The organism is Luteimonas salinisoli, assembly GCF_013425525.1.
GTDB lineage: Bacteria > Pseudomonadota > Gammaproteobacteria > Xanthomonadales > Xanthomonadaceae > Luteimonas > Luteimonas salinisoli.
Genome location: NZ_JACCKA010000092.1, coordinates 1 through 57,671 on the forward strand (window position 1 = coordinate 1; position 57,671 = coordinate 57,671).

Sequence of the window (57,671 nt, forward strand, 5' to 3'; positions counted from 1 at the left end):
GCCGCAAGTCGCTCCCCGATACTCGCTTTGTTGCGACGCCACCCCCACCCGATGGAGCGACATTCGCCGGCGCTTCCAGAAAAGCAGGAGCCCACGCGGCCACACCTTGCCGCGACCCACGCTTTCCGGCCCGCCCCCAGGCCATCCAGGCTGCAACCGGCTCCTGTGGCCACCGGGCCAGCGCCTCCCGCGGCTTTCGCGTCCATGGGACGCCGCTACGGGGCATTGTCGGCCCGCTCGTCCCGGCAGGCCGCGATCGGACTCGGCGTGACGACCGCGTCCTGAAAGCGACACGCTGGATTGGGCACAATGCGGGCATGGCAGCAGCGCCCCCCACCCGTCCGCTGCCGCCGGCGCTCGATGACGACTGCGCGTTGTTCCTCGACGTCGACGGCACCCTGCTCGATTTCGCTCCCGATCCGGCCAGCGTCGCGGTGCCTCCGCCACTGCGCGACGTCCTCCAGGCACTTGCGCTGCGCCTGGACGGGGCCGTGGCGCTGATCAGCGGCCGCCCCCTGGCCACCCTGGATGCGCTTTTCGCGCCGCTGAAGCTGCCGGGGGCGGGCATGCACGGCCTGGAGCGCCGCAACGGCGGCCGCAAGGCGAAGCCCCCGCGCCCCCCCGACGCCCTGCACCGGGTCCGCGGCGAAGCCGAAACCCTCAGCGCGCGCCATCCCGGCACCGTGGTCGAGGACAAGGGCACCGCGCTCGGCCTGCACTGGCGCCGCGCGCCGCAGCACGGTGCGACCATGCGCGCCTTCGCCGAGGCGGCCCTGCCGCGCCTGCCCGGCTACCGGCTGCAGCATGGCGATCACGTCGTCGAACTGCGCCCGGGCGGCGCCGACAAGGGCGACGCCATCGCCGCCTTCCTCGGCGAGGCGCCGTTCCGCGGCCGCCGCCCGGTGTTCGTCGGCGACGACCTCACCGACGAGCACGGCTTCGCCGTGGTCAACGCCCGCGACGGATTCAGCGTCCTGGTCGGCGACCGCGAGCCCAGCGCCGCCCACTACGCGCTGCGCGACACCGCCGCCGTGCACGCCTGGCTCGAATCCAACCACAGGACCCTCACCGCATGACCGGACCCTCCCTCGACCTCGGCGTCATCGGCAATGGCAGTTTCGGCGCCCTCATCGACCGGCGCGCCCGGGTGGTGTGGAGCTGCCTGCCCGCCTTCGACGGCGACCCCGCGTTCTGCGCCCTGCTCTCGCCGCGCGACCACGACGGCGGCGACTTCGGCATCGAGCTGGAGGACTTCGAGCGCAGCGAGCAGGCCTACCTCAACAACACCGCGATCCTGCGCACCGTGCTGTACGACCGTCACGGCGCCGCCGTCGAGGTGATCGACTTCGCCCCGCGCTGGCGCGAGAACGACCGCTTCTACAGGCCCGTGGCGATCATGCGCAGGGTCACGCCGCTGGCGGGCAACCCGCGGGTCCGGGTGCGGGTGCGGCCGCTGGCCGACTGGGGCGCGCGACGGCCCGACACCACCTGGGGCAGCAACCACGTCCGCTACCTGCTGCCGGAGTTCACCCTGCGCCTGACCACCGACGTGCCGGTGCGTTTCGTGCGCGAGGAGATCTCCTTCGTGCTCGGCCACCCTGTGCACCTGATGCTCGGCGCAGACGAGTCCTTGACGCGCTCGCTGGCAGGCTACGCCCACGAGGCCCAGGAGCGCACGGCCCACTACTGGCGCGAATGGGTGCGCTACCTGTCGGTGCCGCTGGACTGGCAGGAGGCGGTGATCCGCAGCGCCATCACCCTGAAGCTGTGCCAGTACGAGGACAGCGGCGCGATCATCGCGGCGATGACCACGTCGATCCCGGAGGCGCCGAACAGCGCGCGCAACTGGGACTACCGCTACTGCTGGCTGCGCGATGCGGCATTCGTGGTCCGCGCGCTCAACCGGCTGGGCGCGACCCGCAGCATGGAGGAGTTCTTGCGCTACATCTTCAACATCGCCACCCACGAAGGCACCCTGCAGCCGCTGTACGGCATCGACTTCGCCGAGGAGCTCGAAGAACACGAGGTCGCGACCCTGCGCGGCTACCGCGACATGGGCCCGGTACGACGCGGCAACCTGGCGTGGATGCAGAAGCAGCACGACGTCTACGGCAGCGTGGTGCTGGCCTCCACCCAGCTGTTCTTCGACCTGCGCCTGGCCGAGCCCGGCAACGCCGACACCTTCCGCAAGCTCGAGCCGCTGGGCGAGCGCGCCTATGCGCTGCACGACGAGCCGGACTCCGGGCTGTGGGAGTTCCGCGGCCGCGCCGAGGTGCATACCTATACCGCGGCGATGTGCTGGGCGGCCTGCGACCGCCTGTCGAAGATCGCCGCCAAGCTGGGCCTCGCCGACCGCGACGCCTACTGGCGCGAACGCGCCCACGCGATCCGCGAGCGCGTGCTCGAGGAGGCCTGGAGCGAGGAACTGGGCCACTTCACCGACACCCTCGGCGGCCACCGCCTCGACGCCTCGCTGCTACTGCTGCCGGACTTCGGCTTCGTCGACGCGGAGGATGCGCGGTTCGTCGCCACCGTGGAGGCGATCGGCCGCGACCTCAGGCGCGGCGACGGCCTGTTCCGCTACATCGCCCCGGACGACTTCGGCTCCCCCGAGACCAGCTTCACCATCTGCAGCTTCTGGTACATCGACGCGCTGGCGGCAATCGGCCGCACCGACGAGGCCCGGGAGATGTTCGAGGCGATCCTCGCCCGCCGCAACCATCTCGGCCTGCTGTCGGAGGACCTGGCGTTCGAGGACGGCGAGGCCTGGGGCAACTTCCCGCAGACCTACTCGCACGTCGGCCTGATCATCGCCGCGATGCGGCTCTCGCGATCCTGGCAGGAAGCCTCGTGAGCCGCCTGGTCGTCGTCTCCAACCGCGTCGCCGTCCCCGGCGAGAGCCGCGCCGGCGGCCTCGCCGTGGCGCTGGAAGCGGCGCTGAAGGAGCACGGCGGCCTGTGGTTCGGCTGGAGCGGCAAGACCTCGCGCGATCGCAGCGGCGAGCTGCACGAACAGGCCAGCGGCGACGTGCGCTACCTGACCATGGACCTCAGCCGCGCGGACCTGGACGCCTACTACAACGGCTTCGCCAACCGCACCCTGTGGCCGCTGCTGCATTTCCGCCTCGACCTGGTCGACTACGACCGCAAGACCCGCGAGGGCTATGCCCGGGTCAACGCGCTGTTCGCCGAGAAGCTGGCGCCGCGGCTGAAGGACGACGACATCGTCTGGATCCACGACTACCACCTGATCCCGATGGCCTCGATGCTGCGCGAGCGCGGCATCGGCTGCCGGATCGGCTTCTTCCTGCACGTGCCGATGCCGTCCTCGGACCTGCTGGCGGCGATGCCAAACCACTCGCGGCTGTTCTCCTCGCTGTACGCCTACGACCTGGTGGGCTTCCAGACCCAGCGCGACGTCGAGCGCTTCCAGGACTACGTGCGCCTGTTCGGCGGCGGCGAGGTGCTCAAGGGCGGCACCCTGCAGGCGCCGGGGGGACGCCGGTTCTGCGCCGCCTCGTTCCCGATCAGCATCGACACCGAGCACATCGCCGCGCAGTCGCGGGCGGCGATCAACAAGTCTGCGGTGCGCGGGCTGCGCGCCAGCCTCGACGGCCGCGACCTGGCGATCGGCGTCGACCGCCTCGACTACTCCAAGGGCCTGCCGGAGCGGTTCCGCGGCTTCGAGCGCTACCTGGAGAGCCACCGCGACCAGAAGGGCAGCCTGACCTACCTGCAGATCGCCCCGGTCTCGCGCGGCGACGTCAGCGAGTACCGCAAGCTGCGCAACGAGCTCGAGCAGATCTCCGGACACATCAACGGCGCCCATGCGCAGCCGGACTGGACCCCGCTGCGCTACGTCAACCGCAACTTCGCCCATGCCACGCTGACCGGCTTCTACCGGGCGGCGAAGGTCGGCCTGGTGACCCCGCTGCGCGACGGCATGAACCTGGTGGCCAAGGAGTTCGTGGCGGCGCAGGATCCGGAGGATCCGGGCGTGCTGGTGCTGTCGCTGCTGGCCGGCGCGGCGTACGAGCTGAGGGAGGCGCTGCTGGTGAATCCGCACGACTACGACGGCGTGGCCGACGCCATCGCCATCGCCGCCACCATGCCGAAGGAGAAACGCATCGAGCGCTGGCAGGCGATGATGGAGCACCTGCGCGCCAACGACATCGGCGCCTGGCGCCGGCGCTACCTCGAGGCGTTGGAAAAGACCTGATCGCCGCAGCCGACGCTCCCGTACGAAAACGCTGCGCGATCGCCCGTAGGAGCGTGCCATGCACGCGAAAGCCGGCGCGAGTTGGCCGACGCCCGGAATCACCGCCACCCCAAACGGATGCTCCCGCGGCCTTCGCGGCCATGGGCCGCTCCTACAGGAATCGGGTCGCCGCAGCTCTCGTAGGAGCGTGCCATGCACGCGAAAGCCGGCGCGACCGGCCGCACCCGGAATCACCGCTGACCTGGACGAAACCACCGGATATCACCGCCGCCCCAAACGGACGCTCCCGCGGCCTTCGCGGCCATGGGCCGCTCCTACAGGGCGAACGATGACTCGCGGATTCACCGTTCGCGGTAGACCACTGTCGCCATGCGCCCGCCGCGACCGTCGCGGCGGTGCGAGAAGAACCGGTCGCGATCCGTAATCGTGCACTCCCCGCCGCCGTGAATCTCGCCCGACGACATCCCGGCGGCCGTCAGGCGCATCCGCGCCAGGGCGTAGAGATCTGCGAACCAGTGCCCGGGGCGGGTCGCCACGAAGGCTTCCGCGGCGCGCCCGTCCGCGGCGAAGAAGGCATCGCGGACCGCGGCGTCGACCTCGTAGGCGCGCGGGCCGGCGGCAGGACCGAGCCATGCGCGCACCGCGCTTGCGGGTGCGCGCAGCTCCGCCAGCGTCGCTTCCAGCACCCCGGCCGCAAGCCCCCGCCAGCCGGCGTGGACCGCCGCCACTTCGCTGCCGTCGGCGGCGGCCAGCACCACCGGCAGGCAATCGGCGGTCAGCACCGCGAGCACGGTGCCGGGGTCGGCGGTCACCGAAGCGTCGGCTTCGGGCGCCGCTGCGCGGTCCGGCGGCCCCCCGGCGCCGAAAACACCGAGCTCCACGCCTGCAGCACCGCCTTCCGGGCGCCCCCCGGCAGCAGGCCCCGCCGCTTGGCCAGGCGCATGCGGCGCGAGATCCGCCCCCGGACCGTCGAAGCGCGCCGGGGACTGCACCGGCCGATCCCAGCGCTGGACCGCGATGCCGTGCACCTGCCGCAGCCAGCACGGCGGCCCGGGCAGCCCGAAGCGCCGCTCCAGTTCGGCGCGGTTGCGCGCGACTGCGGCGGGATCGTCGCCGCAGTGCGCGCCGAGGTTGAAATCGTCGAATGGCGGTGCCGACACCCCGGCGCCGCGGCGCAGCGTGGTGAACGCAACCACCCCGGGCGGCGCCGGCCAGGCGGCGCGGAGGATGGCCGGTTCGGCGTCCTGGGCGCTCACCGGCCCGGCCCGGCCGCCCTGGTGTCCTCGCGCAACTGCCGCATCAGCTCCAGCATGTCCTCGGGGACCGGCGCGCCGACCCGCAGCGGCTCTCCCGTGCTCGGATGCCGGAACTCGAGGGTTTCGGCGTGCAGCGCCTGGCGGCGGAAGCCGCGCAGCGCCGCCACCAGCCCGTCGGTGGCCGCTTTCGGCAGCTTGAGCGCGCCGCCGTACAGCGGATCGCCGACGATCGGGTGGCGCAGGTGCTGCATGTGCACGCGGATCTGGTGGGTGCGCCCGGTCTCCAGCCGGCACTCCAGCGCGGTGTGCGCGCGGAAGCGCTCGCGGACCCGGAAATGCGTCACCGCGTCGCGGCCGTCCTCACGTACCGCCATGCGCAGGCGGTCGCGCGGATGGCGCTCGATCGGCCCGTCGGCGGTGCCGCCGCTGACCAGCGCGCCGACCACCACCGCCAGGTACTGGCGGTGGACCGCGCGCGCCGACAGCTGCTCGACCAGGGCGGCATGCGCCTGCAGGGTGCGCGCCACCACCATGACGCCCGAGGTGTCCTTGTCCAGGCGGTGCACCACCCCGGCCCGCGGCAGCGCCGCCAGGGCGGGATCGCGGAACAGCAGCGCATTGACCAGGGTGCCGGTGCGGTTGCCGGCCCCGGGGTGCACCACCATGCCGGCCGGCTTGTCGATCACCAGCACGTCCGCGTCCTCGTGGAGCACCGTCAGCGGGATGTCCTCCGGGGCGTCGCTGGTCTGTTCGTCCAGCACCACGTCCAGGGTGACCAGCTCGCCCCCCGCCACGGCCTCGCGCGGCCGCACCTGGCGGCCGTCGAGCAGGGCGTCGCCGGACTTGATCCACTCGGCCAGGCGGGAGCGGGAGAACTCCGGGAACAGCTCGGCCAGCACCGCGTCGAAGCGCCGCCCTGCGTGGTGGTCGGGGATCCGGGCGCTGCGCGCGCCGGTGTCGTCGTCGGGGGCGGTTTCGGTCATGGAGGGCTTCGGTTCAGGCGTCGTCGCCGGTCCGGCGATGCAGACTGCTATTATCGGCCCTTCGTGCCGCCGACGCCCAACGCCCCATGACCCGAGCCCGTTCCCTGCTGCGCAATGCGCTGATCCTGTCGCTGTTGGCCATCTTCATGGTGTCCGGCTGCTCGCGGTTCCGTGGCGAGAAGACCGACGTGGACGAGGGGATCCCGGTCGAGGAGCTGTACGAGAAAGGCCACGCCTCGATGCGCTACGGCAACTGGAACAGCGCGGCCCAGACCTTCCGGCGGCTGGTCGCCCAGTACCCCTATGGGCCCTACACCGAGCAGGCGCTGATCGAGACCGCCTACGCCCAGTACAAGATGGGCAACAACGAGGAGGCGATCTCCAGCATCGACCGCTTCCTGCGCACCTACCCCACCCACCGCAATACCGCCTACATGTACTACCTGCGCGGGCTGGTGAATTCCAACCGCGACACGGTGTTCCTGCAGCGGGTCTGGGCGCTGGACGCCAGCCGCCGCGACCTGGCCACGCCGAACCAGGCCTACGCCGACTTCAGGATCGTCGCCGAGCGCTTCTCCAACAGCCGTTATGCCGGCGAGGCGCGCGAGCGGATGGCGGAGCTGCGCAACATGTTCGCCCGCCACGAGGTCGAAACCGCGCTGTACTACCTGCGCCGGGGCGCATGGGTCGGCGCCGCCAAGCGCGCCACCTACACCCTGGAGACCTACCCGGAGAGCGCCTTCCAGAACGATGCGGTGGCGGTGCTGGCCGAGTCCTACACCCAGCTGGGCAACGACGCCCTCGCGGCCGACGCACGCCGGGTGCTGGAACTCAACGCCCCCGATCACCCCTGGTTGCGCGGCGACTGGCCCGACTATCCGTGGGCGGTCCGCAAGCTCAACCCGTTCGCCGGCGAGAAATCCCCGCTGCAGCGGGACTGACCCCCGGGCACCGGAGGGGCTGCGGCGAGCCGATTCCCTAGGAGCGGCCCATGGCCGCGAAGGCCGCGGGCGGCGCCGGTTGCCGTGACGATGTTCCCGGGCGCAGCAGCCGGCTTCAGCCGCCCGCCCTAGCGCTCGCGCTCCCAGTCGAAGCCGGACAGCTGCGCCAGTTCCTCGGGGGTGAGCACGCCCACGTGGTGCAGGCCGTGCACCACCCAGGTCGGATACGAGCCCACGCCCGCCGCCGCGCATTCGCGCGCGACCGGCCCGCCGCGGCCCTGCGGACTGCATTCGACGTAGGGAAGCCGCGGCGCCGACGCGCCGAACAGGCGCGCCTGGCGCCGGCAGTTGCCGCACCAGGAGGCGCCGTAGTATTTCGCGTCGATCGCATCCAGGTGGGCCACCAGCGCCGCCACCCGTGGATTCTCCGGTCGCCGGTCCAGCACGCCGCTGGCTGCGACGTGCAGGACGGCCACCACCCCCAATGCCAGCAGCCCCCCACCCAGCCACCAGGCGCCGCGGCTGCGATCGGATGCGCCGGCCCTGCGGACATGGACCACGCCGAAGATCGCGGCCATCGTCGCCAACGAGGCCATGCACCAGCCGCAGATCGCCTGCAGCGACAGGATCCCGGCCGCGGTCAGGTACACGCTGATCGCCAGCCCCAGCAGCGAGAGCCGCGACAACCGCCGCCAGCGCCGCGCGGCCGAGCGCCCGGTGGCGGCGGCCAGGGCGAGCAGCGCGTACATCGCGAAGCCCCAGAGCGCGATCGGCAGCCCGAACAGCGTCGACCAGCGGCTCTGGGCGATCGCGTCGCAACCGCCCCCCTCGGCGCAAAAGGCCGGCGCCGCATCGCCCCAGGCGGCCACCATGAGATAACCGGTCAGGAACAGGCCGAGGGCCGCGAGCGCCAGCACCACGCGATCGGGCGGCAGCCGCGGCGCACGCGCCGCGGTCCTGGCTCCGGAGACCGGGGCGGTGGTCGCTGCAGGATGCTGGCGGGTCTGCTTGCGCTTCTTTCTGGCCATGGGTCCGTGTCGGAGTGACGGATCGCGATTCTAACGGCAGCCGCGCGGGCCGCTGCCTGTGTGCATGGAACGCTCTTGCGGAGCGGGTTCGGGCGACAACTCAGCCGGCGTAGCCGTTGCTGATCGGATAGCGACGCTCGCGGCCGAAGGCCCGATGCGAAACCTTCGGCCCAGGAGCGGCCTGGTGGCGCTTCCATTCGCTGATGCGTACCAGCCGCAGCACCTTGTCGACCGTCCCCGGATCGAAGCCGGCGGCGACGATCTCCTCGCGCGACTGCTCGCGGTCGACGTAGCGCAGCAGGATCGCGTCGAGCACGTCGTAGGGCGGCAAGGAATCCTCGTCCTTCTGGTCGGCGCGCAGCTCCGCCGAGGGCGGACGCGAGATCACCGCCGGCGGGATCACCGGCGCGCCGGCCACGGTGTTGCGCCACCGCGCCATGGCGAAGACCTCGGTCTTGTACAGGTCCTTGATCGGCGCGTAGCCGCCGGCCATGTCGCCGTAGATGGTGGCGTAGCCCACCGCGTATTCGCTCTTGTTGCCGGTGGTGAGCAGCAGGCCGCCGAACTTGTTGCTCATCGCCATCAGCAGCGCGCCGCGGGTGCGCGACTGCAGGTTCTCCTCGGTGACGTCCGCTTCCATGCCCTCGAATGTCCCGGCCAGCGCGTCGAGGAACCCCTGGAACGGCGCCTCGATCGGCACCGACAGCAACCGCACCCCGAGGGCCCTGCACTGCTCTGCGGCCAGGTCGTTGCTCAGATCCGCGGTATAGCGCGAGGGCATCGCCACCGCGGTGACGTTCTCCGCGCCCAGCGCATCGACCGCGATCGCCAGCACCACCGCCGAGTCGATGCCGCCCGAGAGCCCGAGCCACAGCTTCGAGAACCCGTTCTTGAAGCAGTAGTCGCGGACCCCGCGCACCACCGCGCGCCAGGCCATCGCGTCGCGCCCCCCGTCGGTTTCCAGTGGCCACTGCACCGCGGTCAGCTCGCGGCGCTCCGGGTGGTAGTCGGCGACCAGCCAATGTTCCTCGAACGCGCGTGCGGCGTGGTGCACCTTGCCGTCGGCGTCTGCGAGCACCGAGCTGCCGTCGAACACCAGCGCGTCCTGGCCGCCGACCACGTTGAGATAGGCGAGCGCCACGGCGCTCTCGCGGATGCGCTCGGCCAGCAGGGCATCGCGCTGGGCATGCTTGCCGCGCTCGAACGGCGAGGCGTTGGGCACCAGCACCAGCTCGGCGCCCGCGGCCGCGGTGTCGTGCAGCGGCTCGGCGAACCACAGGTCCTCGCAGATCACCAGCCCCACCTGCACGCCGCCCACCTCGAACACGCAGGCGCCGCCGTCGGGGTCGACGTGGAAGTAGCGGCGCTCGTCGAACACGTTGTAGTTGGGCAGCTCGCGCTTGCGATAGGTGGTCTCGACGCGGCCGTCGCGGAGCACGCTGGCCGAGTTGTAGAGCACGCTGCCGGCCGACTCCGGCCAGCCCACCACCGCGACGATGCCGGTGGCCGCCTTCGCCACCTCGCGCAGCGCGTCCTCGCAGTCGGATAGGAACGAGGGCCGCATCAGCAGGTCTTCGGGCGGGTAGCCGCTGATCGCCAGTTCCGGGAAGAGCACGATATCGGCCCCGAACTCCTCGCGCGCCTCGACGATCATCAGCGCGATGCGCTCGGCATTGCGGGCGACGGCGCCGACCGGGAAGTCGAACTGGGCGAGGGCGATGCGCAGGGGCTTGGTCATGTCGGGACGGTCCTGGGAGCGAATGGCATCAGCGTACATAGCCTGCCGCGCCCATTGTAGGAGCGCGCCATGCGCGCGAAGCCCGGAGCGGGTGGCCACGCCGGGAATCGCCGCCGACCCCGCCGGAGCTTCCCGCGGCCTTCGCGGCCATGGGCCGCTCCTACGGGCAGGAAGACTTCCGGGAAGGCGAAACGCGGCGAGGCGCCACGAGAAAGGCCGCCCGGAGGCGGCCTTCTTGCGATCCCGCGGGCGGGCTCCCGCCCCGGGGAGACCGAATCCTCAGCCCTGCAGCAGCTTCGCCAGCGCCGCGCCGAGGTCGCCGGGCGACTTCACCGTGGTCACGCCGGCCTTCTCCAGCGCCGCGAATTTGCCCTCCGCGGTGCCGGCGCCGCCCGAGGCGATCGCACCGGCGTGGCCCATGCGCTTGCCCTTCGGCGCCGACGCGCCGGCGATGAAGCCGACCACCGGCTTGGTCACGTATTCGCTGATGAATTCGGCGGCCTCCTCCTCGGCCGAGCCGCCGATCTCGCCGACCATGATGATGCCGGCGGTCTGCTCGTCGTCCTGGAACAGCTTCAGGCAGTCGATGAAGTTCAGACCGTTGATCGGGTCGCCGCCGATGCCGATCACCGTCGACTGGCCCAGGCCCGCGTCGGTGGTCTGCTTGACCGCCTCGTAGGTGAGCGTGCCCGAGCGCGAGACGATCGCCACCTTGCCGGGCTGGTGGATGTGGCCCGGCATGATGCCGATCTTGCACTCGCCCGGGGTGATGATGCCCGGGCAGTTGGGGCCGACCAGCACCACGTCCTCGTACCCCTTGAGCACGTTCTTGACGCGCAGCATGTCGAGCACCGGGATGCCCTCGGTGATGCAGACGATGACCTTGATGCCGGCATCGGCCGCCTCGAGGATCGCGTCGGCCGCGAACGGCGGCGGCACGTAGATGACCGAGGCGTCGGCGCCGGTCTCGCTGACCGCCTCGGCGACGGTGTCGAAGACCGGCAGGCCGAGGTGCTCGCTGCCGCCCTTGCCGGGGGTGACGCCGCCGACCACCTTGGTGCCGTAGTCGAGCATCTGCTCGGCGTGGAAGGTGCCCTGCTGGCCGGTGAAGCCCTGCACGATGACCTTGGTGCTCTTGTTGACCAAAACGCTCATTCGATTTTTCCTACCTGTTCTGTGACCGGATCGGCTCCGGCTCGGCGGGCATCGGCGCTGCCGATGCCCTTGCGTCATGCCTCCACACCCCCACCCCGCCGCTTCGTGGCGGGGTCGCCCCCTGACTCAGGGGGCTATCGAGGCGGCCTCGAAACCTCGGTCGATCATGCGGCCTTGGCGGCCGCGACCGCCTTGCGGGCGCCGTCGTTGATGTCGTCGGCGGGGGTGATCGCCAGGCCGGAGTTCTTCAGCAGCTCCTTGCCGGCCTCGACGTTGGTGCCTTCCAGCCGCACCACCACCGGCACCTTGACGTCCACTTCCTTGACCGCGGCGATGATGCCCTCGGCGATCATGTCGCAACGGACGATGCCGCCGAAGATGTTGACGAAGATCGCCTTCACGTCGGCATCGCTGAGGATCAGCTTGAACGCCTCGGTCACCCGCTCCTTGTTGGCGCCGCCGCCGACGTCGAGGAAGTTGGCCGGCTCGCCGCCCTCCAGCTTGATCACGTCCATGGTCGCCATCGCCAGGCCGGCGCCGTTGACCATGCAGCCGATGTTGCCGTCCATGGTCACGTAGTTGAGATCGTGCTGGCTGGCGGCCACCTCGGTCTCGTCCTCCTGGCGGATGTCGCGCATCGCCACCAGGTCGGCATGGCGGAAGGAGGCGTTGTCGTCGGAGTTGACCTTGCCGTCCAGCACCGCGAGGTCGCCGTTCTTCAGGATCGCCAGCGGGTTCAGCTCGACCAGCGACAGGTCCTTCTCGTTGAACAGCCGGTACAGGCCCATCATGATCCTGGTCAGCTGGTTGACCTGCTTGCCGTTCAGCCCCAGCGCGAACCCGAGCTCGCGGCACTGGTAGGGCTGCAGGCCCTGCACGAAGTTGATGTTGAGGGTCTGGATCGCGTCGGGGTTCTCCTCGGCGGTCTTCTCGATCTCCACCCCGCCCTCGCTGGAGGCGATGAAGGTGACCGACTGAGTGCCGCGGTCGACCAGCACCGACAGGTACAGCTCCTTGGCGATGTCGGTGGCCTGGGTGACCAGCACCGTGTCCACCGGCAGCGCCACGCCCGCCGACTGGTAGGTCTCCATCTTCGTGCCGAGCATCGCCTTCGCGGCGGCGCGCACCTCGTCGAGGGTCTTGCACAGCTTCACGCCGCCGGCCTTGCCGCGACCGCCGGCGTGGATCTGCGCCTTGACCACCCAGAAGTCGCCGCCGATCGCCTTGGCGGCGTCGACCGCCTCGTCCGCGGCGCGCGCGACGCGCCCTGCGGGTACCGCGATGCCGTAGTCGGCAAAGAGCTGTTTCGCCTGATACTCGTGGAAATTCATGTGGGGTCCATGCGTGGGAGGGTCGTGGGCATGCCGGCGCGGTCGAACGCGACCATGGTGGCCGGAATGCTTCGCCGCGCACGGGCGATCGCAGGCGCGGGGCCGGCGAAGGGCGCGGACGGCCCGCTATTCTCGCCGATGCGGCCGGCGCGGGCAAAACCGACCTTGGTCGGGGGCCGGATGGGCCCCGGGCGAGCGCCGTGGGCCACGGCTCTATACTCGCCGCAAGCCCGCATCGGCCAGCCGCTTGTTCGCGATCCCGGTCCCTCCCGTCTACACCGCAGGCGTGCTGCGGCGCGAGCTCTACCTGCTGGCGCTCTACCGCCTGCTGGAAGCGAGCCTGCTGGGCCTGATGGTGTTCAGCCCGGTGGGCGCGCTGATCGGCGAGCCGCACAATGCGGTGCTGGCGCAGGCCACGTGCCTGGCATACCTGGCGGCGTCGCTGGCGCTGCTGCAGTGGACCCGCGGCGCGAAGGCCAGCCTGCCCGAGCAGGCGCTGATCGGCGCCGGCGTGGACGTGGTGGTGGCGACGCTGGCGGTGCACGCGCTGCCCACCGCCGGGCCCGGCGTGGCGCTGATGCTGCTGGTGAACCTGGGCGCGGCCTCGCTGTTCCTGCCGCTGCGCCTGGGGCTGTTCACGGCCTGCTTCGCGGCGCTGGCGCTGCTGGCCGAGTACGTGTGGTCGCAGGTGCACGAGAGCGGCGCGCAGCGGCCGCTGGCCGAGATCCTGATGTTCACCGTCAGCTTCTTCGCCATGGTCACCCTGACCCACCTGTTGGGCCGGCGCCTGCGCGAAAGCCAGGCCCTGGCCGAGCGCCGCGGCCAGGAGGCCGAGAACCTGGCCGGCATCAACGAGCTGATCATCCGCCGCATGCGCACGGGGGTGCTGATGGTCGACGACGGCCGCCGCGTGCGCATGGCCAACGAGGCGGCGCTGCGCCTGTTCGGCGACGCCTCCGACAGCCTGGAAGGGCGGACGCTGGCCGAGCTGTCCCCGGAACTGGGCGCGCGCCTGGAGCGCTGGCTGCAGGGCGGCGCGCTCGACGACACGCCGCTGCTGCACGGCCCGGAGCAGTTGGAGATCCAGCCGCGCTTCGCCCGCCTGCTGACCGAGGGCGACACGGTGCTGGTGTTCCTCGATGATGCCTCGCTGGTGGCGCGCCGCGCCGAATCCCTCACCCTGTCGGCGATGGGCAGGTTCTCGGCCAGCCTGGCCCACGAGATCCGCAATCCGCTGGCGGCGATCAGCTACTCGGTACAGCTGCTGGAGGAGTCCCCGGACCTGCCCGAGAGCGACCGCCGCCTGGTGCAGATCATCCACCAGCAGTGCCAACGCACCAACGGCATCGTCGAGAGCGTGCTGGGGCTGGCACGGCGCGAGCGCGCGGTGACCGAGCAGTTCGACCTGGTGGCCTTCGTGCGGCGCTTCGTCGACGAATTCCAGCAGCTGGTACCGACCGAGAACGGCGCGCTGCGCAGCGCCGGCCGCGAGCGTCCGCTGCAGGGCATGTTCGACCGCCGCCACCTGCACCAGGTGCTCACCGTGCTGGTGCAGAACGCGATCAACTACGGGCGCATGCCCGGGGAATCGGCGCGCGTGACCATCGCCGTGGCCGAACGCGAGGGCCGCCCGGCGATCGAGGTCAACGACCGCGGGCCGGGCATCCCCGAGGCGGTGGTGCCGCAGCTGGGGCGGCCGTTCTTCACCACCTCCGAGCACGGCACCGGCCTGGGCCTCTACATCGCCCGCGAGCTGTGCCGCGCCAACGGCGCCAGCCTCGACTACGTCGCCGTTCCCGGCGGCGGCGCCTGCTTCCGCATCCTCTTCTCCGGCCGCAACCCCCTGCTCTCGTAGCGCCCCGCCCCCGCGAAGCGGCCGCGCCCGCCCGGCAGCAGCGGCCTCGCCCGTAGGAGCGCCCCATGGCCGCGAAAGCCGTGGGACCCTCCGGCCAGACCGGCGGCGATTGCCGGTGTTGCCAGCCGCGCCGGCTTTCGCGTGCATGGCACGCTCCTACGGACCGGTCCACCACGGACAGCGTTGGCGGGCGCCCATCGGGTCGCCGATCTCGCAATGCAGCAATCCGCTTGGCGCCCCCTTTGGGGCCCCTCGGACTCGGCGACTGACCCATTGCGACGCATCCGCTGACACGCAGCGCTCAAGTCGTGCCATGCGCGGCCGATAACGGCCTTGAGGCGGACCCCTGCTCTCGCCGACGTGACCAAAACCGCGCGAAATGGCCCATTTTTGCCACCAAGTCCGTGCTCTAGGGCACAATACCTACCGTCGCCCGTACGAGTTCCCCCTAGTGACAGAGAACCGCAGCGTCCTCATCGTCGACGACGAGCACGACATCCGGGAATTGCTGGTGCTGACCCTCGGCCGGATGGGCCTGCGCACCGATACCGCCCCGAACCTCAACGCCGCCCGGCAGATGCTGGGCACCGTGGCCTACGACCTCTGCCTCACCGACATGCGCCTGCCCGACGGCTCCGGCCTGGAGCTGGTGGCCGAGATCTCCACCCGCTTCCCCAACACCCCGGTGGCGGTGATCACCGCCTACGGCAACGTCGAGGCCGCGGTAGAAGCGCTCAAGGCCGGCGCCTTCGACTTCGTCAGCAAGCCGGTCGACATCCACATGCTGCGCGGCCTGGTCAAGCAGGCGCTGGACCTCAACGAGCGCGGACGCGCGCAGACGGACGACGCCGGCCGCCTGTTCGGCGAGTCCGAGGCGATGGTGTCGCTGCGCCGCACCATCTCCAAGGTGGCGCGCAGCCAGGCCCCGGTGCACATCAGCGGCGAGTCCGGCACCGGCAAGGAATTGGTGGCCCGTACCATCCACGCCCAGGGCGCGCGCGCGGCCGGGCCGTTCGTGCCGGTCAACTGCGGCGCGATCCCCGCCGAGCTGATGGAAAGCGAGTTCTTCGGCCACAAGAAGGGCAGCTTCACCGGCGCCCACGTCGACAAGCCCGGCCTGTTCCAGGCCGCCGACGGCGGCACCCTGTTCCTGGACGAGGTGGCCGAGCTGCCCCTGCCGATGCAGGTCAAGCTGCTGCGCGCGATCCAGGAGAAGACCATCCGCCCGGTGGGCTCGTCGAGCGAAGTCAACGTCGACGTGCGGATCCTCTCGGCCACCCACAAGGACCTGGCCACCCTGGTCGACCAGGGCAGCTTCCGCCACGACCTGTACTACCGCATCAACGTGATCGGCCTGCAGGTGCCGCCGCTGCGCGAGCGCGACGGCGACCTGCCGCTGCTGTCGACGGCCATCCTGCAGCGCCTGGCCCATGCCATGCACCGCGCCACGCCGGGGCTCGCGCCCGCCGCGCTGCAGGCGCTGGAGGAGTACGCGTTTCCCGGGAACGTGCGCGAGCTGGAGAACATCCTCGAGCGCGCCCTGGCCATGGCCGAGGGCGAGGCCATCCAGGCGGAGGACCTGCAGCTGCCGCGCGGCGCCGCCGCCGCGATGGCCGCGGGCGGCGCGGGTACCGGCAGCGCGGCAGGCCAGGGCGCAGCGCCCAGGCCGGGCGCCGACCCTCGCACCCTCAGCCCCTACGACACCGCTTCCAGCGCCCTGCCCTCCTACATCGAGGAGATCGAACGCGCCGCCATCCAACAGGCGCTGCAGGAGAACCGCTTCAACAAGACCAAGACCGCGGCGGCGCTGGGCATCACCTTCCGGGCGCTGCGCTACAAGCTCAAGAAGCTGGGGATCGAGTAGCTCCGCCCCGGGACCGCGCGCCCCTACAGGAGCGGCCCATGGCCGCGAAAGCGCGCGCGCCTCGACCCTACGCGATAGCTGAGCTGCCCCCTGATGCAACGCATCCCTCGGTCGCCTTGCTACGGCCCACCCGCTCCGACGACAATCCGGCGCCATGACGCGCTGGAAAGCCTCATCCATCCACCTGGCACTCAGCGCCGTCGTCGCCAGCGCGGTGTTCGCCCTGTTCGTGCTGGTCTGGTACCCCCCGCCGCTGTTCGGCGCCACCGGCGGCACCCGGCTGCTGCGCACCATCCTGCTGGTCGACGTGGTGCTCGGGCCGCTGCTCACCTTGGTGGTCTACAAACCCGGCAAGCGAGGGCTGAAGTTCGACCTGGCGACCATCGCCACTTTGCAGGTATGTGCACTGGTCTACGGCCTGTTCGTCGCCTTCCAAGCGCGCCCTGCCTATATCGCAGTCCTGCCTTATCGCGCCACGCTGGTGCGCGCCGACGAACTGTATCCGCACGATCCGGCGCCTGCGGGCCGCTATGCCAAGACACCGCTATGGGGCGCCGAGCCGGTCGGGGTGGACGACCCGTCGAGAGAAGCCAAGCGCGCCCTGCTCGATGATTTCCTGGCCGGCAAGCCAGACATCGACTATCGGCCCGGTTACTACGTCCCTCTCGACCAACGCATGGCGGCCATCGCCAGAGAAGCCGAGCCGCTGCAGCGGCGCATGGAGAGCGATGCCCCTGAACATCAGCGCTACGTAGCCTGGTTGCGCGAGAGAGGCCGGAACACGTCCGACGGACTTTACGTCCTGCCATTGATCACGCCCGTCGACGAGCTCGAAGTGGTGCTCGACGCCCGCGATGCCTCCGTCGTGGGCTTCCTGCCAGCCCCTCCACCGCCCGCTTCGAAGTAACGGCCTTCTTCGATTTAAACCTGAACGGGCTCACACTTCACCCGCTGGGACGCCGTTTGGGCTTGGCCGCGACGCGTCACTTTCGACAGAAAAGTGACATTTTTTGTCATATCCTCAAGACTTGCAGAAACCGGCGCCCCGGCTTTTGTGATCCACCACGAAACCACTTGTTGACCGCCCCCGCAATGTCCGGATTGGCACGTATTGTGCGTACCTACCGTCGCACGTGCGGTGTCGCACGGCTGCCCAACGGACCCGGTTCAGCCGGCCCACGCGGCACGTGAAGCAAAATCCACTCCTAGGGGATACACATGAAGAAGATGCAGAAGGGCTTCACCCTGATCGAACTGATGATCGTCGTCGCGATCATCGCCATCCTGGCGGCCATCGCGCTGCCGGCCTACCAGGACTACCTGATCCGCTCGCAGGTCTCCGAGGGCTCGACGCTGGCTTCCGGCGCCAAGACCGCCGTGGCCGAGTTCTACAGCAACAGGGGCACGTTTCCGACTGCAAACGAGTCGGCTGGCCTCGCCAACGCCGCGTCCATCGTCGGCAAGTACGTTTCCAACGTCAACGCCGCGAATGGCACCATCGCAGCCACTTTCAGTGGTCCTGCTGCGAATGCCAAGATCTCCGGCGATATCCTGATCTTCTCGGCGATCACCAATGCCGGCAGCATCGAGTGGACCTGCACGAGCACCACGATCGACGACAAGTACCTGCCGACGTCCTGCCGCTGATACCCCACTCAATGTAGCAATGGCGTTTCGAGGGCCGCACTTGTGCGGCCCTCTTCTTTTTGAACGGACATGCAGAACTTTCGAACTTGGGCCCCCTGGCTTGGCTTGGTCGCCAGCGTCGCCCTTGCGGGTCTGGCCTATCGCCCAGGCCTTTCCGGCACATTCCACTTCGACGACTTCGCCAACCTGCCAACGCTTGGCGCAATGGGCCGTATCGACAACTGGCCAACATTTTGGCGCTACGTTACATCGGGGCACGCCGATCCGACCGGCCGACCGATCTCGGTACTGAGCTTCTTGCTGGATGCTCGCGACTGGCCCGCAGAGCCCTATCCCTTTCTCCGTACCAACCTGCTGCTGCATCTCTGCAACGGCGTGCTGCTCGCCTTGCTCTTGACCCGTCTAGGCTGCCTTGTTTCTGGCTCAATGCAGGAGTCCAAACTCGGTGATGGCAAGGTGCGGGCACGAATGGCCGGAGTACTCGGTGCAAGTTTCTGGATGCTGCATCCGCTCTTCGTATCCACCACGCTCTATGTCGTTCAGCGCGAGGCGATGTTGCCGGCCACATTCGTTCTGATCGGACTCCTGGTCTGGCTGCGAGCGCGCCGTCTCTTCCAGACTGAGCGTGACAAAACGGGCCTAGCTCTCATGGCGCTCGGGCTTGGTGGCTGTACGGCATTGGCAACCCTGAGCAAGGCCAATGGCGCACTGCTACCGGCTTTCGCCCTGGTGATCGAGGTGGTGGTGCTGAAGCGGTTGGATCCGATACGCCGGCCCGCGGTCTATCGCCGCGCGATGTTCGCCTTCGCCTGGATTCCTACGATAGCTATCGCAGCCTACTTACTTGGCGCCGGTTGGAACGGGCTATTTCACGGCATCTCGGACAGCCGCCCATGGACTCTGGGCCAACGGCTGCTGACCCAGCCGCGTGTCATCCTGGAGTACCTGAACTTGCTATGGATGCCCAGGCCATTCGGATCGGGCATCTTCAATGATCATGTGCAGCCATCCAATTCCCTTTTTTCTCCGATCAGCACGGCGCTTTCGTTGGCAACCCTGCTCGCGCTGAGCGCGGGAAGCTGGACCTTTCGCCGTAGGTATCCATTGGCCGCATTGGCAATCTTCTTCTATTTCGTCGGCCAACTCATCGAGTCGAGCACGATAGCGCTCGAACTCCAGTTTGAGCACCGCAATTATCTGCCTTCCATGCTCATGTTCTGGCCGCTTGCCGCGTGGCTGTGTGGCTTCCGCCTATCCGCCGGCGACTCCGGTGCCAACACCTTCTCACTGATGCGACCGTTGTTGGCGATCGCCCTGGTAGTTGGGCTGGCCAGCATGACGCATATGCGTGCGAGCCTCTGGGGAGACACGCGAACACAGGCCATCCTTTGGGCCGAGCTCAATCCCGACTCGGCGCGTGCCCAGGCGTATGCGGCCAGCGTCGAAGTCGAGAACGGTCGGCCCGACCAAGCCAGGCATCGGCTGCGACGTGCGCTGAACAACAACCCAGACGACATCCAGCTTGCCTTGGGTCTCTTCTCAGCAGAATGCACCATCGGCAATGTAGCATCCGACACACTCACAGATGCCGCTACTGCATTTGCCAGGACACGCGAAGTAGGCGGGCTACTTACCAGTTGGTTCGCGCAAGCAATCACGCGAGCCGAGAAGCGTCCATGTCCAGAGCTCAACCTGGAAGTGCTTGAGGGTCTCATAGAAGCGGCGCAAGCCAATCGATTCCTGCAGTCACGACCCGCTCGCAGGCAGGACCTCCTGCACCTCCACGGAAGAATCGCCCTTGCGCGCGCTCGCCCGAACGTCGCCCTAGCCAGCTTCAATCAAGCCTTGGAGGAGCAAGTAAGGCCTGGCTTCGCACTCGAGCAGGCAGCGTTGCTCGGAGCCGCAGGATATCCGGCGCTCGGATTGGCCCACCTTGATCACTACGATGCCATGGAGCCAGAGAAGTTCACTCCGGGCTTCGGGATGCCCCGCATACACATGTGGGTGCTGGACATGCAAGGCTATTGGAAGAGGGAGATGATTCACCTGCGCGAAGTTCTAATGAAGGACTCAACGCCTGTCCGCGTGGGGGCGCATTGATGCTGCGCGGTGATCCGAAGGCTCATGGCAGTTCGGCGCTACCATCTGCCCGAACATGGATGCTCGTCGGTCTGCTGCTGACGATCGCCGCGTACTGGTCCGGCCTCTCAGGCGCGTTCCTGTTCGATGACTACCCTAATATTGTCAACAATCAAGCTTTGCATTTGAAAGACTTGGATGTGCCGGGATTGTCCCGGGCGGCCCTTTCCTCACCATCAAGCGAATTGAAACGACCGCTTGCGTCGCTCAGCTTCGCCTTCAATCACCTGGCGACTGGTTTGGATCCCTTCTGGATGAAGGCGACCAATCTGATCATCCACCTCCTCAATGGTCTGCTTGTTTACGGCCTGGCAAAGCGGCTGTTGCGTCTGGCCGACGGCGGCGATACGCCCCGCCTCGGAGGAGTCGCGGCAGCGATCGCTTCGGGGTGGCTACTACTGCCAATCAATCTGAGCGCCGTGCTCTATGTGGTGCAGCGAATGGAGGGTTTGGCGAACCTGTTCGTACTCTTTGGTCTCTGGTTGTACGTCAAGAGCCGGCAGCGAATGCAAAGCAGGGGAACCGGGGTATGGTTGTGCATAGCAAGTCTTGCCATTCCTACGGCACTGGGGGTCCTGGCGAAGGAGTCGGCCGTCATGCTTCCGCTCTATGCATTCTGCGTGGAATGGCTGTTGTTCGGATTCCTGACCAGTCGTGCCGACAGGCGCGATGTCAGGATCCTCGCCACGTTCGCATTGCTCCTTGCCGTGCCACTCGTGGCCGGCCTGCTGTGGCTGCTGCCGAGCGTACTGAACCCGGAAAACTGGGCCGCGCGGGACTTTACCTTGGGCACTCGCCTACTGAGCGAAACGAGGATCGTGACTGGGTACATTCCATGGACGTTGTTTCCCACCCCCAGCTCGCTGTCGTTCTATCATGATCAGGTAGAGGTATCAGCGGGGTTGTTCTCTCCTTGGACGACTTTCGCCAGCATCATCTTTCTGGTCGCCTTGGCCGTGATTGTCTGGACGATGCGGAAGCGCGCGCCGCTGGTTTCGCTGGGACTGACGTTCTTCCTGGGAGGACACCTTCTTACGGGCACTATCCTTCCGCTGGACTTGGTCTACGAGCACCGCAATTACTTCGCCAGCTTCGGCCTGCTGCTCACGATCGTGCCTTTCCTCGCCGTCGACAGTGCCCGTTCATTCGCCCGGTTCCGGTGGATGCTGCTTGGCCTGCTTCTCGCTGGTTGGTTCAGCCTGACGACCTTCACCGCATATGCTTGGGGCGACCCGCTGCGGCTAGCTCGGGATCTGGCAACTCGCAATCCGAATTCTCCACGCGCCCAGTACGAACTCGGGTTCACGTACGTTGTCTACTCGCACTATTTGCCCAGTTCCCCGTTCGTTTCGCTCGCATACGAACAGTTGGAGTTGGCAGCCAGCCTTCCTCGCTCGCCCATCCTCGCTGAGCAGGCACTTATTATGATGAGCGCGCGGATGGGATCTCCGCAGAATGAGGAATGGTGGAACAACTTAATAATCAAGATGGCAAGGAGGAAGGCATCTGCGGACGACATCAGTGCCCTGGCAGCGCTCGCCACCTGCCAGGCCAATGGCGATTGCGATTATCAGGGGCGTACCCTGGTGCCGGCGTTCTTGGCCGGACTTGCGCATGCCAATCCCGAACCACGGCTGATGGCGACGTATGCAGAGTATGCATGGAACGTACTAAGGGATCCTGATCTGGCATTGCGGATGGCGAGGGAAGCGGCCCGAGCCAGTCCAACCGAACCAGCCTATCAAGTCACGTTGGTGCGCATCCTAACCGCGCTCGGGAATAAGGAGGAGGCGGAGCGCGCTCTAGGCGGGCTCCGGGCCCTCAATCATGGAGGGCAACTGGACGACGAAATCGAGAAGCTGACCCGTGTTCTGGCAGAACCGGCACACTGACCAGTGTTAGCGTGACGCAGCGCATACTTTGCTCGTATTTTCTGGCTAGCTTCTTGCTTCTGCTTTCCTATGAGTACCACAGGCAACCCGGAACCGGCCCTGGGTCGCAAAGTCATTTCAGGGGGAAGCGATGAAAAGAGAACGAGGGTTCACGCTCATTGAATTGATGATCGTCGTAGCGATCATCGCCATTCTGGCCGCGCTGGCATTGCCCGCCTACCAGGACTACCTGATTCGGGCCCAGGTGAGCGAGGGGGTCTCTCTTGCCACGGGAGCGAGGACGGCCGTCTGGGAGTATGCGGCCAACCATGGCCGCTTGCCGGCAAGCAATTCAAGCGCCGGTCTGCCAGCCAAGGGAACCATTGTTGGCAATTACGTCAGCGAGGTCGAGGTCGCCGCGGGCGGTATCCAGATAACTTTCGGCCGTGATGCCAATACAGATATCGCCGGCGCGACGCTGATCCTGCTGCCAACGCTCGCCTCAACTTCTGGCACCGTCGACTGGACCTGCGTTGGCGGAACGGTAGACAAAAAGTATCGGCCCACGATCTGCCGTTGATTCCTCAACAGCCGGCCTTGAGCCAACTCCAGTGCCCGCGGCCTTTAAGTTCGACGCGGGTAGTCTGAACTACCTTGCGGTTGCCCGCGCGGGAACGCCGACATAGACCTCGTCCGCCGCCAAGCTACCGCGGACGAGCGCCCCTGCTCCGACCACGACTCGGTCTTCGACTATCGATCCCGATAGAATCGTTGCGCAAGCCCCGATCCAGCAGCCGTCACCAATTACCACGCCGCGGGCCTCGGGTTCCCAGCGCTCGCACAACGGCGAACCATGCGCCAACCCGGGATCGGAATGGCTCAACACAGTAACCCTTGGGGAAAGCGCACTTCCATTGCCGATAGCAACAGGGCCCTCGAGATCGATGAGGCATCCAGCCCCGATATGGACGTCGTCTCCGACGCGTAAATTCGAGAACCCGTTTCGAAGATTGATGAAACGACATTCGTAGATACGTACGTTGCGCCCAATCCTTGCACCCAGCATTGCCAGGCACCGTGCGCGGAGTCTAGGGTGGATCAGGATCCGCGCAAGCAACTCCGCCACCATGTAAAGCCCAGCTCTAAGATCAGACACCCTTCTCTCCTCCGAAGAAGTCGCGTCTCATCAGCCAGATCCCAAGCATTGCAGCAATAGCGTCCATCATCAGCAGGACTGCGCGAGATACCAAAGCCAATGCCCCCATATCTGCATGCGTCATCCCAACGGCGGGAGCCAGTAAGACCATTGCGCCCTCGCGCACCCCCAACCCGCCTGGGAGCATGCTCAAAGCGCCGGCCACATACGAGAGCGACATCGCTGCAACAATAGCCAATGAATCTCTCGCGTCGAGCCCCGTTATGCTCACCACAAGAAGCCACCACCCAGCACAGTACAGGAGGATGTAAATCGCAAGCCTCGCGTACGTATCACGCGTCAACTCGCCCCCGGGCCCTCGCCCCACAGATTCGGCTTCACGCCTCAGGAAGGCGAACTTGGCTATGCGGGGTAAACACCTCCTTGCCAAGCGCGCTAGCTGCGCCAAGCTGTCCATGCTCAGTATCAGAGCACATCCGGCGAATGTAGCCAGTAAGGCAACTGCTGCGGCCATGAGGCCGCTGATCCACCCGACAAGGCAGGTGAGTGCTACACCAAGCACCACCATCAAGACCAGGATCGCGAGCTCGATATTCGCCCCGACCACGGCAGCGGTGGATCCGGGCGCGCGCAACATGCTGACTTGCATCGCGACGCCCCAGATTCGACCTGGCACGTACTTGGCAACCTGAGACACCAGGAATATCCCCAAAGCGGATGAGGACCGAGCACCCCCAGATGAAGATCGACTGACCAGCGCGGCAAATACGTGGCCGATCTGGACGTTACCGAACGAAAGCAGGAGCACCGACGAGACGGCTATGTGCCACCTAGCACCGGTGAGCATACCTACAATTACCGTCCAACTTTCGTGTACCAGCCAGGCAAAGATGATGACGACAGCCGATAGAATCGTACAACCCAGCGCCCGCCTAGCCTTCATCGCCGTTTCCAGTAGAGTCACAGGCGAAACCTCTCGATCGCCTGCAACTCATGATCCGCGAGTGCGGAGCACACCAAAGAGTGCGCGAGATCGTCACGATTGCTTCTTCAGCAGGAATACGAAGGAGGGCATCAATGGGAGAAGTAGATCGTGCACGACGCCCGGCAGCCGGCCAAAGGTCCTCATGACCCGTGGTTGCAATCCTTTGCCTTCAATGGATAGAGCTCTTTGTGGGATTGCGTTGCGCACGCTAAATCCACTTTGTCTGAACCATGATACGAGCCGCCAAGAGGTGGTCGAATAGGCATCCAACTCAGATGCGCATCTCGAGCCCAGCACTGTCATGGTTCTATGTGCAGTGCTTCGCGGCAGCCAATGTACGAACGGCCAGAACACGTGGGGTTCGATCGGCCACAGCAGGTTGGGGCCGGCGAAATAGCACACCCCACCCGGCACCAGAACACGATTGATATTTCTGATCAGCGCGAATGGATCGCGCACGTGTTCGTAGACTTGATTGCAGACGACCACGTCGATTGACGCACCCGGCAACGGAGGCTCCGGACCATCGAACTCGCCCACCATAAGCCTCAGATTGGAGTGTTCGGCCATTGCCCCGCGCCAAGCATCCCAGGGCTCTGGATCTATCCCGGTAACATGTCGCGCGATGCCAGCAAGTGTGGTTGCGATAGCGCCACTTCCGCAGCCAACGTCCAACCACGCGCCTTTGGAGACGCCGGGACCGAAGTTCCGCTCCATCGTGCGCCAGATCGCCAACGCCTTCCTATCTCGACCGACGTTGCTCCAGCGAGGTGTACGAGCGATATCGAGATCATGCATCTGCGACCGCTCCTCACATGCAGGCAAGTCGGCGGGCGACGACCTGAAGATCGAACGTCTTCAAGTGCGCCGCCATTCCCGGAGCAAACTCTTGCGCTGACCCTGCGACCGCTTGCGAGATAGCATCGGCGAATCCCTCTGCCGACGCCGACGCGGAAAGGACGCCACAAGGCGGATCGTCGAGCAGCCTCGGCAAATCGCCTACGGGCATAGCTATCACGGGGCAGCCCAGCTTAACTGCATCAGAGAAAACCACTGGAATACTCTCCACGCGGGATGGAATCAATAGCCAGTCCGCCCTCAAGAACGCCTCTTCCGCTGCCACCCGATCCAGAAAGCCCCGCAACACGACCGGCTTCCCAGCTGCACGCAGTTCTTCAACGCCTGATCGCACTATCGACTCAAGTGGCCCACCACCACAGATTTCCACGGCCTCGATGCGTTTCCAGTCGCTTTCATCCAGCATTTTCAGCGCATCTAGAAGCAGGTCAACGCCCTTGTTCTTGTGCCAACGACCCAGGAACAGCAGCCGGTACGGCGGTGCGGACTTCAGGGGCACGGATCGCTTGCTGCTAATACGGCGTGTGCTGGGCAGGAACTCGACTGGTCGTCCAGAAATTGCACGGGTGTCCTCAGCGAGCTTCAATCCATCTGACCAGCAACGCTCTGCATCTCGCAATACTCGCGCCAGACGCGCCCTGACAAGCGGAATTCGGCCTAATGTCCAGATATCGCTGCCCAATGTCCATACGGAATAGCTTGCGCCACACTTATCAGCGGCATATCGCGCCCAGTCGCCACAGGGCAACGCCCACAATGCAAGGATATGCCGAACGGGGCCATGCGCGATTGCCGCCTCAGTCGCTGCACGACCAGCCAGCATGACCTGCAGAATCCTCCATGCATCCATGGGATTCCACGGTCTTAGTGTCGATAGCGGTTGGTCTGGGCACGCGTAGCGAAACACCTCAACACCTGGACACCAGGCTTCATGGCCTGACGCACCACCAGGGGCGACGACACGAACGGGGAGCTCCTTGCTAAGCTCCTCTACGAGGTCCGCCGCGAATGACCCAGCGGCCTCGCTACCGTCTGCCTTGATTGGAAACGAGGACGTGATGGCAACCAGCGCTGGCTCAGTATTCACGGACGAATTGCCTTCAGGCGGTACCCTGCTGTCAACGCTGTCCATGCGGGTAGTGCGCGACCCAGGAGCCAACTCGCTGCGTTCACTAGCGGAACTAGTGCAGCCACGAATGGGAACAGCACTAATGACGGTCGTTTGTCCTCAATTGCCTTGCTCATCATCCCGGCAAGCGCGAGATTGAAGAGTAAACCGGCAGATTCGGCACTACCCAAGTTCTCTACAAGATCATCTACCAAGAACCCAGCCTCCGCCATCTCGCGCAGCAGGCCATGACAGGTATAGCGCTGGTAGTCGTGCGGCGCGTCGTGGACCGGATACAAGAAAGGCAGAGTGAGGAACAACTGCCCCCTTGGCTTCAGCACGCGCGCGATCTCCGCCAACGCTCCAGAAGGGTCACGAAGGTGCTCGAGCACCTCCAGCAGCAGCACCGTGTCGAAGCTGGCATCGGGAAATGGCAGGCTGGCAGCGTCCGCAAACACATCTGGACGAGCGCCGTACAGTCGGCCGCCCGTCGCAGGATAGTCGACACCTACGTATTCGCACTCTCTTGACAAGTGTCGTTCCATCCAGCGGTCTGCGCAACCGATATCCAGGACGAGACCGCGCGCATCTCGCTGCACCCAGTTCGCCGTTTTCTTGAAATCACCGAGCAGCCATTGCGGGTGAAACGGCGTTCTTCTGAGTCGCTCCATACAGCTCCGTATACGTGAGGCAGTCACACTCATACGTCACGCCGATACGTCAGTGCCGTGATCTGCTCGGAAACTAAACCGATCAAGAAAATGATGACGGCTGCACTGAACAGCAAGGTGCTCATGTTCGTAAATCGACCTTGGGTCGCAAACGTATAGACGTAATATCCAAGCCCAACAAGGAAGAACAGTACTGCCGTCGGAGCAAACAGCTTGAGGGGTGAGTACAGCGTTGCGATTTTGAAGATTATTAGCAGGAAACGGATGCCATCACGAATTGGCTTGATGTGGCTCTTTCCCAGGCGTTTCGCGACCGGCACGGGCTCGTAAGCCACGGAATAGGCACTACGAAAAAATGCCATAGTGCTGGTGGTCGGATAGCTGAAGCCATTGGGTAGAAGGTGCAGGAACTCGCGGAACTTCTGCGCCTTTGCCACGCGCAAGCCTGAGGTCAGATCCTTTACGTTGAATCCCGTCATGCGGCTCGCCAGCCAATTGTAGAAGGCGTTCGCGACCCCCCGGCTTAATCCCGCCTGCCCCGACCAGTCCCGGGCGCCGACCACCATGTCGTAGCCCTCCTCCAGCCGCGTCAGCAGGCGCGGGATGCTGGCCGCGTCGTGCTGGCCGTCGGCGTCCATGAACACCAGCACGTCGCCCCCGGCCACCCTGGCGCCACGCTTGATGGCCGCGCCATTGCCCATGGAATAAGGGGAAGACAGCACCTTGGCGCCGAGTTCCACGGCGATCCGGGCGGTCGCGTCGGTCGAACCGTCGTCGACCACAATGATCTCGGCGTCCGGCAGCAGCGCCCGCAGCCCCGGGAGGGTGCGGCGCAGCCCTTCGGCCTCGTTCTTGGCAGGCAGGATCACGGATATCTGCATATGGGCTCCCCTTCGCGACAGGGTAGCCGGAAGCCCCCGCGCCGTGGAAGCCGGGCTGTCCAGATGCGACGTCAGGCACGGTTCCTGCATGGCCTTGACCATGCAAGAATCGGACACGCTGCAGGCTGCCTCGTCCACCACATCGGCGCCCCTGCCTACGCAGCCCGGTTGGACGGGGGCCGGGGGACCAGGCACTGGCCTGTTCAAGGTCGACCGCACGTTGTTACGGTAAAGTCCCGAAATGCTAGGGGGAGATGGCTTCCAATGAGCGCAGTACCGACCGCCAACCTGATCGGCATCACCGGCATCGCCCGGCGCCTGGTGCTGGACGGCGCCCTGGACGACACCGCCGCCCGCGAGGCCCTGGACAAGGCCACCGCCCAGCGCAAGCCGATCGCCGGCTGGCTGCGCGAGCACAAGCTGGTCACCGGCGCCCAGCTGGCCGCGGCCAACTCCATCGAGTTCGGCATGCCGGTGTTCGACCCGGCCACCATGGACGCCAGCCTGGCGGCGGTGAAGCTGGTCAAGGAGGAGCTGCTGCGCAAACACTGCGTGCTGCCGCTGTTCAGGCGCGGCGGCAAGCTGTTCGTGGGCACCGCCGACCCCACCAACACCCACGCCCTCGACGAGGTGAAGTTCCACACCAACCTGGTGGTGGAACCGATCCTGGTGGACGAGGACGCGCTCAAGCGCACCCTGGAGATCTGGCTGGAGGTCAGCGACAGCTTCGGCGATGCCCTGGAGGACGCCGACGGGCTGGAGGGGCTGGACGTCGGCAGCGACGAGATCGCCGCCGAGAGCGCTTCCGACGTCAAGGGCGACGACACCCCGGTGGTGAAGTTCGTCAACAAGGTGCTGATCGAGGCCATCAAGAAGGGCGCCTCGGACATCCACTTCGAGCCCTACGAAACCGACTACCGGGTGCGGCTGCGCATCGACGGCATCCTGAAGCAGTCGGCCAAGATGCCGGTCAAGCTCAACCAGCGCATCACCGCGCGCCTGAAGGTGATGGCGCAGCTGGACATCGCAGAGAAGCGGGTGCCGCAGGACGGCCGCATCAAGCTCAACCTGTCCAAGACCAAGCAGATCGACTTCCGCGTCAGCACCCTGCCCACCCTGTTCGGCGAGAAGGTGGTACTGCGTATCCTGGACGCCAGCGCCGCCAAGCTGGGCATCGACAAGCTCGGCTACGAGGAGCACCAGAAGGCCCTGTTCGTCGAAGCGATCCAGAAGCCCTACGGCATGGTGCTGGTCACCGGCCCCACCGGCTCGGGCAAGACGGTGTCGCTGTACACCGCGCTCAACATCCTCAACGACGACCAGCGCAACATCTCTACGGTCGAGGACCCGGTGGAAATCCGCGTGCCGGGCATCAACCAGGTGCAGATGAACGTGAAGCGCGGCATGACCTTCGCCGCCGCGCTGCGCAGCTTCCTGCGCCAGGATCCCGACGTGATCATGGTCGGCGAGATCCGCGACCTGGAGACTGCCGAGATTGCCATCAAGGCGGCGCAGACCGGCCACATGGTGCTCTCGACCCTGCACACCAACGACGCCCCGCAGACCATCGCCCGCCTGATGAACATGGGCATCGCGCCGTACAACATCACCAGTTCGGTGACCCTGGTGATCGCGCAGCGCCTGGCGCGGCGGCTGTGCGACCGCTGCAAGAAGGTGGTGGAGCTGCCGGACGCGGCGCTGCTGGCGGAAGGGTTCACCGCCGACGAGGTGCATGCCGGCATCAAGCTGTACGAGGCGGTGGGCTGCGACGAGTGCACCAACGGCTACAAGGGCCGCTCCGGCATCTACCAGGTGATGCCGATGAGCGAGGAGATCCAGGAGATCGTGCTGCGGGGCGGCAACGCCATGCAGATCGCCGAGGTGGCGGAAAAGGCGGGGATCAACGACCTGCGCAAGTCGGCGCTGCAGAAGGCCCGGCAGGGGGTGACCAGCCTGGCCGAGATCAATCGCGTCACCAAGGACTGAATCGCCGGGCAGGCCGGAGCGACCCGCCCTGTAGGAGCGGCCCATGGCCGCGAAAGCCGACGAATCCAGGCTGCTGGGCGACAGGGACCCGGGATCGGCCCACCGGGGCAAATGGTTTGGCTCGCCAGGGTCCGGGCGATGCGGGGATCCAAGGAGTGCGGGCTTTCGCGGCCATGGGCCGCTCCTACGGGGGGCGGGTTGCCAGCCGGGGGCTCAAACCCTGCGGGGCGTCACAAACGCAAATTTCACAACGGCCCGCAACCGGCTACCATGCGGGCATCACCCGGCCCGGGGAGGCCGGTCCAGGGGAGTTGAACGATGGCCGTCACCCGTACCGCCGCCAAGACCGCCGCCCGCAGGAAGGCCGGCCAGCCCGCCAACGCCCGCAAGGGCGTGACCCTCGACACGTTCGTCTGGGAGGGCACCGACAAACGCGGCACCAAGATGAAGGGGGAGCAGCAGGCGAAGAACGCCAACATGCTGCGCGCCGAGCTGCGCAAGCAGGGCATCAACCCGACGGTGGTCAAGACCAAGCCCAAGCCGTTGTTCGGCAGCACTGGCCGGAGCATCACTCCGAAGGAAATTGCGGTCTTCAGCCGCCAAATCGCCACCATGATCAAGTCCGGCGTGCCGATCGTGCAGGCGCTGGAGATCATCGGCGGCGGCCACAAGAACCCCAAGATGGCGCAGATGGTCAACGACATCCGCCTGGAGATCGAGAACGGCACCTCGTTCTCCGAGGCGTTGGCCAAGTTCCCGGTGCAGTTCGACGAGCTGACCCGCAACCTGGTCGCGGTGGGCGAAGCGGCCGGCGTGTTGGAGACGGTGCTCGACAGCATCGCCACCTACAAGGAGAACCTGGAGACCCTGAAAGGCAAGATCAAGAAGGCGCTGTTCTACCCGGCCATGGTGATCGTGGTCGCGATCCTGGTCAGCGCGATCCTGCTGATTTTCGTGATCCCCCAGTTCGAAGCGGTGTTCTCTAACTTTGGCGCGGAATTGCCTGCGTTCACCCAGATGATCGTCGCCGCAAGCGACTTCATGGTCAGTTACTGGTGGGCCATGCTCCTCATATCGATCGCAACCATCACTGGCTTTATCTTCGCCTACAAACGCTCACCTTCGATGCAACATTTCATGGATCGCCTCATCCTCAAGATCCCGGTGCTTGGCCAGATCATGCACAACGCGGCAATCGCGCGCTTCTCGCGCACCCTGGCCACCACTTTCAAGGCCGGCGTGCCGTTGGTCGAGGCGCTGGAGTCGGTGGCCGGCGCCACCGGCAACACCGTGTACGAGAAGGCCACCCACCGCATCCGCGAGGACGTGGCGGTGGGTTACCAGATGAACATGGCGATGAAGCAGGTGAACTTGTTCCCACACATGGTGGTGCAGATGACCGCGATCGGCGAGGAGGCCGGCGCGCTCGACACGATGCTGTTCAAGGTGGCGGAGTTCTACGAGGAAGAGGTGAACAACGCGGTCGATGCGCTGTCCAGCCTGATCGAGCCGCTGATCATGATCTTCATCGGCATCGTGGTGGGCGGCATGGTGATCGGCATGTACCTGCCGATCTTCAAGCTGGCCGCGGTGGTCTGACGGTGCCGCACCGCTAGATGGCGTTCCTCGACCAGCACCCCGGCCTCGGTTTCCCGGCCGCGGCCGGATTCGGGCTGCTGGTGGGCAGCTTCCTCAACGTGGTCATCCTGCGCCTGCCGCGGCGCCTGGAATGGCAGTGGAAACGCGATTCGCGCGAGATCCTGGAGGAGCCGGAGCTGTACGATCCGCCGCCGCCGGGGATCGTGGTGGAGCGTTCGCACTGCCCGCATTGCGGGCACCAGCTGGCCTGGTACGAGAACATCCCGGTGTTCAGCTGGCTGGCGCTGCGCGGCCGGTGCCGCAGCTGCAGCGCGCCGATCTCGATCCAGTACCCGCTGGTGGAACTGCTGACCATGCTGCTGGTGGTGGCCTGCGTGTGGCGCTTCGGGTTCGGCTGGCAGGGATTCGGGGCGATCGTGTTCACCTGTTTCCTGATCGCGCTGTCGGGCATCGACCTGCGCACCCAACTGCTGCCGGACCAGCTGACCCTGCCGCTGATGTGGCTGGGATTGATCGCGGCCTCCGACAACCTGTTCATGCCCGCCAAACCGGCGCTGCTGGGGGCGATGGTGGGGTATGCCAGCCTGTGGACGGTGTGGTGGCTGTTCAAGCAGCTCACCGGCAAGGAGGGCATGGGCCACGGCGACTTCAAGCTGCTGGCGGCGCTGGGGGCCTGGTGCGGGCTGGTCGGGATCCTGCCGATCATCCTGCTGTCGGCGGTGGCCGGCGCGGTGATCGGCTCGGCCTGGCTGGCGATGAAGGGGCGCGACCGCGCCACACCGATCCCGTTCGGCCCGTTCCTGGCGATCGCCGGCTGGGTGGTCTTCATGTGGGGCGCCGACCTGATGGCCCTGTACGCCCGCTACACCGGCCTGTCCCTGTAGGAGCGGCCCACGGCCGCGAAAGCCGGCGCGGTGGGCAATACCGGGAATCGCCGCCAATCCGACCGGAGCCTCCCGCGGCCTTCGCGGCCATGGGCCGCTCCTACGGGAATGGGCTCGCCGCAGCCGCGCAGGAGCGGGCCATGCCCGCCGCTAGACGCCCGTTCCGGAGATACAATCCGGCCATGGCACTGCAGATCGAACGTTTCCGCCCCGGTATCGCCGAGCTTTGCCGGAAGTACCGCGTCAGCAGGCTGGACCTGTTCGGTTCTTCCGTGGGAGACGATTTCGATCTCCGTCGCAGCGACCTGGATTTTCTGGTCGACTTCGTGGACACCGGGCCGGAGGGCGCAGCAGACAGGTATTTCGGCCTCCAGGAGTCCCTCCAGGGGCTGATGGGCCGCCCAGTGGACCTGGTCGTCCGACGCGCCATCCACAACCCCTACTTCCTCGACTCGGCCGAGCGCCAACACCTGAATCTCTATGCAGCGTGATCCACGCGCCTGGCTATTCGACGTCATACAGGCCGGCGAACGGGTGCAGCGCTTCGTCAGCAAGCGGACCTATGCCGACTACCAGGCCGACGAACTGTTGCGCGCGGGAACGGAACGCCAGTTCGAGATCATCGGGGAGGCACTCAACCGGCTCGACCGCCACCATCCTGACCTGACCCCAAGCATCCGCGAACACCAAAAGATCGTGGGGTTTCGCAATGTGCTGATCCATGGCTACGCCATCGTGGATGATGCCGTCGTATGGAGCACCGCAACGGAAAAGCTGCCGACTCTGCTGGAAGACGCCCGAAAGTTGTTGGCCGCACTGGATGAAGCTGCTCCGTCCGGCGACACGGATCCATGAGCGATTACATCATCGGCCTGACCGGCGGCGTGGCGTCCGGCAAGAGCGAGGTTGCGCGACGGTTCGAGGTGCTGGGGATCGCCGTGGCCGATGCCGACATCGCCGCGCGCGAGGCGGTGGCGACGGGCAGCGCCGGGCTGGCGGAGGTGGTGGAGGCGTTCGGCGTCGAGGTCCTGGACGCGAACGGCGCGCTGGACCGCGCGGCAATGCGGCGCCGGGTGTTCATGGACGACGCCCAGCGGCGCCGGCTGGAGGCCATCGTGCACCCGCGCGTGCGCGCCGCGCTACGCGACGCCTGCGAGGCCGCCCCGGGTCCGTATGCCATCGCCGCCATCCCCCTGCTCGCCGAGGGCGGCGGACGGGCGACCTACCCGTGGCTGCAGCGGATCCTGGTGGTGGACGTGCCGCGCGCGGCACAGTTGGCGCGATTGCTGTTGCGGGACGGGATCGACGAGCTGTTGGCGAACCGGATGATCGACGTGCAGGCCACGCGCCAGGAGCGCCTGACGCTGGCCGACGACGTCATCTTCAACGACGGCCCGCTGGAGGCGCTGGACGCCCATGTGGCGGCGCTGGACCGACGCTATCGCGCGCTGGCGGCAGCAGCCGCGGAGCAGGCCCCGCTGTAGAACGCCCCCTCGTAGGAGCGTGCCATGCACGCGAAAGCCGGCGCCGGTGGACGCACCCGGGATGGGCCGCCAAATTAGCCGGAGACGCCCTCCTGAAATCAACGACAGTCCGCCGGAGGCTCCCGCGGCCTTCGCGGCCATGGGCCGCTCCTACAGGGGCGTTGGGGGCGACGCGAGAATCTTCAGCGGAGAGCGCGGATTGCCGCCTCGGGCTCCCGCTCGATGACGCGGAGCAGCGCCTTGGCCGGTCCTGTCGGCTCGCGCCTGCCTTGTTCCCAGTTGCGCAAGGTGCCCACCTCGACCGCGATCAGGCGCGCGAATTTGGCTTGCGAAAGACGGGTCATGGCGCGAATGCGCTTCACGTCGGTGGGGTCGACGTGGAATTCCCGGGTGGGAGCGCGCTCGCCCCGGGCGATCTCGCCCATTTCGGTCATGCTCTCTACCAGTTCGGCAAACAGTTTCCTGTCCATCGTCACCACCTTTCGTTCAGGGCGCGGAGAACCCGCTTCTCGTCTTCGCTGAGGTCATCCTTGACGTTCTTCGGATAGATCAGCAGTAGGCGGATCTGGTGCGCTGCCGCGAGATGAAAGTAAATCACCCGCGCGCCGCCACGCCCCTGGCCGCGACACGGATCTTGCGGAGGCCTCCAGTGCCCTGGATGACTTCGCCCGCGATCGGGTTGTCGGCGAGTTCGTGCTGGAACCGGGTGTATTCGTCCTCGCTGAGCAACGCCTCGACTTGCCGCGTGAACACGGAAGTCTCGATGAAGATCATGGCGGGCAAATGTACGCCATTGACGTATGTGCGTCAATGGCGTACAGACAGGCTGCCGGCGGCGCTTGTGTAGGAGCGCACCACGCTTGCGGGAATCGGCACCGGCCGTCGCCAGGCATCATTGCCGACCCCCATCGCAGCCTACCTTCGCAGCCATTGGGGGCTCCTACAGCCAGACGGCGTTCCAGAAGGGGTAGTCGGCGGGGCGGCGGGCGAGGCCGGCGCGGATCGGGTTGCCGACGATGTAGCGCGCCAGGCTGCGCAGGTCCTCGTCGCTGCGCAGCAGGTGGTCGTGGTAGGCCCTGCTCCATACGCGGCCGCTGCGTCCCGTGGCACGGTTGATCCGGCGTGCGCTGCCCGATTTCAGGGTTCGCAGCATGTCTGCGAGAGGGGTCTCGTCGTCCAGCCGGAGCAGGCAATGGACGTGGTCCGGCATGACCACCCATGCGAGGACGGAGGCGCCCGGCGTCAACGCCGGGTCGTGCAAGGCGGCCGCGGCGGCGCAGGCGGCCGGGAACGACTGGAACAGCGGGTCGCGGCCATGGGTGGTGAAGGTCACGTGGTAGGCGTGACCGGGCATCGAAACGCGCCCGGTGCGCAATGCGGCATGGCCTCGAGCGGGAGGCGGGGATGTGGTGGTCGTGGACATGGCGCCATCGTCCACGGGGTGTCCCACCCGCGGGAATCCGGGAGTCCCTCATGCACGGGTCGGAATTCCCCGAATCTCCCGTAGGAGCGACCCATGGTCGCCAAAGCCGGCGCGGCTTGGGGTTGGAGTGGCGTCGGGATTGCAGGACGGCTGCGACCGGGGATTGGGTTGCGGGCGTCGCGGCGTTCGTGGGCCGGCCGGTGTTGCGGGCCTTCGCGGGCATGGCCCGCTCCTACGGAAGGCGGTCAGCGGGTCGGGGCAGGCGGCCAGAGGCTGCGGATGGCGGCGATGCCCTGAGCGCCGTGGCGGCGGGCTTCGGGAAGGTCGTCAGGGGCCAGGCCGCCGATGGCGTACAGCGGCAGGGACACCGCCTCACGCAGGGCGGCGAAGCCCTCCCAGCCCAGCGTGGGACCGTCCGGGTGGCTCGGGGTCGCGGCGACGCTGCCGAGGACGGCGAAGTCGCAGCCCAGGCGCTCGGCGTGGCGCAATTCCTCGGCGCCGTGGCATGAGGCCGCCACGGGCTGGGCCGCGGGCAGCGGGCGCCCGGGGAGTTCGGCTAGCTGCGCCGCACGCAGGTGCAACCCCGCCCCGGTGGCGCGCGCCAGGGCGAGGTCGGCGCCGACCAGGGCCTGGGCGCCGGCCGGCCGGCAAAGGTCCAGGGCCGCGGCGACCAGGCGCTCGCGCCTGCCCTGCTCCAGTCCGTGCAGGCGCAGGTGTAGCTGGCGGACGCCGTTGGCCAGCGCCTGCCGCAGGCGTTCGAGCCAGGCGTCGTCCCCGCCCTCCGCGGGCTCCGGGGTGACGAGGTAGCGGTCGGGGCGCAGCAGCGCGGCCACCACCGGTCGGTCGGCGGCGGGCATGGCGTAGCTGGGGAGCCGATGGCGGGGCACCCAGGCCAGCGCCTGCCCCTCGTGGCCCTGCGGAGTGCCGCGCCAGGCGGTCACGTGGCGCACGTCCAGGCGCAGGCGCTTGTGCGGGTAGGCGTGCGGCACGACGATCAGTTCCGCGCCGATGTCGGCCTCGATGCCGAGCTCCTCGCGCAGTTCGCGGGCCAGGGCCTGCTCGGGGGGTTCGCCGGGTTCGCGCTTGCCGCCGGGGAATTCCCAGAGGCCGGCCAGGTCGCGGCCCTCGGTGCGACGGGTGAGCAGGATGCGGCCGCCGGGATCGGTGATCGCAGCGGCGACGACCTCGACCGGGCGGGCGTCAGGCATTGGACCGGGTTGCCGTGGGGTCGCATCGTGATGCGGGGCACGGTGGCGGGCATGGCGCGCGGGCTGCGCGGCGAACGGCCGCTCCTGCAGGATTGGGCAGCAGGAGCGCGCCGTCCTGTAGGAGCGCGCCATGCGCGCGAAGGCCGGCGCGGTTGGCAATGCCGGTGTTCACCGCCCATCCGGCCGGAGCCGTCCGCGGCCTTCGCGGCCATGGGCCGCTCCTACAGGATTGGGCAGCATGGGAGCGCCGTCCTCTAGGAGCGCGCCATGCGCGCGAAGGCCGGCGCGGTTGGCAATGCCGGTGTTCACCGCCCATCCGGCCGGAGCCGCGCGCGGCCTTCGCGGCCATGGGCCGCTCCTACGGGGTGGGTCGAGCATCCCGCCGTGCGGTGCACGCCGTGCGACATGGCGGCGGGCCTGGGTCAGGACAGCTGGCCGTGGCAGTGCTTGTACTTCTTGCCGCTGCCGCAGGGACACGGGTCGTTGCGGCCGACCTTCGCGCCGTCGCGGACGATCGGGGTCTGCGGGCGCGGCCCGTCGCGCTGGTAGTCGGGTTCTGCGGCTTCCTCGTCCGCACCGTAGCCGCCCGATTCGGCGTGCTGGAACTGCGCCTGCTTGAGCCTGGCCTCGATCTGGCGGCGCTCCTCGGCCTCCATCGCCGCGATCTCCTCCTCGCTGCGCACGCGCACCCGCGCCAGCAGGGTGATCACCTCGCGCTTGACCTTGTCGAGCATGTCGGAGAACAGCGAGAAAGCCTCGCGCTTGTATTCCTGCTTGGGCTGCTTCTGCGCGTAGCCACGCAGGTGGATGCCCTGGCGCAGGTAGTCCATGCGTCCCAGGTGCTCCTTCCAGTTCTGGTCGAGCACGTTGAGCATGATGTGCTTTTCCAGCATGCGCATGGTCTCGGGGCCGACCTGCGTCTCCTTGTCCGCGAACACGCGGTCGGCGGCCTCGGCGACGTGGGCGGCGATGCCCTCGGCGTCCAGCTCCTTCTGCGCGCGCACCATGCCCTGCAGGTCCAGGCGCAGGCCGAACTCCTGCTCCAGCGTGGCCTCCAGCCCCGGCAGGTCCCACTGCTCGTCGATCGACTCCGGCGGCACGTGCCGCGCGACGATGTCGGCCACCACGTCGTCGCGGATGCCGTCGATGTTCGCCTGCACGCTGTCGGCGTCGAGCAACTCGTCGCGCTGGCCGTAGATGACCTTGCGCTGGTCGTTGTTGACGTCGTCGAAGTCGAGCAGGTTCTTGCGGATGTCGAAGTTGTGCGCCTCCACCTTGCGCTGCGCGTTGGCGATCTGCTTGGTCACCAGCGGGCTCTCGATGATGTCGTCCTCCTGCAGGCCCATCCGCGCCATCACCCGCTGCACCCAGTCGGCGGCGAAGATCCGCATCAGGTTGTCCTCGAGCGACAGGTAGAAGCGCGAGGAACCCGGGTCGCCCTGGCGGCCGGAGCGGCCGCGCAGCTGGTTGTCGATGCGCCGCGACTCGTGGCGCTCGGTGCCGATGATGTGCAGGCCGCCGGCGGCCTTGACCTGGTCGTGGCGCTGCTGCCAGTCGCCGCGCACCTTCGCCTTGAGCTCGTCGGTGGCGTCCTCGCCCAGCTCGGCCAGTTCGGTCTCGATGGCGCCGCCGAGCACGATGTCGGTGCCGCGGCCGGCCATGTTGGTGGCGATGGTGACCGCGCCGGGGCGGCCGGCGTTGGCGACGATCTGGGCCTCGCGCTCGTGCTGCTTGGCGTTGAGGACCTCGTGCGGGATGCCGGCTTCCTTCAGCTGCGCGGAGAGCAGCTCGGACACCTCGATCGAGGTGGTGCCGACCAGCACCGGCTGGCCCTTCTCGTGGCATTCGCGGATCTCGCGCGCCACCGCGCGATACTTGCCGGCGCGGTTGAGGAACACCGCGTCCGGGTGATCCTTGCGCACCATCGGCCGGTGGGTGGGCACCACCACCACCTCGAGGGCGTAGATGCTCTGGAACTCGAAGGCCTCGGTGTCGGCGGTGCCGGTCATGCCGGCCAGCTTGCCGTACATGCGGAACAGGTTCTGGAAGGTGATGCTGGCCAGCGTCTGGTTCTCGCGCTGCACCGGCACGCCTTCCTTGGCCTCGACCGCCTGGTGCAGGCCGTCCGACCAGCGCCGCCCGGTCAAGGTGCGACCGGTGAACTCGTCGACGATGATGACCTCGCCGTCGCGGACGATGTAGTCCACGTCGCGCTGGTAGATCGCATGCGCGCGCATCGCCGCGTTGAGGTGGTGCACCACGTGGATGTTGTGCGGGTCGTACAGGCCTTCCTCGGCCTGCAGGATGCCGGCCTTGCGCAGCAGCTCCTCGGCGTGCTCCTGCCCCGCCTCGGACATGTGCACCTGCTTCTGCTTCTCGTCGACCCAGAAATCGCCCACGCCGTCCTCGATTTCCTGGCGCTTGAGCGAGGGCACGATGCGGTTGACCTTGATGTACAGCTCCGGCGACTCGTCGGCGGGGCCGGAAATGATCAGCGGGGTGCGCGCCTCGTCGATCAGGATCGAGTCGACCTCGTCGACGATCGCGAAGTTGAGCCCGCGCTGGTAGCGGTCGCCCTTGGACAGCGCCATGTTGTCGCGCAGATAGTCGAAGCCGAACTCGTTGTTGGTGCCGTAGGTGATGTCGGCGCCGTAGGCGGCGTGCTTGTCCGAATGCGGCATCCCCGGGTAGACCACGCCCACGCTCAGCCCCAGCCAGTTGTACAGCCGGCCCATCCAGGCGGCGTCGCGGCGCGCCAGGTAGTCGTTGACGGTGACCACGTGCACGCCCTTGCCTTCCAGGGCGTTGAGGTAGACCGGCAGGGTGGCGACCAGGGTCTTGCCCTCGCCGGTGCGCATCTCGGCGATCTTGCCCATGTGCAGCACCATGCCGCCGATCAGCTGCACGTCGTAGTGGCGCATGCCGAGCACGCGCCGCGAGGCCTCGCGGCAGACCGCGAACGCTTCGGGGAGCAGCTTGTCCAGCGACTCGCCGTCGGCGACGCGCTGCCTGAACTCCGGGGTCTTGGCCTGCAGCTCGGCATCGGTCAGCGCCTGCATCTGCTCTTCCAGGACGTTGACCTTGCCGGCGATCTTTTCGAGCTGTTTGACGAGGCGTTCGTTGCGGCTGCCGAAGACGCTGGTGAGCAGGCGATTGAGCATGGGTTTACCGGAAGTCGGGGATCGGAGCGCCGGATCCGCGCGACGGCGCAGGATCCCGGCAACGAAAAAGGGCGCCGGGCGCCCTTTTTTGGCAACGCGCATTGTAGCGTGGGGCCGGTCCCGGCGCCTTTCAAGCGACGGCGCGGCCGCTCCGGGCCGCAGGGGCGCCATTGCCGGCCCCGCCATCGCGGTCGCGGTTGGGCCCGCAATCCGACCGGCCAGCCGACCGAGCTTCGCACCGCGGGCGGAGCCGGCGGATCGCCCCGGGCACGTCCCGTCGTTAGGAGCGGCCTGTGGCCGCGAAGACTGCGAAGGCCGGGAGGCCGCGGCGAGATGGGCGGCGACTCCGGGCTTCGGCCAACCGCGCCGGCTTTCGCGTGCATGGCACGCTCCTACCAGGCTGCGCTGCCGGCTCGCTCGTCTGTAGGAGCGGCCCATGGCCGCGAAGGCCGCGGACGGCTACGGCCGGGTCGGCGGTGATCCCCGGTGTTTGCCGGCCGCGCCGGCTTTCGCGTGCTTGGCACGCTCCTACGGGCACGGGTCGTGTCCGTGCCGGGCACGACACGCCGGGATCAGCCGCGGGTCACGCCCATGTCGCCGAGAAACTTGCGCGGGTTGGCGACGCGGCCGTTCTCCCAGACCTCGAAATGCACGTGCGCACCGGTGGAGCGGCCGGTGGAGCCGGCCCGCGCGACCTGCTGCCCGGCGCGCACCAGGTCGCCGACCTTCACCACGTTGCGCGAATTGTGCGCGTAGCGGGTCACGTAGCCGTTGCCGTGGTCGACCTCGACCACGTTGCCGTAACCGGTGCGATAGCCGGAGTAGCTGACCACGCCGTCGGCGACCGCCATCACCGGGTCGCCGGTGCGCGCGTCGAAGTCGATGCCCTTGTGGAACGCGCGACCGCCGCCGAACGGATCGGCGCGGTGGCCATAGCCCGAGGTGATGTAGGTGCTGGACACCGGCGAGCGCGAGGGCAGCGCGGCGCGCTCGAGTTGCTGGTCGAACAGCAGCGCTTCGAGCACCGACAGCTGGTTGCCCGATGTGTGCAGCTCGGCATCCACCGCGTCCATCCCCTCGCGCAGTCCGCGCGCCGGCATGTCCTGCACCGGGCCGGCGCCGCCCAGGCCGACCGGGGCGTTGAAGTCGAACTCGCCGTCGCCGAGCTTGCCGATGCGGGTCAGACGCTCGCCGAGCGCGTTGAGGCGGTTGGCCTGCGCCTGCAGCTCGCCCATGCGCGCGGCCAGGGCATTGACCTCGCGCTGCGCCTCGCGGCGGGTGGACTCGAGACTGGCCTGCTGCTGCAGGGTCTTCGCATGCAGCCGCGAGATCTCGCTGGCCCCCATGCTGGCGCCGAACAGCATGCCGGCGACGGCAACGACGGCGGCGGCGGCGAAGGGCTTGCGCAGGGCCGCCGTGCGGATCCGCCCGAGCCAGTGCATGATGCGGATCCGCGCCTGATTGGTGATGCTGTGTAGAGTCATGCTTCCGATGTCTGGTTCACGATCCAAGCCTGCGGGAACCGCCCGCGCCGCCTCCGCCCAGCCGGCGCTCGATGCGCTGCTGGGGGGTGCTGCCGGCGACCCCATCCGCCGTGCCCTGTGGCTCGACGCGCTGGATCAGCGATTGCGCTCCCTGCTGCCGTCGCCGCTCGCCGCGCATGCGCGGCTGGGCAATGTCGACGGCCGCAGGCTCGTCTACCTCGTCGACGCCCCGGTCTGGCACGCCAGGATGAGGCTGGCCGGCCCGGAACTGCTCGACGGGGCCCGCTCCATCGGGCTGGATGTCACCGAGTTCGTCGTCAAGACCACCCGGCCGATGCCGCAGCCTCCCCAGCCCGCACCGGCCGCACGCCCCATGTCGGCGCGCGCGGATGAAGCGTTGCGCGACGCCGTGGCGACCCTGGCCGGTGACGACACCGGCAAGGGGGCCTCCTGAATCGCCCGCGTTTCCGCCCGGCAAGCCGGGTGAAGAAAGCGTGGGCGACGCGGCATCCTAACGAGGGCTCGCGCCTGCGGGGTTAACAGCTCGCTAATATTCAAGTAAATAAACGGTAAATTTTCGTTAATCGTTTACGGATTGCTCACTTTTGTGAGCGGGGTCCGTTTCATGGAGATGCGCAATCGCGGCCTGTCCCTGCACGCGAAAACGGTCCCCCGGCTCTCCTGCAAACCCCGTACCAAGGGCGCCCATTCCGGACTGTAGGAGCGGGCCATGCCCGCGAGGCCCGCCTGGGCCGGCGGAACCCGGAATCGCCGCCCATCTCCACTGGAGACACCCGCGGCTTTCGCGCCCATGGGGCGCTCCTACACAAGAAAGGCCGCCCCTCCGGGCGCCCGCTCAGGCGGCGACGGGCGGGCCGTAGGCCAGTGGCGCGGGGGCGTCCGCGTCGAAGGTCACCTCTTCCCAGGCCGAGCGCTCGGCCATCAGGGCGCGGGCCAGCTTGTTGTTGAGCGCGTGACCGGATTTGTGCCCCTCGTATGCGCCGAGGATGGCGTGGCCGGCGAGGTACAGGTCGCCGATGGCGTCGAGGATCTTGTGGCGCACGAACTCGTTGGCGTAGCGCAGGCCGTCCTCGTTGAGCACGCGGAACTCGTCGAGCACGATGGCGTTGTCCATCGAGCCGCCGAGGCCGAGGTTGCGGTCGCGCATGAACTCCAGGTCGCGCATGAAACCGAAGGTGCGCGCGCGGCTGACCTCGCGGATGTAGGCCTCGGTGGAGAAATCGACCACCGCGCGCGATTGCGCGGTCGGGATCGCCGGATGATCGAACTCGATGGTGAAGCCGAGGCGGAAGCCGTCGTAGGGCTCGAAGCGGGCGACCTTGTCGCCGTCGCGCACCTCGATCGTGCGCTTGATGCGGATGAAGCGCTTGGGCGCCTCCTGCAGCACGATCCCCGCCGACTGCAGCAGGAACACGAACGGGCCCGAGGAGCCATCCATGATCGGCACCTCGGCCGCGGACAGCTCGACGTGGAGGTTGTCGATGCCCAGGCCCGCCAGCGCCGACATCAGATGCTCGACCGTCATCACCTTGCCCGCGTCGCGGGTCAGCCCGGTGCAGAGCATGGTCTCGGTGACCAGGTCGGCACGTGCGGGAATCTCCACCACCGGGTCGAGATCGACGCGACGGAACACGATGCCGCTGTCCACCGGAGCCGGACGCAGGGTGAGATAGACCTTCTCGCCGCTGTGCAGCCCCACGCCGGTAGCGCGGATGACGTTCTTGATGGTGCGTTGCTTGGGCATGGGCGGGGGCATCAGTGGGGGTCCGGAAGCCGCGCGGCGGCTGGCTGCCCAGGGCCTGACGGCCGAAAGATTAGCACGCGACCCGCTGAACCTGAACGAAAGGGGCGGCTACCGTGCGGATCCGCCGCGAAGACGAGAGCCGGGCGCAGTGACCTCGGCCGGGGGCCGGTCCGGCGACGGGGAGACGAAGAAAAATCCACCGGGCCATCTCGGCCCGGTGGCAAGGACATGACGGAGGCGGCAGCCTCTCCCTCCCCCGGCGCGTGCCGCGCACCGGAGCCGGGAAGAGCGCCTGCCGCTCCGGCGCGGCGGACGACCGCGCGGGATGACGGCAGCCGGGCGGTCAGTCCGCCTGGCGCCGCAGGAACGCCGGAATGTCCAGGTAGCTGCTGTCGTTGCCGAAATCGGCCACGTCCGGCTTGGCGGCCGGCTCCTCGCTGCGCCCGCGCAGGCTCGAGGCGATGCTCGGCGCCTGCGAGCCGCCGCCGACGGCGTCGTCGATCGGCAGGCCGGTGGTACCGTCGCGCTTGGCCTGGGTGTGAATCAGTTGCACCTGCGGCCGGCGCGCCGGCTCCTGGGTGAAGTCCCGGTCGCCGCCACGCACACCCTGTCGGGCGGCGCCGCGATTGAGCCCGGTGGCCACCACGGTGACGCGCACCTCGTCCTGCATGTCCTGGTCGAGCACCGTGCCGATGACGATGGTGGCGTCTTCGCTGGCGAAGTTCTCCACCGTGCGGCCGACCTCGTCGAACTCCGACATGGTGAAGTCGGGGCCCGCGGTGATGTTGACCAGGATGCCGTTGGCGCCGGCCAGGTTGACGTCGTCGAGCAGCGGGTTCTGGATCGCCGACTCGGCGGCGGCCTGGGCGCGGTCGTCGCCGCGGGCGGTGCCGGTGCCCATCATCGCCAGCCCCATCTCGCTCATGACGGTGCGCACGTCGGCGAAGTCGACGTTGATCAGGCCGGGGCGCACGATCAGGTCGGCGATGCCCTGCACCGCGCCGAGCAGCACGTCGTTGGCGGCGCGGAACGCCTGGATCATCGTCGCGTTGCGGCCGAGCACCGAGATCAGCTTCTCGTTGGGGATGGTGATCAGCGAATCGCAGTGCTGCGACAGGTCCTCGATGCCCTTGAGCGCCACCTGCATGCGGCGGCGGCCCTCGAACGGGAACGGCTTGGTGACCACGGCGACGGTCAGAATCCCCATCTCCTTGGCCAGCTGCGCCACCACCGGCGCCGCGCCGGTGCCGGTGCCGCCGCCCATGCCCGCGGTGATGAACACCATGTCCGCGCCCTGCAGCGCGTCCATGATGATCTCGCGATCCTCGAGCGCCGCCTGCCGGCCGACCTCGGGGTTGGCGCCCGCGCCCAGCCCCTTGGTGACGTTGCCGCCGAGCTGCAGCTGCAGCTTGGCGCCGCAGTTCTTGATCGCCTGCGCGTCGGTGTTGGCGGTGATGAACTCCACCCCGTCCACGCTGCTGTTGACCATGTGGCCGACGGCGTTGCCGCCGCCGCCGCCCACGCCGATCACCTTGATGACGGCATTGGGTGCCATCTTCTCTACCAGTTCGAAATGCGCCATGTCCGTGTCCTCTTGAAGGGCCGGGAATCGGGAATGGGGAATCGGGAATCGGAAAAGCAGTTCCACCCGTCTGGACCCATCGCCCGGCACCGGCGTTATTGTTTTGTGCCGCTTGGTTGTCGTGTCATTCCGCAATCATTTCGCCGCCACCCGCTGTCCGCTCCGCCCTGCTCCTGCTCTTCCGATTCCCCATTCCCGATTCCCCGTTTCCGGAGCGAGTTCGTCAGAACTCGCCCCGGTACCAGTCCTTCAACTTCTTGAAGAAACTTCCCGCCCGCCCGGTCGGGATCACCGGGCGGCGGGGGTTCTCGATCTGGCTGCCCATCAGCAGCAGGCCGACGCCGGTGGCGTGCACCGGGTTGCCGACCACCTCGCCCAGGCCGGTGACGTGCTGGGGAATACCCACCCGCACCGGCATCTGCAGCATTTCCTCGGCCAGCTCGACCACGCCCTCCATCTTCGCGGCGCCGCCGGTGAGCACCATGCCGGCGCGCACGTGCTGCTCGAAGCCCGAGCGACGCAGTTCCGCCTGCACCATCTCGAAGATCTCCTCGTAGCGCGCCTGCACCGCCTGCGCCAGGGATTGCCGCGGCAGCCGCCGCGGCGGCCGGTCGCCGACGCTCGGCACCTGGATCGACTCCTCGCTGGTCGCCAGCTGCGCCAGCGCGCAGGCGTAGCGGACCTTGATCTGCTCGGCCTCCGGCGTCGGCGTGCGCAGCATGTGGGCGATGTCCTCGGTGACCTTGTCGCCGGCGATCGGCAGGCTGGAGGTGTGGCAGATCGCGCCCTGCACGAACACCGCCAGGTCGGTGGTTCCGGCGCCCAGGTCGACCAGCACCACGCCGAGCTCGCGCTCGTCGCTGGTCAGCACCGCGGTGCTCGAGGCCAGCGACGACAGCACCAGGTCGTCGATCTGCAGGCCGCAGCGCTGCACGCACTTGCTGATGTTGGCCGCCGCCGATTGGGCGCAGACCACCAGGTGCGCGTGCACCTCCAGGCGCACGCCGGTCATGCCGACCGGGTTGCGGATGCCCTCCTGGGAGTCGTCGAGCACGTACTCGCGCGGGATCGCGTGCAGGATGCGCTGGTCGGCGGGGATCGCCACCGCCTTGGCGGCGTCGAGCACCCGGTCCAGGTCGGCCCAGGTGACCTCGCCGTCGCGGATCGGCACGATGCCGGGCGAGTTCCTGCACTGCACGTGGTTGCCGGAGATCGACGCGTATACCGAACGGATCTCGCAGCCGGCCATCAGCTCCGCCTCCTCGATCGCGCGCTGGATCGACTGCACGGTGGACTCGATGTCGACCACCACGCCGCGCTTGAGTCCGCGCGACTCGTGCGAGCCGATGCCGATCACCTCGATCGGGTTGCCGGGCGAATACTCGCCGACCAGCGCCACCACCTTGGAGGTGCCGATGTCGAGACCGACGATGAGGGCCTTGTCGCCTTTTCGGTTCATGTTGTAGGGCCGGGAATGGGGAATGGGGAATGGGGAATGGGAAAAGCCGGCAATCGGAGCCCGGAAGCCGGAAATGAAGAAGGTGGGCGAGGAGGCATCGTGAAGAAGGCAAGCGTCGAAGCGCGCGCTGCGCTCGCCGTAGCCGTGGCCCCAGCCACCTCGGTCATCGAGCGCGGGGGGTTGCCTTTGCTCTCGCCATTCCCGATTCCCGATTCCCGATTCCCGGCCTTCGCCATTCCCGATTCCCGATTCCCCATTCCCGGCTCTTCCGTCCACTCCAGCGCGAAGCCGTTGGTGTAGCGGAGATCGGCGCGGCGCAGCGGGATGGTCTTCTGCTGGAGCAGCCGCGGCAGCAGGCGGGCGAAGCGCTCGAGCCGGGTGCGCGCCTGCTGGCTGCCGATGGTGACCTCGGTGCCGTTGGACAGGGTCAGCGCCCAGCTGCCGCGCGGGTCCAGGGTCAGCCGCCGGACGTCGTAGCCGATCGGCGTGAACAGCACCCGCGATTCGTTGTATAGCGCCACCACGTCGGCCACCCGCGCCTCCGGGCCGTCGAGCAGCGGCAGTCGCGGCAGCGGGCCGATGCCGGCCGCCGGGAACAGCCGGCCCTGCTCGGAGAGCAACCGGTCCTCGCCCCAGCGCGCGAACGGGCGGTGCTCGACGATGCGCACCTCGATCACGTCGGGCCAGCGCTTGCGCACCTCGGCGCGCTCCACCCAGGGCAGCCGCGCCACCGCGGCCTGGGCCCCGTCCAGGCGCATGGCGAAGAAGCCGTGGCTCGCATACGGAAGCAGCGCCTCGCGCAATGCCCGGTCCTCGACCCGCTCGAGCTCGCCGACCACGCGCAGCGTGCGCAGCGGCCAGCGCTCGGAACCGATCCAGCCCTGCAGCACAGCCACCACCGGCAGCGCGACCAGCGCCAGCGCCAGGGTCCAGGCGATGATCCGGAGCAGGGCGGTCATGAGGCGGCTCCTTCGGAGCCGGGAATCGGGAATCGGAAATCGGGAATCGGAAAAGCCGGGGAACTGCCGGGCCGTCCGCAAATGCCAGCACGGCATTTCGACAGGCGAGCGAGGGCCACACGTCGGCGCGGCCTCGCCCTTGCGACTGCCGATTCCCGATTCCCGATCCCCGGCCTCACAGCGCCGTCTCCAGGATCCGCCAGCACAGTTCCTCCATGTCCATGCCGGCCTGGCGGGCGGCCTTGGGGACGAGGGAGTGGCTGGTCATGCCAGGGGCGGTGTTGACCTCGAGCAGATGGAACGCGCCGCTGGCCCGGTCGCGCATGAAGTCGACCCGGCCCCAGCCGGCGCAGCCCGCGGCGGCGAAGGCGCGCAGGGCGAGGGCGCCGATCTCCGCCTCGGCCTCGCCGGACGCGCCCGGGCATCGGTACTCGGTGTCGTCGGAGAGGTACTTGGCCTCGTAGTCGTACCAGTCGCCGCGCGGCACGATCTGGATCGACGGCAAGGCGTACAGGGCTTCGCCCACGGCGAGAACACCGACGGTCAGCTCGTCGCCCTCGACCAGGCGCTCCATCAGCAACTCGCCCGGATAGCGCGCCGCCAGCTCGACCGCGGCGTCGAGGCCGGCGTCGTCGAACACGCGGCTGACGCCGACGCTGGAACCTTCCTGGGACGGCTTGACGATCACCGGCAGCCCTAGCGTGCGCGCGGCGGCATGGACATCGTCGCCCTTGCGCAGGCGTGCGTACCCGGGGGTCGGCAGGCCCAGGCTCAGCCAGACCTGCTTGGTGCGGATCTTGTCCATCGAGAGCGCCGAGCCGAGCACGCCCGAACCGGTGTACGGCACCGCGAAGGCGTCCATGAGGCCCTGGACGATCCCGTCCTCGCCACCGCCGCGCTGGCCGTGGAGGATGTTGAACACCCGGTCGCAGCGGCGCTGCACCAGCGCCTCGACCAGCGCAGGGATGCCGTCGACCGCTTCCGCGTCGATCCCGCGCGCGCGCAGCGCCGCGAGCACGCCGCGGCCGGAGTCGAGCGAGACGGCGCGCTCCGAGCCGGTGCCGCCCATCAGCACGGCGACGCGGCCGAACACGGCGGGATCGGACATGCGCGGCGGCGGCAGCGCCACGCTCATGCCGCACCGCCCTCGAAGCCGTCGGCCGCCAGCTGCTGCACCACCTGGCCGATGTCGCCGGCGCCCATCATCAGCAGCAGGTCGCCGTCCTCGAGCAGATCGGGCAATACCCGCGGCAGCTCCTGGGCCGGACCCACCACCACCGGGTCGATGCGGCCGCGGACGCGGATCGCGCGCGCCAGCGCCTTGGCATCGGCGCCGGCGATCGGCGCTTCGCCTGCGGCGTAGACCTCGGTCAGCACCAGCGCATCGACCTCCGACAGCACTCCGGCGAAATCGTCGAGCAGGTCGCGGGTGCGGCTGTAGCGATGCGGCTGGAACGCCACCACCAGGCGACGCTCCGGCCAGCCATCGCGCGCCGCCTCGAACACGGCCTTCAGCTCCTTGGGATGGTGACCGTAGTCGTCGACCACCTGCACGACCGCGCCCCGCGCGGTGCGCAGCTCGGCCAGCAGGTTGAAGCGACGGCCGATGCCGGCGAACTTCTCCAGCGCGGCGGCGATCGCCTCCGGCGCCACCCCGAGCTGCCAGCCCACCGAGGCCGCGGCCAGCGCGTTCTGCGCGTTGTGGCGCCCGGGCAGCGCCAGCGCCACCGCAGTGCGCGAGCCGTCGGGCAGGCACAGGGTGAAGCGCATGCGCGGACCGTCCTGGGCCACGTCCTCGGCGCGCACGTCGGCGGCGGCGTCGAAGCCGTAGGTGGTGACATGCCGCGGCGTCTGCGCGGCCAGCGCCGCGACCTCGGCGTCGTCGATGCACAGCACCGCCAGGCCGTAGAACGGCAGCCGGTGCAGGAACTCGGAAAACGCCGCCTGCACCCGGGCGAAATCGCCGCCGTAGTTCTCCAGATGGTCGGCGTCTATGTTGGTGACGATGGCGATCAGCGGATTCAGGCGCAGGAAGCTGCCGTCGCTCTCGTCGGCCTCGGCCACCAGCCAGTCGCTGCCGCCCAGGCGCGCGTTGGCGCCGGCGGCGAGCAGCTGGCCGCCGATGACGAACGTGGGATCCAGCCCGCCCTCGGCCAGCACGCTGGCCAGCAGCGAGGTGGTGGTGGTCTTGCCGTGGGTGCCGGCCACGGCGATGCCGCGGCGGAAGCGCATCAGCTCGGCCAGCATCTCGGCGCGCGGCACCACCGGGATGCGCTGCGAGCGCGCCTCCATCAGTTCCGGGTTGTCCGCGCGGATCGCGCTGGACACCACCACGCAGTCGGTGCCGAGCACGTTGGCGGCGGCGTGGCCGCGGTGCACGGTGGCGCCAAGCGACCGCAGACGGCGGGTGACGGCGCCGTCGGCCAGGTCGGAACCGGACACCTCGTAACCGAGGGTGCACAGCACTTCGGCGATGCCGCTCATTCCGGCGCCGCCGATGCCGACGAAGTGCACGCGCGGGAACGCACGCGCGAAATCCGCGCCCGGGCGGCTCCCGGCATCGAGCAACCGGCGGATCATGCGGTTCTCCCGAGGGTGGGCTCGATGCGCTGGCGCAGGCGGCTGGTACCGCGTGCCGCGGCGCCCGCCGCCGGTGCGGTGCCGCGCGCCGGCTCAGGCGCCGGCGCCTCCTGCGGCTGCGCCGCCTCGCCACGCAGCCGCGCGACCTGGCGCTGGGCGCGATCGAGCTCGTACGAGACCCGCAGCAGCAGGCCGATCGCCACGCAGGTCATCAGCACGCTGGAACCGCCGGAGGACACCAGCGGCAGGGTCAGGCCCTTGGTCGGCAGCAGACCGAGGTTCACCCCGATCGACACCAGGCTCTGCAGCCCGATCGACAGCGCGACGCCGAACGCGCAGTAGCCGGCGAAGTGGCGGCGCATCTCCACGCACTTCAAGCCGATCCACAGCGCACGCCCGACCAGCAGCGCGTACAGCCCGATCACCAGGCACACCCCGGCGAAGCCCAGCTCTTCGGCGATCACCGCCAGGATGAAGTCGGTGTGCGCCTCCGGCAGGTAGGACAGCTTTTGCACCGAGGCGCCGAGGCCGACCCCGAACCATTCACCGCGGCCGACCGCCATCAGCGCGTTGGCCAGCTGGTAGCCGCTGTTGAACGGATCGGCGAACGGATCCATGAACGAGGTCAGCCGGCGCATGCGGTACGGCTCGGCGATGGCGACGATCGCCAGCAGCGGCAGGATCACCAACACCGGCGCGGCCATGCGCGGCATGTGCACGCCGCCCAGCACCAGCATGCCGGCGGTGATCGCCAGGATCAGCGCCAGCGATCCGAAGTCCGGCTGCAGCACCAGCATCAGCATCAGTCCGGCGGCGACGCCGAGCGGCTTGAGCATCGCCCCCCAGGTGGCGTTCACCTCGTCGCGGAAGCGCACCAGGTAGCTCGACAGCCAGACGATGTACATCAGCTTCACCGCTTCCACGGTCTGGAAGTTGGAGACGCCGAGGTTGATCCAGCGCCGCGCGCCGTTGACGGTGTGGCCGAGCCCGGGCACGAACACCGCCAGCAGGAGCACGAAGCAGCCGAGCAGCAGCAGGCGGTCGTACTTCTCGATGGTGCGCATCTCGGTGCGCATCGCCACCAGGCACAGCGCCACGCCCAGGCCGAGGAACATCAGGTGGCGGATCAGGAAGTAGAACGGCCCGACCTCGAGGTCCTCGCCGACGGCGATCGAGCTCGACGCCACCATCACCACGCCCAGCGTCGCCAGCGCGATCGCCGCGCCCAGCAGCCACGGGTCGAAGCGGCCGTGGATGGCCTCGAGGCGCGTCGCCTGGTGGAAGTTGCCGTCCATCAGCGCACCTTCAGCGTGGCCAGGCCGACCAGCACCAGGATCACCGAGATGATCCAGAAGCGCACGATCACCCGAGGCTCCGGCCAGCCCTTGAGTTCGAAATGGTGGTGGATCGGCGCCATCCGGAACACCCGACGCCCGGTGAGCTTGAACGAGGCGACCTGGATCATCACCGAGAGCGTCTCGATCACGAAGATGCCGCCCATGATCACCAGCACCAGTTCCTGGCGGACGATCACCGCGATGGTGCCGAGCACCGCGCCCAGCGCCAGCGCGCCGATGTCGCCCATGAACACCATCGCCGGATAGGTGTTGAACCACAGGAAGCCGAGCCCCGCGCCGGCGATCGCCGCACAGATGATCACCAGCTCCCCGGCGCCGGGGATGCGCGGAATCTGCAGGTACTCGGCGAACTGCGCATGCCCCGAGGCGTAGGCGAACACGCCGAGCGCGCAGGCCACCAGCACGGTGGGCATGATCGCCAGCCCGTCCAGTCCGTCGGTGAGGTTGACGGCATTGGAGAAGCCGACGATCCAGAAGTACGCCAGCGCCACGAAGGTGATGCCGACCATCGGCAGCGCGATCGCCTTGAACAGCGGGATGTAGAACGTGGTCGATGCCGGCACGTCGGCGGTGTAGTACAGGTAGAGCCCGGCGGCCAGGCCGAACAGCGACTGCAGCAGGTACTTCCACCGCGACTTCAGGCCGTTCGGGTCGCGGCGCACGATCTTGATCCAGTCGTCGTACCAGCCGATCGCGCCGAAGGCCAGCATCACCGCCAGCACCACCCAGACGTACTTGTTGCGCAGGTCGCCCCACAGCAGCACCGCGGCCAGCACCGCGATCAGGATCAGCGCGCCACCCATGGTCGGGGTGCCGGCCTTGGAGAAATGCGTCTGCGGGCCGTCCTGGCGGATCGGCTGGCCGCCCTTGTACTGGGCCAGCTTGCGGATCAGCGGCGGCCCCCACCACAGCGACAGCAGCAGCGCGGTCAGCGCCGCGAGGATGCCGCGGAAGGTGAGGTAGTTGAACAGCCCGAAGAAGCTCTCCAGACCCTGCAGCCAGCGCGCCAGCTCAAGCAGCATCGGCGGATTCCTCCTCGGTCGGCATTGCGGAGACGATCCGCTCCATCGCGCTGCTGCGCGAACCCTTCACCAGCACGCGCACGGGCGCCCCCGCGTCGCCGCCGGCCCTCGTCGCCGCATCCAGATCGGCGCGCAGCGCCGCGGCAACGGCCTGGTGCGAGTCGAAGCAGCGCCCGCCGTCGCCGAAGGCCCGCGCCGCCGCCGCGCTCAGCGGCCCGAGCGCGTACAGGCGCGCCAGCCCGCTCCGGCGCGCCCGGTTCCCCGCCTCGGCATGGAGGGCTTCGGCATCCGGGCCGAGTTCGCCCATGTCGCCCAATACCAGCCAGCCCTCGCCCGGCGCCGCGGCGAGGGTGTCGATCGCGGCCGCCAGCGAACCCGGATTCGCGTTGTAGCTGTCGTCGATCAGCACCGCGCCGCCGGCCAGGCGATGCCTGGCGAGCCGACCGGCGACCGGCCGCGCAGCGGCCAGGCCGGTGGCGATCGTCACGGCATCGGCACCGGCGGCGGCCACCGCCAGCGCCGCGGCGGCAAGCGCGTTGCGGACGTTGTGGCGGCCGGGCAACGGCAGTGCGACCTCGGCCTCGCCGTCCGGCAGCACCAGCACGAAGCGCGAGCCGTCCTCGCCGCAGCGTACCTCGCGCGCCGTCACCTCCGCGCTCGCCTCCAGCCCGAAGCGCAGCAGGCGGCGGCCGTGGGCGCGCTCGGCGAAGTACGGCGCGAACGCATCGTCGGCGTTGATCACGGCGACGCCGTCGACCGGCAGCGCGTCGTAGATCGCCGCCTTGGTGTCGGCCACGCCGAGCAGGCTGCCCATCCGCTGCAGGTGCGCGGGAGCGACGTTGTTGACCAGGGCCACGCGCGGGCGCGCGACCGCGGTCAGCCAGGCGATGTCGCCGGGCTTGCCGGCGCCCATCTCGTAGATCGCGTAGCCGGCGTCCTCGGGCGCGTCGATCACCGCCAGCGGCAGCCCGATCTCGTTGTTGCGGTTGCCGGGATTGGCATAGGCGCTGCCGACGCGCTGCAGGATCGACAGCAGCATCTGCTTGACCCCGGTCTTGCCGTTGCTGCCGGTGATGGCGATCACCCGCGAACCGCGCGCGTGCTGCAGCGCCGCGGCCAGGGCGGCCAGCCCCTGCACCGTATCGCCCACCACCACCTGCGGCAGCGCGGCCTCGCAGGGCCGCGACACCAGCGCCGCGCGCGCGCCCAGTTCCGCGGCGGCGCCGACGTGATCGTTGCCGTCGAAGCGCTCGCCGCGGATCGCCACGAACAGCGCGGCGCGGCCGTCGCTGGCGTCGAAGCGACGGGTGTCGGTCTCCACGGCGTCGATCAGCACGTCGCCGGCGCTGCCGTTGTGCAGCGCGCCGCCGGTCCAGCGCGCGATGCGCGAGAGCGGGACCGGGATCATGCCCTGCCCGCCAGCGCCGCAGCCGCGGCCTCGGTGTCGTCGAAGGGATGGCGCACGCCGTCGATCTCCTGGTAGGGCTCGTGGCCCTTGCCGGCCACCAGCACGATGTCGCCCGGCCCCGCCCCGCCGATGGCGCGGGCGATCGCACGGCGGCGGTCGCGCAGCACGGCCACCGCGGCGCGGTCGACGAACCCCGCCAGGACGTCGGCGACGATGGCATCGCCGTCCTCGCGGCGCGGATTGTCGTCGGTGACGATCACCGCGTCGGCGCCGGCCTCGGCGATCGCCGCCATTTGCGGCCGCTTGCCGCGGTCGCGCTCGCCACCGCAGCCGAACACGCAGACGACGCGGCCGCGCGCGTGCGCGCGCAGGCTGGACAGCGCCTGCTCCAGCGCGTCGGGGGTATGGGCATAGTCGATCACCACCACCGGCTGGCCGTTCCCGCCCAGGCGGTTCATGCGGCCCGCCACCGGCAGCAGCCGCGACAGCGCCGCGGCGATCGCCGCCGGGGCATCGCCAAGGGCGTGCAGCGTGCCCGCCACGGCGAGCAGGTTGTCGACGTTGAACCTCCCCAGCAGCGGGGAACGCACCGCGTGCACGGCGTCGCCGATGTGCAGGTCGAAGGCGATGCCGTCGCCGTCCAGGATCAGGCCCGTGGCCCGCACCGCGGCAGCTGCCTCGCCGCGCGCGCTGATGCCGATCGCCCGGGGCCTTTCGTCTTCCGCGCCTGTGGAGGCTGCGTCGGATCGCGTCCCGGAAACGTGCAGGCGATCCGCTTCCCCCGCAGCAAGCGGGACAGCGGGACCGGAGCCGTCGGCTCGCACCGGCAGGGACCCGTCCAACCGCGCGTACAGGGCGCGGCCGAAGGCGTCGTCGAGGTTGAGCACCGCCGCCTGCAGCCCGGGCCAGGCGAACAGGCGCGCCTTGGCGCCGCCGTAGGTGTCCATGTCGCCGTGGTAGTCGAGGTGGTCGCGGGTGAGATTGGTGAACACGGCGACGCGGAAGTGCACGCCGTCCACGCGCCCCTGGTCGAGCGCGTGCGAGCTGACCTCCATGGCCACCGCCTCGGCGCCGGCATCGCGCAACCGCGCCAGCAGCGCATGCATCTGCGAGACCTGCGGGGTGGTGAAGCCGGTCGCCTCGACCTGGCCATGCAGCCCGGCGCCGAGCGTGCCGATGCTGCCGGCGCGCAGGCCGCGCAGCGTCCAGGCCTGCGCCAGCAGCTGCACGGTGGAGGTCTTGCCGTTGGTACCGGTGACCCCGACCGTGGCCATCGCCGCCGAAGGCGCGCCATGCAGGCGATCGGCCATCGCGCCCAGGCGCGCGCGCAGCCCGGGCACGGCGATGGCGTCGCCCGGCACCTGCACGTCGGCCGGCGCCGGCGGCTCGAACAGGACCGCGCTGGCGCCGGCGGCGCGCGCCTGCGCGGCGAAGCGCAGCCCGTGGGTGCCGAACCCCGGCAGGGCGACGAAGGCCTCGCCGGCGCGCAGCGCGCGGCTGTCCTGCGAGAGCCCGGCGATCCGCAGGCCGGGCGGCGCCCCCGGAACGTCCGGCAGCAGGTCGGCCAGGGCGATGGCGGCGCTCATCGCCGCGCCTCCCGCGCCGCGGCGGCGGCGCGCCCGGCGTCGGCCTGGGCCTGCGCCGCCAGCCAGGTGTCGATGTCGTCGGGCGGCACGTCCATCAGCCGCAGCGCACCTTCCATGACGTTCTTGAACACCGGCGCGGAGACCCAGCCGCCGCCGTACATGTTGCCGGTGGTGTCGGGATCGTCGATCACCACCACCATCGAGAAGCGCGGGTTCTCCACTGGCACCAGGCCGGCGAAGAACGCGACGTAGCGGCGCGCATAGCCGCCGCCGCTGGCCTTGCGCGCGGTGCCGGTCTTGCCGGCGACGTGGTAGCCGAGGATCGCCGCGCGGGTGGCGGTGCCGCCGGTCTCGGTGACCGTCTGCATCATCCGCATGATCTGCCGCGAAATGGCGGGGTCGAGCACCTGCCGCGATTCGTTGTGCTGGCCCTTGACGAAGGTCGGCGGCGTCAGCCGGCCGTCGTTGCCGAGCGCGGCGTACGCGGTGGCGATCTGCAGCGGCGTGGCCGACAGGCCGTAGCCGTAGGACAGTGTCTGCTTGGTGGTGCCGCTCCAGCGCGCCGGCTCCGGGAACAGGCCCGGGGCCTCGCCGGGGAACCCGCTTCCGGTGCTGCTGCCGTAGCCGAACCGCCGCAGGAACTCGTAGAACTGCCGGTCCGGCATCTGCGCCGCCAGCTTGGAGACGCCGACGTTGGAGCTCTTGGTGATCACCCCGGTGACGTCGAGCACGCCGTAGTTGCGGAAATCGCTGGTGCGGTAGCGTCCGTTGGGAATCCAGCCGGGATTGGTGTCGACGCGGGTGCCGGGCGTCACCAGTCCCGCCTCGAGCGCCGCGGCCACGGTCAGCGGCTTCATCGTCGAGCCGGGTTCGATCAGGTCGGTGACCGCGCGGTTGCGGCGCGCGTCGCGGTCGCCGCCGGTGACCACGTGCGGGTTGAACGCCGGCAGGTTCGCCATCGCCAGCACCTCGCCGGTGGCCACGTCCAGCACCACCGCCGAGCCGGCGCTGGCGCCGGTCTGGCGGATGGCGTTGCGCAGCTCGCGATGGGCCAGGAACTGGATGCGGCGGTCGATGCTCAGGGTCAGGTCGCGGCCCGGCTCCGCGGGACGCACCAGGTCGACGTTCTCGACGATCCGGCCGCGGCGGTCGCGGATCACCCGCTGCGCGCCGGGATTGCCGCGCAGCCAGTCGTCGAAGGCCAGCTCGATGCCCTCCTGGCCGAGATCGTCGATGTTGGTGAAGCCGAGCACGTGTGCCAGCGCCTCGCCCTGCGGGTAGAAGCGGCGGAACTCGCGCTGGCTGAACACCCCGGGCACGCCGAGCGCCAGCACCTTCTGCGCCGCCGCCGGGTGGATGCGGCGCTGCCCGGGCAGGTACATGAACTCCTTGTCCGCGCGCTGGGCGACATTGCGCGCCAGCGCGTCGGGGTCGGCGTCGATCGCGGCGGCCAGCTCGACGATGCGCTCGGGGTGCTTGACCAGTTCCTGGGGGTTGGCCCACAGCGATGCCACCGGGGTGGAGATCGCCAGTGGCTCCCCATTGCGGTCGGTGATCATGCCGCGCGATGTGGCGATGGGCAGTTCGCGCAGGAAGCGCGAATCGGCCTTCTGCTGGTAGTACGCGTTGTCGATCAGCTGCAGGTCCACCGCGCGCCCGACCAGTACCACCGAACACAGGCCGAGCGCGCCGGCGACCAGCGCCAGCCGCCCGCGCAGGTTGAACTGCGCGCGGGTGCGCGGGCGCTTGGCGTTTCCGCCGGGGATGCGGCGGAACCTCATCGCCGCGCTCCTGCGCGCGACGCGGCACTGGGCGCGCAACCGCTCATGGCCGGATCACCACGATGTCGGCGGTCTCGGGAAACTTCATGCCCAGCCGCTGGCGCGCCACCTGGTCGATGCGGTTGCTCTCGGCCCAGGTCGCCTGCTCCAGCTGCAGCCGCCCGAAATCGATGTTGAGCTCGTCGCGCGCCGCCTCCAGCCGAGTCAGCTGGACGAACAATTGCCGATGCTGGTGCCGCGCGTGCACCACACCGATCGCGGTGATCACGCTGGCGAGCAGCAGGATGGCCACGAGGATGCGGGCGATCACGGGCGCAGCTCCGCTGCGCCCGGGAATGGGGAATAGGGAATGGGGAATCGGAGGAGCGCGCCGCCGCTACCTGCCGCTGCACCGGCGCTCCGCCCTCCCGCTTTCCCGATTCCCGATTCCCGATTCCCGATTCCCGGCTTCTCCGCCACCCGCAGCACCGCGCTGCGCGCACGCGGATTGGCGGCGACCTCGGCGGCGTCGGCCTTGCGGGCGTCGCCGATCGCGATCAGGGAAGGTTCGAACGCGGGCGCTGCCGGCAGGCGGCGATTGCCGGGCGGCGGCTTGGCATGGCGGGCGATGTAGCGCTTGACGATGCGGTCCTCGAGCGAGTGGAAACTGATCACCGCCAGTCGCCCGCCAGGGCGAAGCGCCGCGTGCGCGGCCTCCAGGCCGGCCTCCAGATCCGCCAGCTCGCGATTGACGTGGATGCGCACGGCCTGGAAGGTGCGGGTGGCCGGGTGGATGTCGTGGCGCCCGCGCGGGACCACGCCGGCCACCAGCTCCGCGAGCTCGGCGGTGCGCGTCAGCGGCGCCTCGCCGCGGCGGGCGACGATCGCGCGGGCGATGCGCCGGCTCATGCGCTCTTCGCCGTACGTCCACAGCACGTCGGCGATCTCGCGCTCCTCGGCGCGCGCCAGCCACTCGGCCGCGCTCTCGCCGGCGTCCGGATCCATGCGCATGTCGAGCGGACCGTCCTTTCCGAAACTGAAACCGCGCCCGGCGACGTCGAGCTGCGGCGACGACACGCCCAGGTCGAGCAGCACGCCGTCCAGGCCCCCGCGCACCGGCGCCCAGTCCGCCAGCGCGGCGAAGCTGCCCCGACGGATCGCCACGCGCGGATCGGCGCCGAACTCGCGCTCGGCAACGGCGATCGCTTCGGGATCCTTGTCCATCAGCAGCAGCCGACCTCCGGGGCCCAGGCGTTCGAGCACGCGTCGGGCATGACC

48 protein-coding genes and 1 pseudogene (1 of these 49 running past the window's edge) are annotated in these 57,671 nt (G+C 68.5%); 18 read left to right on the forward strand and 31 right to left on the reverse strand.

Features of this window, described 5'->3' with window-relative positions; translation table 11 throughout:
• Positions 1-317 precede the first annotated feature (317 nt).
• Genes otsB through otsA form a run of 3 tightly spaced genes read left to right on the forward strand, consistent with a single transcriptional unit; the run spans position 318 to position 4,218 of the window.
• Positions 318-1,076, forward strand: coding sequence for a trehalose-phosphatase (gene otsB / locus H0E84_RS18310; RefSeq protein WP_180680100.1), 759 nt, complete (start codon positions 318-320; stop codon positions 1,074-1,076).
• A complete protein-coding gene (locus H0E84_RS18315; protein WP_180680101.1) occupies positions 1,073-2,854 on the forward strand; it encodes a glycoside hydrolase family 15 protein in 1,782 nt (593 codons plus the stop codon). The genes otsB and H0E84_RS18315 overlap by 4 nt, the downstream gene beginning before the upstream one ends.
• Complete coding sequence (gene otsA / locus H0E84_RS18320; RefSeq protein WP_180680102.1) at positions 2,851-4,218, forward strand: alpha,alpha-trehalose-phosphate synthase (UDP-forming); 1,368 nt, start codon at positions 2,851-2,853, stop codon at positions 4,216-4,218. The genes H0E84_RS18315 and otsA overlap by 4 nt, the downstream gene beginning before the upstream one ends.
• 341 nt (positions 4,219-4,559) lie before the next feature.
• Here the strand turns inward: otsA and pgeF are convergent, their stop codons facing one another.
• Complete coding sequence (gene pgeF / locus H0E84_RS18325; RefSeq protein ID WP_180680103.1) at positions 4,560-5,474, reverse strand: peptidoglycan editing factor PgeF; 915 nt, start codon at positions 5,472-5,474, stop codon at positions 4,560-4,562.
• Positions 5,471-6,457: a 23S rRNA pseudouridine(1911/1915/1917) synthase RluD gene (rluD, locus tag H0E84_RS18330; RefSeq protein ID WP_180680104.1), complete on the reverse strand. Its 987-nt coding sequence runs from the start codon at positions 6,455-6,457 to the stop codon at positions 5,471-5,473. The genes pgeF and rluD overlap by 4 nt, the downstream gene beginning before the upstream one ends.
• A gap of 86 nt (positions 6,458-6,543) precedes the next feature.
• Here rluD and H0E84_RS18335 point away from each other — a divergent pair, with 86 nt between their 5' ends.
• Complete coding sequence (locus tag H0E84_RS18335) at positions 6,544-7,398, forward strand: outer membrane protein assembly factor BamD (protein WP_180680105.1); 855 nt, start codon at positions 6,544-6,546, stop codon at positions 7,396-7,398.
• A gap of 128 nt (positions 7,399-7,526) precedes the next feature.
• Here H0E84_RS18335 and H0E84_RS18340 read toward each other — a convergent pair whose 3' ends face one another.
• The 4 genes from H0E84_RS18340 to sucC form a co-directional block, all read right to left on the reverse strand.
• Positions 7,527-8,426, reverse strand: coding sequence for a vitamin K epoxide reductase family protein (locus H0E84_RS18340; RefSeq protein ID WP_180680106.1), 900 nt, complete (start codon positions 8,424-8,426; stop codon positions 7,527-7,529).
• Between the two features lie 100 nt (positions 8,427-8,526).
• Positions 8,527-10,164: an NAD+ synthase gene (locus H0E84_RS18345; RefSeq protein ID WP_180680107.1), complete on the reverse strand. Its 1,638-nt coding sequence runs from the start codon at positions 10,162-10,164 to the stop codon at positions 8,527-8,529.
• A gap of 279 nt (positions 10,165-10,443) precedes the next feature.
• The gene (gene sucD / locus H0E84_RS18350; RefSeq protein WP_180680108.1) at positions 10,444-11,319 is read right to left on the reverse strand and encodes a succinate--CoA ligase subunit alpha; all 876 of its coding nucleotides are present in this window, start codon (positions 11,317-11,319) and stop codon (positions 10,444-10,446) included.
• A 164-nt stretch (positions 11,320-11,483) separates the two neighbouring features.
• Entirely contained in the window at positions 11,484-12,650 is a 1,167-nt protein-coding gene (gene sucC, locus H0E84_RS18355; RefSeq protein WP_180680109.1) for an ADP-forming succinate--CoA ligase subunit beta, read from the reverse strand.
• 247 nt (positions 12,651-12,897) lie between these two features.
• Between sucC and H0E84_RS18360 the strand changes: the two genes are divergently transcribed.
• The 7 genes from H0E84_RS18360 (at position 12,898) to H0E84_RS18390 (ending at position 22,606) form a co-directional block, all read left to right on the forward strand.
• Positions 12,898-14,505, forward strand: a complete 1,608-nt coding sequence (locus H0E84_RS18360; protein WP_257644297.1) for a sensor histidine kinase — start codon at positions 12,898-12,900, stop codon at positions 14,503-14,505.
• A 451-nt stretch (positions 14,506-14,956) separates the two neighbouring features.
• Positions 14,957-16,369, forward strand: coding sequence for a sigma-54-dependent transcriptional regulator (locus H0E84_RS18365; RefSeq protein WP_345776346.1), 1,413 nt, complete (start codon positions 14,957-14,959; stop codon positions 16,367-16,369).
• 154 nt (positions 16,370-16,523) lie between these two features.
• Positions 16,524-17,276 (forward strand): type IV pilin accessory protein, encoded by a 753-nt coding sequence (locus H0E84_RS18370; protein ID WP_180680111.1) that lies wholly within the window; start codon positions 16,524-16,526, stop codon positions 17,274-17,276.
• 311 nt (positions 17,277-17,587) lie between these two features.
• Positions 17,588-18,016, forward strand: a complete 429-nt coding sequence (locus H0E84_RS18375) for a pilin (protein ID WP_180680112.1) — start codon at positions 17,588-17,590, stop codon at positions 18,014-18,016.
• 69 nt (positions 18,017-18,085) lie between these two features.
• A complete protein-coding gene (locus H0E84_RS18380) occupies positions 18,086-20,116 on the forward strand; it encodes a tetratricopeptide repeat protein (RefSeq protein ID WP_180680113.1) in 2,031 nt (676 codons plus the stop codon).
• Positions 20,116-22,047 (forward strand): hypothetical protein, encoded by a 1,932-nt coding sequence (locus tag H0E84_RS18385; protein ID WP_257644298.1) that lies wholly within the window; start codon positions 20,116-20,118, stop codon positions 22,045-22,047. The genes H0E84_RS18380 and H0E84_RS18385 overlap by 1 nt, the downstream gene beginning before the upstream one ends.
• Before the next feature lie 130 nt (positions 22,048-22,177).
• The gene (locus H0E84_RS18390) at positions 22,178-22,606 is read left to right on the forward strand and encodes a pilin (RefSeq protein ID WP_180680115.1); all 429 of its coding nucleotides are present in this window, start codon (positions 22,178-22,180) and stop codon (positions 22,604-22,606) included.
• Between the two features lie 69 nt (positions 22,607-22,675).
• Here the strand turns inward: H0E84_RS18390 and H0E84_RS20905 are convergent, their stop codons facing one another.
• The 6 genes from H0E84_RS20905 to H0E84_RS18420 all read right to left on the reverse strand — a co-directional run bounded on the left by H0E84_RS20905 (position 22,676) and on the right by H0E84_RS18420 (position 27,685).
• The gene (locus tag H0E84_RS20905; RefSeq protein ID WP_425600510.1) at positions 22,676-23,155 is read right to left on the reverse strand and encodes an acyltransferase; all 480 of its coding nucleotides are present in this window, start codon (positions 23,153-23,155) and stop codon (positions 22,676-22,678) included.
• A 19-nt stretch (positions 23,156-23,174) separates the two neighbouring features.
• The gene (locus tag H0E84_RS18400) at positions 23,175-24,125 is read right to left on the reverse strand and encodes a lysylphosphatidylglycerol synthase domain-containing protein (RefSeq protein ID WP_180680117.1); all 951 of its coding nucleotides are present in this window, start codon (positions 24,123-24,125) and stop codon (positions 23,175-23,177) included.
• 93 nt (positions 24,126-24,218) lie between these two features.
• Complete coding sequence (locus H0E84_RS18405; protein WP_180680118.1) at positions 24,219-24,965, reverse strand: class I SAM-dependent methyltransferase; 747 nt, start codon at positions 24,963-24,965, stop codon at positions 24,219-24,221.
• A gap of 13 nt (positions 24,966-24,978) precedes the next feature.
• The gene (locus H0E84_RS20775) at positions 24,979-26,157 is read right to left on the reverse strand and encodes a glycosyltransferase (protein WP_345776347.1); all 1,179 of its coding nucleotides are present in this window, start codon (positions 26,155-26,157) and stop codon (positions 24,979-24,981) included.
• A complete protein-coding gene (locus tag H0E84_RS18415; RefSeq protein ID WP_219339831.1) occupies positions 26,109-26,804 on the reverse strand; it encodes a class I SAM-dependent methyltransferase in 696 nt (231 codons plus the stop codon). The genes H0E84_RS20775 and H0E84_RS18415 overlap by 49 nt, the downstream gene beginning before the upstream one ends.
• Before the next feature lie 29 nt (positions 26,805-26,833).
• Positions 26,834-27,685: a glycosyltransferase family 2 protein gene (locus H0E84_RS18420; RefSeq protein WP_180680180.1), complete on the reverse strand. Its 852-nt coding sequence runs from the start codon at positions 27,683-27,685 to the stop codon at positions 26,834-26,836.
• Between the two features lie 264 nt (positions 27,686-27,949).
• On the opposite strand from H0E84_RS18420, the gene pilB reads away from it, so the two are divergent.
• The 6 genes from pilB to coaE all read left to right on the forward strand — a co-directional run bounded on the left by pilB (position 27,950) and on the right by coaE (position 33,638).
• Positions 27,950-29,671: a type IV-A pilus assembly ATPase PilB gene (pilB, locus tag H0E84_RS18425; protein WP_180680121.1), complete on the forward strand. Its 1,722-nt coding sequence runs from the start codon at positions 27,950-27,952 to the stop codon at positions 29,669-29,671.
• Between the two features lie 318 nt (positions 29,672-29,989).
• A complete protein-coding gene (locus H0E84_RS18430; RefSeq protein ID WP_180680122.1) occupies positions 29,990-31,270 on the forward strand; it encodes a type II secretion system F family protein in 1,281 nt (426 codons plus the stop codon).
• Between the two features lie 17 nt (positions 31,271-31,287).
• On the forward strand, positions 31,288-32,154 hold the full coding sequence (locus H0E84_RS18435; RefSeq protein WP_180680123.1) for a prepilin peptidase: 867 nt from the start codon (positions 31,288-31,290) through the stop codon (positions 32,152-32,154).
• A gap of 182 nt (positions 32,155-32,336) precedes the next feature.
• The gene (locus H0E84_RS18440; protein WP_180680124.1) at positions 32,337-32,645 is read left to right on the forward strand and encodes a nucleotidyltransferase family protein; all 309 of its coding nucleotides are present in this window, start codon (positions 32,337-32,339) and stop codon (positions 32,643-32,645) included.
• Positions 32,635-33,009 carry a HepT-like ribonuclease domain-containing protein gene (locus H0E84_RS18445; RefSeq protein WP_180680125.1) on the forward strand — a complete coding sequence of 125 codons (375 nt, stop codon included), beginning with the start codon at positions 32,635-32,637 and terminating at the stop codon, positions 33,007-33,009. The genes H0E84_RS18440 and H0E84_RS18445 overlap by 11 nt, the downstream gene beginning before the upstream one ends.
• Positions 33,006-33,638: a dephospho-CoA kinase gene (gene coaE / locus H0E84_RS18450; protein WP_180680126.1), complete on the forward strand. Its 633-nt coding sequence runs from the start codon at positions 33,006-33,008 to the stop codon at positions 33,636-33,638. Before H0E84_RS18445 ends, coaE begins: the two co-directional genes overlap by 4 nt.
• A gap of 182 nt (positions 33,639-33,820) precedes the next feature.
• Here coaE and H0E84_RS18455 read toward each other — a convergent pair whose 3' ends face one another.
• The 6 genes from H0E84_RS18455 to H0E84_RS18480 form a co-directional block, all read right to left on the reverse strand.
• Positions 33,821-34,108 (reverse strand): helix-turn-helix domain-containing protein, encoded by a 288-nt coding sequence (locus tag H0E84_RS18455; protein ID WP_180680127.1) that lies wholly within the window; start codon positions 34,106-34,108, stop codon positions 33,821-33,823.
• Between the two features lie 124 nt (positions 34,109-34,232).
• Entirely contained in the window at positions 34,233-34,412 is a 180-nt protein-coding gene (locus tag H0E84_RS20580; protein ID WP_257644299.1) for a hypothetical protein, read from the reverse strand.
• Between the two features lie 166 nt (positions 34,413-34,578).
• The gene (locus H0E84_RS18465) at positions 34,579-35,061 is read right to left on the reverse strand and encodes an REP-associated tyrosine transposase (protein WP_180680128.1); all 483 of its coding nucleotides are present in this window, start codon (positions 35,059-35,061) and stop codon (positions 34,579-34,581) included.
• A gap of 245 nt (positions 35,062-35,306) precedes the next feature.
• Positions 35,307-36,269 carry a Nudix family hydrolase gene (locus tag H0E84_RS18470; protein WP_180680129.1) on the reverse strand — a complete coding sequence of 321 codons (963 nt, stop codon included), beginning with the start codon at positions 36,267-36,269 and terminating at the stop codon, positions 35,307-35,309.
• Between the two features lie 422 nt (positions 36,270-36,691).
• Positions 36,692-39,430: a preprotein translocase subunit SecA gene (gene secA / locus H0E84_RS18475; protein ID WP_180680130.1), complete on the reverse strand. Its 2,739-nt coding sequence runs from the start codon at positions 39,428-39,430 to the stop codon at positions 36,692-36,694.
• 572 nt (positions 39,431-40,002) lie between these two features.
• On the reverse strand, positions 40,003-40,914 hold the full coding sequence (locus H0E84_RS18480; protein ID WP_180680131.1) for a M23 family metallopeptidase: 912 nt from the start codon (positions 40,912-40,914) through the stop codon (positions 40,003-40,005).
• A gap of 7 nt (positions 40,915-40,921) precedes the next feature.
• Between H0E84_RS18480 and H0E84_RS18485 the strand changes: the two genes are divergently transcribed.
• Positions 40,922-41,368, forward strand: a complete 447-nt coding sequence (locus H0E84_RS18485; protein ID WP_180680181.1) for a DciA family protein — start codon at positions 40,922-40,924, stop codon at positions 41,366-41,368.
• 402 nt (positions 41,369-41,770) lie between these two features.
• On the opposite strand, the gene lpxC is transcribed toward H0E84_RS18485, so the two are convergent.
• The 13 genes and pseudogenes from lpxC to rsmH form a co-directional block, all read right to left on the reverse strand.
• Positions 41,771-42,679, reverse strand: a complete 909-nt coding sequence (lpxC, locus tag H0E84_RS18490) for a UDP-3-O-acyl-N-acetylglucosamine deacetylase (protein WP_180680132.1) — start codon at positions 42,677-42,679, stop codon at positions 41,771-41,773.
• A gap of 343 nt (positions 42,680-43,022) precedes the next feature.
• The gene (gene ftsZ, locus H0E84_RS18495) at positions 43,023-44,261 is read right to left on the reverse strand and encodes a cell division protein FtsZ (protein ID WP_180680133.1); all 1,239 of its coding nucleotides are present in this window, start codon (positions 44,259-44,261) and stop codon (positions 43,023-43,025) included.
• A gap of 223 nt (positions 44,262-44,484) precedes the next feature.
• Positions 44,485-45,720 carry a cell division protein FtsA gene (gene ftsA, locus H0E84_RS18500; protein ID WP_180680134.1) on the reverse strand — a complete coding sequence of 412 codons (1,236 nt, stop codon included), beginning with the start codon at positions 45,718-45,720 and terminating at the stop codon, positions 44,485-44,487.
• Positions 45,717-46,679 carry a cell division protein FtsQ/DivIB gene (locus H0E84_RS18505; protein ID WP_180680135.1) on the reverse strand — a complete coding sequence of 321 codons (963 nt, stop codon included), beginning with the start codon at positions 46,677-46,679 and terminating at the stop codon, positions 45,717-45,719. The genes ftsA and H0E84_RS18505 overlap by 4 nt, the downstream gene beginning before the upstream one ends.
• 175 nt (positions 46,680-46,854) lie before the next feature.
• Entirely contained in the window at positions 46,855-47,814 is a 960-nt protein-coding gene (locus tag H0E84_RS18510) for a D-alanine--D-alanine ligase (protein WP_180680136.1), read from the reverse strand.
• Entirely contained in the window at positions 47,811-49,259 is a 1,449-nt protein-coding gene (gene murC / locus H0E84_RS18515) for a UDP-N-acetylmuramate--L-alanine ligase (protein WP_180680137.1), read from the reverse strand. Before murC ends, H0E84_RS18510 begins: the two co-directional genes overlap by 4 nt.
• Positions 49,256-50,554 (reverse strand): putative lipid II flippase FtsW, encoded by a 1,299-nt coding sequence (ftsW, locus tag H0E84_RS18520; RefSeq protein WP_180680138.1) that lies wholly within the window; start codon positions 50,552-50,554, stop codon positions 49,256-49,258. The genes murC and ftsW overlap by 4 nt, the downstream gene beginning before the upstream one ends.
• On the reverse strand, positions 50,554-51,639 hold the full coding sequence (mraY, locus tag H0E84_RS18525; RefSeq protein ID WP_180680139.1) for a phospho-N-acetylmuramoyl-pentapeptide-transferase: 1,086 nt from the start codon (positions 51,637-51,639) through the stop codon (positions 50,554-50,556). Before mraY ends, ftsW begins: the two co-directional genes overlap by 1 nt.
• On the reverse strand, positions 51,629-53,047 hold the full coding sequence (locus H0E84_RS18530; protein ID WP_180680140.1) for a UDP-N-acetylmuramoyl-tripeptide--D-alanyl-D-alanine ligase: 1,419 nt from the start codon (positions 53,045-53,047) through the stop codon (positions 51,629-51,631). Before H0E84_RS18530 ends, mraY begins: the two co-directional genes overlap by 11 nt.
• Positions 53,044-54,633 (reverse strand): UDP-N-acetylmuramoyl-L-alanyl-D-glutamate--2,6-diaminopimelate ligase, encoded by a 1,590-nt coding sequence (locus tag H0E84_RS18535; protein WP_180680141.1) that lies wholly within the window; start codon positions 54,631-54,633, stop codon positions 53,044-53,046. Before H0E84_RS18535 ends, H0E84_RS18530 begins: the two co-directional genes overlap by 4 nt.
• Before the next feature lie 5 nt (positions 54,634-54,638).
• A pseudogene (locus H0E84_RS18540) lies at positions 54,639-56,414 on the reverse strand (peptidoglycan D,D-transpeptidase FtsI family protein); the annotation flags it as partial.
• A 43-nt stretch (positions 56,415-56,457) separates the two neighbouring features.
• Entirely contained in the window at positions 56,458-56,721 is a 264-nt protein-coding gene (ftsL, locus tag H0E84_RS18545) for a cell division protein FtsL (protein ID WP_180680182.1), read from the reverse strand.
• On the reverse strand, positions 56,721-57,671 hold the 3' portion of the coding sequence (rsmH, locus tag H0E84_RS18550) for a 16S rRNA (cytosine(1402)-N(4))-methyltransferase RsmH (protein WP_180680143.1). It continues 75 nt past the right edge of the window; only the last 951 of its 1,026 coding nucleotides appear in the window; the start codon falls outside the window, past its right edge — the gene reads right to left on this strand; the stop codon is at positions 56,721-56,723. Before rsmH ends, ftsL begins: the two co-directional genes overlap by 1 nt.

Bases quoted from the DNA above. Each gene is read 5' to 3' on its own strand.
- otsB (WP_180680100.1), top strand. From the start codon at position 318: ATGGCAGCAGCGCCCCCCACCCGTCCGCTGCCGCCGGCGCTCGATGAC.
- H0E84_RS18315 (WP_180680101.1), top strand. From the start codon at position 1,073: ATGACCGGACCCTCCCTCGACCTCGGCGTCATCGGCAATGGCAGTTTC.
- rluD (WP_180680104.1), bottom strand. From the start codon at position 6,457: ATGACCGAAACCGCCCCCGACGACGACACCGGCGCGCGCAGCGCCCGG.
- H0E84_RS18335 (WP_180680105.1), top strand. From the start codon at position 6,544: ATGACCCGAGCCCGTTCCCTGCTGCGCAATGCGCTGATCCTGTCGCTG.
- H0E84_RS18340 (WP_180680106.1), bottom strand. From the start codon at position 8,426: ATGGCCAGAAAGAAGCGCAAGCAGACCCGCCAGCATCCTGCAGCGACC.
- H0E84_RS18345 (WP_180680107.1), bottom strand. From the start codon at position 10,164: ATGACCAAGCCCCTGCGCATCGCCCTCGCCCAGTTCGACTTCCCGGTC.
- sucD (WP_180680108.1), bottom strand. From the start codon at position 11,319: ATGAGCGTTTTGGTCAACAAGAGCACCAAGGTCATCGTGCAGGGCTTC.
- sucC (WP_180680109.1), bottom strand. From the start codon at position 12,650: ATGAATTTCCACGAGTATCAGGCGAAACAGCTCTTTGCCGACTACGGC.
- H0E84_RS18370 (WP_180680111.1), top strand. From the start codon at position 16,524: ATGACGCGCTGGAAAGCCTCATCCATCCACCTGGCACTCAGCGCCGTC.
- H0E84_RS18375 (WP_180680112.1), top strand. From the start codon at position 17,588: ATGAAGAAGATGCAGAAGGGCTTCACCCTGATCGAACTGATGATCGTC.
- H0E84_RS18380 (WP_180680113.1), top strand. From the start codon at position 18,086: ATGCAGAACTTTCGAACTTGGGCCCCCTGGCTTGGCTTGGTCGCCAGC.
- H0E84_RS18385 (WP_257644298.1), top strand. From the start codon at position 20,116: ATGCTGCGCGGTGATCCGAAGGCTCATGGCAGTTCGGCGCTACCATCT.
- H0E84_RS18390 (WP_180680115.1), top strand. From the start codon at position 22,178: ATGAAAAGAGAACGAGGGTTCACGCTCATTGAATTGATGATCGTCGTA.
- H0E84_RS20905 (WP_425600510.1), bottom strand. From the start codon at position 23,155: ATGGTGGCGGAGTTGCTTGCGCGGATCCTGATCCACCCTAGACTCCGC.
- H0E84_RS18400 (WP_180680117.1), bottom strand. From the start codon at position 24,125: ATGAAGGCTAGGCGGGCGCTGGGTTGTACGATTCTATCGGCTGTCGTC.
- H0E84_RS18405 (WP_180680118.1), bottom strand. From the start codon at position 24,965: ATGCATGATCTCGATATCGCTCGTACACCTCGCTGGAGCAACGTCGGT.
- H0E84_RS20775 (WP_345776347.1), bottom strand. From the start codon at position 26,157: ATGGACAGCGTTGACAGCAGGGTACCGCCTGAAGGCAATTCGTCCGTG.
- H0E84_RS18415 (WP_219339831.1), bottom strand. From the start codon at position 26,804: ATGGAGCGACTCAGAAGAACGCCGTTTCACCCGCAATGGCTGCTCGGT.
- H0E84_RS18420 (WP_180680180.1), bottom strand. From the start codon at position 27,685: ATGCAGATATCCGTGATCCTGCCTGCCAAGAACGAGGCCGAAGGGCTG.
- pilB (WP_180680121.1), top strand. From the start codon at position 27,950: ATGAGCGCAGTACCGACCGCCAACCTGATCGGCATCACCGGCATCGCC.
- H0E84_RS18430 (WP_180680122.1), top strand. From the start codon at position 29,990: ATGGCCGTCACCCGTACCGCCGCCAAGACCGCCGCCCGCAGGAAGGCC.
- H0E84_RS18435 (WP_180680123.1), top strand. From the start codon at position 31,288: ATGGCGTTCCTCGACCAGCACCCCGGCCTCGGTTTCCCGGCCGCGGCC.
- H0E84_RS18440 (WP_180680124.1), top strand. From the start codon at position 32,337: ATGGCACTGCAGATCGAACGTTTCCGCCCCGGTATCGCCGAGCTTTGC.
- H0E84_RS18445 (WP_180680125.1), top strand. From the start codon at position 32,635: ATGCAGCGTGATCCACGCGCCTGGCTATTCGACGTCATACAGGCCGGC.
- coaE (WP_180680126.1), top strand. From the start codon at position 33,006: ATGAGCGATTACATCATCGGCCTGACCGGCGGCGTGGCGTCCGGCAAG.
- H0E84_RS18455 (WP_180680127.1), bottom strand. From the start codon at position 34,108: ATGGACAGGAAACTGTTTGCCGAACTGGTAGAGAGCATGACCGAAATG.
- H0E84_RS20580 (WP_257644299.1), bottom strand. From the start codon at position 34,412: ATGATCTTCATCGAGACTTCCGTGTTCACGCGGCAAGTCGAGGCGTTG.
- H0E84_RS18465 (WP_180680128.1), bottom strand. From the start codon at position 35,061: ATGTCCACGACCACCACATCCCCGCCTCCCGCTCGAGGCCATGCCGCA.
- H0E84_RS18470 (WP_180680129.1), bottom strand. From the start codon at position 36,269: ATGCCTGACGCCCGCCCGGTCGAGGTCGTCGCCGCTGCGATCACCGAT.
- secA (WP_180680130.1), bottom strand. From the start codon at position 39,430: ATGCTCAATCGCCTGCTCACCAGCGTCTTCGGCAGCCGCAACGAACGC.
- H0E84_RS18480 (WP_180680131.1), bottom strand. From the start codon at position 40,914: ATGACTCTACACAGCATCACCAATCAGGCGCGGATCCGCATCATGCAC.
- H0E84_RS18485 (WP_180680181.1), top strand. From the start codon at position 40,922: ATGTCTGGTTCACGATCCAAGCCTGCGGGAACCGCCCGCGCCGCCTCC.
- lpxC (WP_180680132.1), bottom strand. From the start codon at position 42,679: ATGCCCAAGCAACGCACCATCAAGAACGTCATCCGCGCTACCGGCGTG.
- ftsZ (WP_180680133.1), bottom strand. From the start codon at position 44,261: ATGGCGCATTTCGAACTGGTAGAGAAGATGGCACCCAATGCCGTCATC.
- ftsA (WP_180680134.1), bottom strand. From the start codon at position 45,720: ATGAACCGAAAAGGCGACAAGGCCCTCATCGTCGGTCTCGACATCGGC.
- H0E84_RS18505 (WP_180680135.1), bottom strand. From the start codon at position 46,679: ATGACCGCCCTGCTCCGGATCATCGCCTGGACCCTGGCGCTGGCGCTG.
- H0E84_RS18510 (WP_180680136.1), bottom strand. From the start codon at position 47,814: ATGAGCGTGGCGCTGCCGCCGCCGCGCATGTCCGATCCCGCCGTGTTC.
- murC (WP_180680137.1), bottom strand. From the start codon at position 49,259: ATGATCCGCCGGTTGCTCGATGCCGGGAGCCGCCCGGGCGCGGATTTC.
- ftsW (WP_180680138.1), bottom strand. From the start codon at position 50,554: ATGGACGGCAACTTCCACCAGGCGACGCGCCTCGAGGCCATCCACGGC.
- mraY (WP_180680139.1), bottom strand. From the start codon at position 51,639: ATGCTGCTTGAGCTGGCGCGCTGGCTGCAGGGTCTGGAGAGCTTCTTC.
- H0E84_RS18530 (WP_180680140.1), bottom strand. From the start codon at position 53,047: ATGATCCCGGTCCCGCTCTCGCGCATCGCGCGCTGGACCGGCGGCGCG.
- H0E84_RS18535 (WP_180680141.1), bottom strand. From the start codon at position 54,633: ATGAGCGCCGCCATCGCCCTGGCCGACCTGCTGCCGGACGTTCCGGGG.